Annotated in this window: 49 protein-coding genes, 9 tRNA genes and 1 rRNA gene (2 of these 59 cut by a window edge); 36 read left to right on the plus strand and 23 right to left on the minus strand. The window is 55.4% G+C overall.

Annotated elements, in window-relative coordinates; translation table 11 throughout:
* The 7 genes from RGB73_RS11470 to RGB73_RS11500 all read left to right on the plus strand — a co-directional run.
* A 23S ribosomal RNA gene (locus RGB73_RS11470) occupies positions 1-891 on the plus strand; it begins 2,037 nt to the left of the window's first position.
* A 49-nt stretch (positions 892-940) separates the two neighbouring features.
* A tRNA-Ser gene (locus tag RGB73_RS11475) sits at positions 941-1,031 on the plus strand.
* 11 nt (positions 1,032-1,042) lie between these two features.
* A tRNA-Met gene (locus RGB73_RS11480) sits at positions 1,043-1,119 on the plus strand.
* A gap of 1 nt (position 1,120) precedes the next feature.
* Positions 1,121-1,194 (plus strand) — tRNA-Trp (locus RGB73_RS11485).
* Between the two features lie 27 nt (positions 1,195-1,221).
* Positions 1,222-1,297: transfer RNA gene (locus RGB73_RS11490), tRNA-His, on the plus strand.
* Between the two features lie 5 nt (positions 1,298-1,302).
* Positions 1,303-1,376, plus strand: a tRNA-Cys gene (locus RGB73_RS11495).
* Positions 1,377-1,382: 6 nt separating this feature from the next.
* Positions 1,383-1,459, plus strand: a tRNA-Arg gene (locus tag RGB73_RS11500).
* A 457-nt stretch (positions 1,460-1,916) separates the two neighbouring features.
* Here the strand turns inward: RGB73_RS11500 and RGB73_RS11505 are convergent.
* Positions 1,917-2,174: a hypothetical protein gene (locus tag RGB73_RS11505; protein WP_310772001.1), complete on the minus strand. Its 258-nt coding sequence runs from the start codon at positions 2,172-2,174 to the stop codon at positions 1,917-1,919.
* A gap of 349 nt (positions 2,175-2,523) precedes the next feature.
* On the opposite strand from RGB73_RS11505, the gene RGB73_RS11510 reads away from it, so the two are divergent.
* The 4 genes from RGB73_RS11510 to mnmL all read left to right on the plus strand — a co-directional run bounded on the left by RGB73_RS11510 (position 2,524) and on the right by mnmL (position 5,360).
* Positions 2,524-2,608, plus strand: a tRNA-Leu gene (locus RGB73_RS11510).
* Positions 2,609-2,621: 13 nt separating this feature from the next.
* A tRNA-Glu gene (locus RGB73_RS11515) sits at positions 2,622-2,698 on the plus strand.
* Positions 2,699-2,960: 262 nt separating this feature from the next.
* Entirely contained in the window at positions 2,961-4,199 is a 1,239-nt protein-coding gene (locus RGB73_RS11520) for a glycosyltransferase family 2 protein (protein WP_310772004.1), read from the plus strand.
* Positions 4,200-4,388: 189 nt separating this feature from the next.
* On the plus strand, positions 4,389-5,360 hold the full coding sequence (gene mnmL / locus RGB73_RS11525; RefSeq protein WP_310772007.1) for a tRNA modification radical SAM protein MnmL/YtqA: 972 nt from the start codon (positions 4,389-4,391) through the stop codon (positions 5,358-5,360).
* A 110-nt stretch (positions 5,361-5,470) separates the two neighbouring features.
* Here the strand turns inward: mnmL and RGB73_RS11530 are convergent, their stop codons facing one another.
* Complete coding sequence (locus RGB73_RS11530; protein ID WP_310772010.1) at positions 5,471-6,202, minus strand: glycerophosphodiester phosphodiesterase; 732 nt, start codon at positions 6,200-6,202, stop codon at positions 5,471-5,473.
* A 366-nt stretch (positions 6,203-6,568) separates the two neighbouring features.
* Here RGB73_RS11530 and ablB point away from each other — a divergent pair, with 366 nt between their 5' ends.
* Entirely contained in the window at positions 6,569-7,414 is an 846-nt protein-coding gene (gene ablB / locus RGB73_RS11535) for a putative beta-lysine N-acetyltransferase (RefSeq protein WP_310772013.1), read from the plus strand.
* 19 nt (positions 7,415-7,433) lie between these two features.
* Here ablB and RGB73_RS11540 read toward each other — a convergent pair whose 3' ends face one another.
* Positions 7,434-8,978: a PucR family transcriptional regulator gene (locus tag RGB73_RS11540; protein WP_310772016.1), complete on the minus strand. Its 1,545-nt coding sequence runs from the start codon at positions 8,976-8,978 to the stop codon at positions 7,434-7,436.
* Between the two features lie 165 nt (positions 8,979-9,143).
* On the opposite strand from RGB73_RS11540, the gene RGB73_RS11545 reads away from it, so the two are divergent.
* The 7 genes from RGB73_RS11545 (at position 9,144) to RGB73_RS11575 (ending at position 16,183) form a co-directional block, all read left to right on the plus strand.
* Positions 9,144-10,496, plus strand: coding sequence for an aspartate aminotransferase family protein (locus RGB73_RS11545; RefSeq protein ID WP_310772019.1), 1,353 nt, complete (start codon positions 9,144-9,146; stop codon positions 10,494-10,496).
* A gap of 17 nt (positions 10,497-10,513) precedes the next feature.
* Positions 10,514-11,206: a CoA transferase subunit A gene (locus tag RGB73_RS11550; protein ID WP_310772022.1), complete on the plus strand. Its 693-nt coding sequence runs from the start codon at positions 10,514-10,516 to the stop codon at positions 11,204-11,206.
* Complete coding sequence (locus RGB73_RS11555) at positions 11,188-11,865, plus strand: 3-oxoacid CoA-transferase subunit B (RefSeq protein WP_310772025.1); 678 nt, start codon at positions 11,188-11,190, stop codon at positions 11,863-11,865. Before RGB73_RS11550 ends, RGB73_RS11555 begins: the two co-directional genes overlap by 19 nt.
* Positions 11,866-11,907: 42 nt before the next feature.
* Positions 11,908-13,197: a peptidase gene (locus tag RGB73_RS11560; protein ID WP_310772028.1), complete on the plus strand. Its 1,290-nt coding sequence runs from the start codon at positions 11,908-11,910 to the stop codon at positions 13,195-13,197.
* Between the two features lie 15 nt (positions 13,198-13,212).
* Complete coding sequence (gene gabT, locus RGB73_RS11565) at positions 13,213-14,571, plus strand: 4-aminobutyrate--2-oxoglutarate transaminase (protein ID WP_310772031.1); 1,359 nt, start codon at positions 13,213-13,215, stop codon at positions 14,569-14,571.
* Positions 14,572-14,588: 17 nt separating this feature from the next.
* A complete protein-coding gene (locus RGB73_RS11570) occupies positions 14,589-16,007 on the plus strand; it encodes an aldehyde dehydrogenase family protein (protein WP_310772034.1) in 1,419 nt (472 codons plus the stop codon).
* Between the two features lie 87 nt (positions 16,008-16,094).
* Positions 16,095-16,183, plus strand: a tRNA-Ser gene (locus RGB73_RS11575).
* Positions 16,184-16,556: 373 nt separating this feature from the next.
* Here the strand turns inward: RGB73_RS11575 and istB are convergent.
* Both istB and istA read right to left on the minus strand, forming a co-directional pair.
* Positions 16,557-17,285 carry an IS21-like element helper ATPase IstB gene (istB, locus tag RGB73_RS11580; RefSeq protein WP_023555238.1) on the minus strand — a complete coding sequence of 243 codons (729 nt, stop codon included), beginning with the start codon at positions 17,283-17,285 and terminating at the stop codon, positions 16,557-16,559.
* Positions 17,282-18,787 carry an IS21 family transposase gene (gene istA, locus RGB73_RS11585; protein WP_024985199.1) on the minus strand — a complete coding sequence of 502 codons (1,506 nt, stop codon included), beginning with the start codon at positions 18,785-18,787 and terminating at the stop codon, positions 17,282-17,284. The genes istB and istA overlap by 4 nt, the downstream gene beginning before the upstream one ends.
* Positions 18,788-19,310: 523 nt before the next feature.
* Between istA and RGB73_RS11590 the strand changes: the two genes are divergently transcribed.
* Complete coding sequence (locus RGB73_RS11590) at positions 19,311-20,879, plus strand: acyl-CoA synthetase (RefSeq protein WP_310772037.1); 1,569 nt, start codon at positions 19,311-19,313, stop codon at positions 20,877-20,879.
* 67 nt (positions 20,880-20,946) lie between these two features.
* Here RGB73_RS11590 and RGB73_RS11595 read toward each other — a convergent pair whose 3' ends face one another.
* Positions 20,947-23,121 carry an exo-beta-N-acetylmuramidase NamZ domain-containing protein gene (locus RGB73_RS11595; protein WP_310772041.1) on the minus strand — a complete coding sequence of 725 codons (2,175 nt, stop codon included), beginning with the start codon at positions 23,119-23,121 and terminating at the stop codon, positions 20,947-20,949.
* A gap of 269 nt (positions 23,122-23,390) precedes the next feature.
* Here RGB73_RS11595 and RGB73_RS11600 point away from each other — a divergent pair, with 269 nt between their 5' ends.
* From RGB73_RS11600 to RGB73_RS11630, 7 genes are all read left to right on the plus strand, one after another.
* Positions 23,391-24,167: a copper amine oxidase N-terminal domain-containing protein gene (locus RGB73_RS11600; RefSeq protein WP_310772045.1), complete on the plus strand. Its 777-nt coding sequence runs from the start codon at positions 23,391-23,393 to the stop codon at positions 24,165-24,167.
* 70 nt (positions 24,168-24,237) lie between these two features.
* On the plus strand, positions 24,238-24,861 hold the full coding sequence (locus tag RGB73_RS11605; RefSeq protein ID WP_310772048.1) for a YhcN/YlaJ family sporulation lipoprotein: 624 nt from the start codon (positions 24,238-24,240) through the stop codon (positions 24,859-24,861).
* Between the two features lie 122 nt (positions 24,862-24,983).
* Positions 24,984-28,184, plus strand: a complete 3,201-nt coding sequence (locus RGB73_RS11610; protein WP_310772051.1) for an AfsR/SARP family transcriptional regulator — start codon at positions 24,984-24,986, stop codon at positions 28,182-28,184.
* A gap of 145 nt (positions 28,185-28,329) precedes the next feature.
* Positions 28,330-28,914: a TetR/AcrR family transcriptional regulator gene (locus tag RGB73_RS11615; protein ID WP_310772054.1), complete on the plus strand. Its 585-nt coding sequence runs from the start codon at positions 28,330-28,332 to the stop codon at positions 28,912-28,914.
* Positions 28,915-28,954: 40 nt separating this feature from the next.
* Entirely contained in the window at positions 28,955-30,145 is a 1,191-nt protein-coding gene (locus tag RGB73_RS11620) for an HlyD family secretion protein (RefSeq protein WP_310772058.1), read from the plus strand.
* Complete coding sequence (locus RGB73_RS11625; protein WP_310772061.1) at positions 30,138-31,313, plus strand: ABC transporter permease; 1,176 nt, start codon at positions 30,138-30,140, stop codon at positions 31,311-31,313. Before RGB73_RS11620 ends, RGB73_RS11625 begins: the two co-directional genes overlap by 8 nt.
* Positions 31,314-31,408: 95 nt before the next feature.
* Positions 31,409-31,921, plus strand: coding sequence for a DUF3907 family protein (locus RGB73_RS11630; protein WP_310772064.1), 513 nt, complete (start codon positions 31,409-31,411; stop codon positions 31,919-31,921).
* 64 nt (positions 31,922-31,985) lie between these two features.
* On the opposite strand, the gene RGB73_RS11635 is transcribed toward RGB73_RS11630, so the two are convergent.
* The 6 genes from RGB73_RS11635 to RGB73_RS11660 all read right to left on the minus strand — a co-directional run bounded on the left by RGB73_RS11635 (position 31,986) and on the right by RGB73_RS11660 (position 38,194).
* Positions 31,986-33,383, minus strand: coding sequence for a S8 family peptidase (locus RGB73_RS11635; protein ID WP_310772066.1), 1,398 nt, complete (start codon positions 33,381-33,383; stop codon positions 31,986-31,988).
* A 69-nt stretch (positions 33,384-33,452) separates the two neighbouring features.
* Positions 33,453-34,091, minus strand: a complete 639-nt coding sequence (locus tag RGB73_RS11640) for a trimeric intracellular cation channel family protein (RefSeq protein ID WP_310772069.1) — start codon at positions 34,089-34,091, stop codon at positions 33,453-33,455.
* 22 nt (positions 34,092-34,113) lie between these two features.
* Positions 34,114-34,887, minus strand: coding sequence for a Cof-type HAD-IIB family hydrolase (locus tag RGB73_RS11645; RefSeq protein ID WP_310772072.1), 774 nt, complete (start codon positions 34,885-34,887; stop codon positions 34,114-34,116).
* Between the two features lie 113 nt (positions 34,888-35,000).
* On the minus strand, positions 35,001-36,116 hold the full coding sequence (locus tag RGB73_RS11650) for an ABC transporter ATP-binding protein (RefSeq protein WP_310772076.1): 1,116 nt from the start codon (positions 36,114-36,116) through the stop codon (positions 35,001-35,003).
* A 113-nt stretch (positions 36,117-36,229) separates the two neighbouring features.
* A complete protein-coding gene (locus RGB73_RS11655; RefSeq protein WP_310772080.1) occupies positions 36,230-37,246 on the minus strand; it encodes a PucR family transcriptional regulator in 1,017 nt (338 codons plus the stop codon).
* A gap of 42 nt (positions 37,247-37,288) precedes the next feature.
* On the minus strand, positions 37,289-38,194 hold the full coding sequence (locus tag RGB73_RS11660; RefSeq protein ID WP_310774251.1) for a metallophosphoesterase: 906 nt from the start codon (positions 38,192-38,194) through the stop codon (positions 37,289-37,291).
* Between the two features lie 175 nt (positions 38,195-38,369).
* On the opposite strand from RGB73_RS11660, the gene acsA reads away from it, so the two are divergent.
* Positions 38,370-40,085 carry an acetate--CoA ligase gene (acsA, locus tag RGB73_RS11665; protein ID WP_310772083.1) on the plus strand — a complete coding sequence of 572 codons (1,716 nt, stop codon included), beginning with the start codon at positions 38,370-38,372 and terminating at the stop codon, positions 40,083-40,085.
* A gap of 64 nt (positions 40,086-40,149) precedes the next feature.
* On the opposite strand, the gene RGB73_RS11670 is transcribed toward acsA, so the two are convergent.
* From RGB73_RS11670 to RGB73_RS11680, 3 genes are all read right to left on the minus strand, one after another.
* Positions 40,150-41,133: a cation diffusion facilitator family transporter gene (locus tag RGB73_RS11670; protein ID WP_310772086.1), complete on the minus strand. Its 984-nt coding sequence runs from the start codon at positions 41,131-41,133 to the stop codon at positions 40,150-40,152.
* Between the two features lie 26 nt (positions 41,134-41,159).
* Positions 41,160-42,218, minus strand: a complete 1,059-nt coding sequence (locus RGB73_RS11675; protein WP_310772089.1) for a flavin-containing monooxygenase — start codon at positions 42,216-42,218, stop codon at positions 41,160-41,162.
* Between the two features lie 154 nt (positions 42,219-42,372).
* Positions 42,373-43,734 carry a hypothetical protein gene (locus RGB73_RS11680; protein ID WP_310772092.1) on the minus strand — a complete coding sequence of 454 codons (1,362 nt, stop codon included), beginning with the start codon at positions 43,732-43,734 and terminating at the stop codon, positions 42,373-42,375.
* A 250-nt stretch (positions 43,735-43,984) separates the two neighbouring features.
* On the opposite strand from RGB73_RS11680, the gene RGB73_RS11685 reads away from it, so the two are divergent.
* Genes RGB73_RS11685 through RGB73_RS11695 form a run of 3 tightly spaced genes read left to right on the plus strand, consistent with a single transcriptional unit; the run spans position 43,985 to position 46,498 of the window.
* Positions 43,985-44,989, plus strand: coding sequence for a permease (locus RGB73_RS11685; RefSeq protein ID WP_310772095.1), 1,005 nt, complete (start codon positions 43,985-43,987; stop codon positions 44,987-44,989).
* A 16-nt stretch (positions 44,990-45,005) separates the two neighbouring features.
* Positions 45,006-46,049 (plus strand): TIGR03943 family putative permease subunit, encoded by a 1,044-nt coding sequence (locus RGB73_RS11690; protein WP_310772098.1) that lies wholly within the window; start codon positions 45,006-45,008, stop codon positions 46,047-46,049.
* Entirely contained in the window at positions 46,046-46,498 is a 453-nt protein-coding gene (locus RGB73_RS11695; RefSeq protein ID WP_310772100.1) for a GNAT family N-acetyltransferase, read from the plus strand. The genes RGB73_RS11690 and RGB73_RS11695 overlap by 4 nt, the downstream gene beginning before the upstream one ends.
* Before the next feature lie 111 nt (positions 46,499-46,609).
* On the opposite strand, the gene RGB73_RS11700 is transcribed toward RGB73_RS11695, so the two are convergent.
* From RGB73_RS11700 to RGB73_RS11725, 6 genes are all read right to left on the minus strand, one after another.
* Entirely contained in the window at positions 46,610-47,497 is an 888-nt protein-coding gene (locus RGB73_RS11700) for a metal ABC transporter permease (protein WP_310772103.1), read from the minus strand.
* A complete protein-coding gene (locus RGB73_RS11705; protein ID WP_310772106.1) occupies positions 47,494-48,849 on the minus strand; it encodes a metal ABC transporter permease in 1,356 nt (451 codons plus the stop codon). Before RGB73_RS11705 ends, RGB73_RS11700 begins: the two co-directional genes overlap by 4 nt.
* The gene (locus tag RGB73_RS11710; protein ID WP_310772110.1) at positions 48,846-49,637 is read right to left on the minus strand and encodes a metal ABC transporter ATP-binding protein; all 792 of its coding nucleotides are present in this window, start codon (positions 49,635-49,637) and stop codon (positions 48,846-48,848) included. Before RGB73_RS11710 ends, RGB73_RS11705 begins: the two co-directional genes overlap by 4 nt.
* 22 nt (positions 49,638-49,659) lie before the next feature.
* Complete coding sequence (locus tag RGB73_RS11715) at positions 49,660-50,538, minus strand: metal ABC transporter solute-binding protein, Zn/Mn family (RefSeq protein WP_310774253.1); 879 nt, start codon at positions 50,536-50,538, stop codon at positions 49,660-49,662.
* A 262-nt stretch (positions 50,539-50,800) separates the two neighbouring features.
* Complete coding sequence (locus RGB73_RS11720) at positions 50,801-51,454, minus strand: response regulator (protein WP_310772113.1); 654 nt, start codon at positions 51,452-51,454, stop codon at positions 50,801-50,803.
* Positions 51,451-52,257 carry a sensor histidine kinase gene (locus tag RGB73_RS11725; protein WP_310772116.1) on the minus strand — a complete coding sequence of 269 codons (807 nt, stop codon included), beginning with the start codon at positions 52,255-52,257 and terminating at the stop codon, positions 51,451-51,453. The genes RGB73_RS11720 and RGB73_RS11725 overlap by 4 nt, the downstream gene beginning before the upstream one ends.
* Before the next feature lie 108 nt (positions 52,258-52,365).
* Between RGB73_RS11725 and thiD the strand changes: the two genes are divergently transcribed.
* Positions 52,366-53,160, plus strand: a complete 795-nt coding sequence (gene thiD, locus RGB73_RS11730) for a bifunctional hydroxymethylpyrimidine kinase/phosphomethylpyrimidine kinase (protein ID WP_310772119.1) — start codon at positions 52,366-52,368, stop codon at positions 53,158-53,160.
* 44 nt (positions 53,161-53,204) lie between these two features.
* Here the strand turns inward: thiD and RGB73_RS11735 are convergent, their stop codons facing one another.
* Together RGB73_RS11735 and RGB73_RS11740 are read right to left on the minus strand one after the other, a co-directional pair.
* Complete coding sequence (locus RGB73_RS11735; RefSeq protein ID WP_310772122.1) at positions 53,205-54,587, minus strand: DUF4179 domain-containing protein; 1,383 nt, start codon at positions 54,585-54,587, stop codon at positions 53,205-53,207.
* 4 nt (positions 54,588-54,591) lie between these two features.
* Positions 54,592-55,116 carry a sigma-70 family RNA polymerase sigma factor gene (locus RGB73_RS11740; RefSeq protein WP_310772124.1) on the minus strand — a complete coding sequence of 175 codons (525 nt, stop codon included), beginning with the start codon at positions 55,114-55,116 and terminating at the stop codon, positions 54,592-54,594.
* A gap of 141 nt (positions 55,117-55,257) precedes the next feature.
* Here RGB73_RS11740 and RGB73_RS11745 point away from each other — a divergent pair, with 141 nt between their 5' ends.
* The 4 genes from RGB73_RS11745 to RGB73_RS11760 form a co-directional block, all read left to right on the plus strand.
* A complete protein-coding gene (locus RGB73_RS11745) occupies positions 55,258-55,470 on the plus strand; it encodes a hypothetical protein (RefSeq protein ID WP_310772126.1) in 213 nt (70 codons plus the stop codon).
* Positions 55,471-55,549: 79 nt separating this feature from the next.
* Positions 55,550-56,617, plus strand: a complete 1,068-nt coding sequence (splB, locus tag RGB73_RS11750; protein WP_310772129.1) for a spore photoproduct lyase — start codon at positions 55,550-55,552, stop codon at positions 56,615-56,617.
* Between the two features lie 146 nt (positions 56,618-56,763).
* Complete coding sequence (locus RGB73_RS11755) at positions 56,764-57,405, plus strand: deoxynucleoside kinase (RefSeq protein ID WP_310772133.1); 642 nt, start codon at positions 56,764-56,766, stop codon at positions 57,403-57,405.
* A gap of 42 nt (positions 57,406-57,447) precedes the next feature.
* Positions 57,448-57,671, plus strand: the 5' portion of a protein-coding gene (locus RGB73_RS11760) for a deoxynucleoside kinase (RefSeq protein ID WP_310772136.1). It continues 463 nt past the right edge of the window; 224 of the gene's 687 nt are visible here — the first part of the coding sequence; its start codon is at positions 57,448-57,450; its stop codon lies beyond the right edge, outside the window.

Consider the following 57,671-nt stretch of genomic DNA (forward strand, 5'->3'; position numbering starts at 1 on the left):
GTGAAATCATAATACCTGTGAAGATGCAGGTTACCCGCGACAAGACGGAAAGACCCCATGGAGCTTTACTGTAGCCTGGTATTGGAACTTTGTGCATCATGTACAGGATAGGTGGGAAGCTGAGAAGCAGGGGCGCCAGCCTCTGTGGAGCTGTCGGTGGGATACCACCCTTGATGTACGGAGTTTCTAACTCGTCGCCCTGATCGGGCGAGAGGACCATGCCAGGTGGGCAGTTTGACTGGGGCGGTCGCCTCCCAAAAGGTAACGGAGGCGCCCAAAGGTTCCCTCAGAATGGTCGGAAATCATTCGTAGAGTGTAAAGGCAGAAGGGAGCTTGACTGCGAGACCTACAAGTCGAGCAGGGACGAAAGTCGGGCTTAGTGATCCGGTGGTTCCGCATGGAAGGGCCATCGCTCAACGGATAAAAGCTACCCTGGGGATAACAGGCTTATCTCCCCCAAGAGTCCACATCGACGGGGAGGTTTGGCACCTCGATGTCGGCTCATCGCATCCTGGGGCTGAAGTAGGTCCCAAGGGTTGGGCTGTTCGCCCATTAAAGCGGTACGCGAGCTGGGTTCAGAACGTCGTGAGACAGTTCGGTCCCTATCTGTCGCGGGCGCAGGAAGTTTGAGGAGAGCTGTCCTTAGTACGAGAGGACCGGGATGGACGCACCGCTGGTGCACCAGTTGTCACGCCAGTGGCACAGCTGGGTAGCTATGTGCGGACGGGATAAGCGCTGAAAGCATCTAAGCGTGAAGCCCCCTCCAAGATGAGACTTCCCACAGCGTTAAGCTGGTAAGACCCCTCATAGACGATGAGGTTGATAGGTTCGGTGTGGAAGCGCGGCAACGCGTGGAGCTGACGAATACTAATCGGTCGAGGGCTTATCCACACAATCTTGGCAATCATGCAGATCCAGTTTTGAAGGTACATATGATCGCGGAGAGTTACCCAAGAGGCCGAAGGGGACGGTTTGCTAAACCGTTAGTATGCGCAAGCGTAGCGAGGGTTCGAATCCCTCACTCTCCGCCATTTTTTATTTTGGCGGCGTAGCTCAGCTGGTTAGAGCGTTCGGTTCATACCCGAAAGGTCGGGGGTTCGATTCCCTCCACCGCTACCAAAGGGGCATAGTTTAAAGGTAGAACGAAGGTCTCCAAAACCTTTGGTGTGGGTTCGATTCCTACTGCCCCTGCCAGAAGCCGTTCTGGCGATAGTGACGATGGCGGTCGTGGCGAAGTGGTTAACGCACCGGATTGTGGCTCCGGCACTCGTGGGTTCGATTCCCATCGATCGCCCCATGCATGGGAGTATAGCCAAGTGGTAAGGCACGGGTCTGCAAAACCTTCACCCCCGGTTCGAATCCGGGTACTCCCTCCAAAGTAAGTCCCAGTAGCTCAGCAGGATAGAGCAACGGCCTTCTAAGCCGTCGGTCGGGAGTTCGAATCTCTCCTGGGACGCCATCTGCATACGAAAAACCTCCTATCCACTCCAGTTTGAAACTTGAGTCGGTAGGAGGTTTTTTCATGCAAGAATGAGCTTTGCAAGGGGACCACCTGCAAAGATAGGACACTGAGCACAAGGTCCTGAGTTAGAGCCGATTCCTTTTCTTCTATATAGAGTAGAAATGATAGGGCATGAGGGTTCCTCAGTGCCCGCTTTCGTACGCTATCCTAGTCAGTGAGGCAAACTCCCTTGTTCCCAACTGTTTCACCTAATCTCGGCAAACCGAACCAAATGGGAAAGATCATGAGACGATCTCCGCATCGAATGCCAGGCAGGGGGTACGCCTCCCATCATAAGGTCAAGAAGCAAGACAGCCGGAATGGATCAGAGGTGGGAGTGAGAAAGAAAAGGAGGAGACACAGGAAGGAAAACCGAGACTATTTTCCTAGAAGAAAACGGCGGAATCTGTCGGAATCAAATAAACGGGTTGGAGTAGTAGAGACCGTGAAGGTACCGTTTCTCCGCTTTGTTCAAGGCAATCTCCTTCTGGGCTTCCAAGGAGGCACGGAGCTTCTCCCAAAATTCTGGCGTGGCATCACTGGAGTCCACCGCCAGCTCATCTCCTACCAGGCTGCGGATGAGCTGCCAGTCATCGGAGAGCTCGTATTCCTTCATGCCACCACCGATCAGCCTGATGTCATGCAGCACACCCTTGATATCATCTGGAATCATGGCAATCTCCTATCCAATCGAATTGCAAAAAGGAGAGGCTCCTTCCTGCCAGTTGTCGCTCCTATTTTTCCACCATTGCCATAAACTATGTAACAAGAGGAAAATAAATTTTGACAAAAATCGGGTTTGTGACGAATTCATGATATTTTGAATAACAGATGCCGGGTACCTTATTAAAATTTTTCTACATTGATAGACTTTTTTCGACCATCTGTATAATTAAGGAAGAATCAAGTGATTCAAGGAGAGCTTCAGTCCAAGTAAAATAGGCTAGAATGACCGAAAAATCGTATTGACTTACAAAAACGGATTGTGTATACTCGAGAACGTGATTGGGGAATGAATGTTTGCGGTCGTGGTGGAATTGGCAGACACACCATCTTGAGGGGGTGGCGGGGCGACCCGTGCGAGTTCGAGTCTCGCCGACCGCACCATAGCGTTTGTCTTGGCCCGTTGGTGAAGCGGTTTAACACAGCAGCCTTTCACGCTGTCATACAGGGGTTCGAATCCCCTACGGGTCACCACATCTTTAAGCAAGATTGAAAAACTGAAGCCTTTTATCACGAAGGCTTTTTTTTCTGCTCACTGTCGTGAGATGTCGAATAGAAAGAAGAAAAGGTGGGAAAGGTGATAGCAGTGCCTTCTTTTTCCCACTTTTGGGTCATTGCGAATGCAGCGCATTTGATGTACACTCCCAATTGAAAGAAAAACAAGAGAGAAATGATGGAAAAACACTACCTGAATCAAAACCGACCCAAATTTGATTCAGGTCGAGGAGAAGAACCCATGAGTGTATTTAGAGAGATCATTGAGGGATTATTCATCGGATTTAGTTCAACGGTAGGTGTCATCAGCACATACCAAACTCTGATCTCATGCGCCGGTTTGTTTCGGAAAAAAGAGCAAGTCACGCATGAACCAGAGAAAACATTTGCGGTGCTCATCGCCGCGCACAACGAGAGTGCTGTTATCGCACCCTTGATTGAAAACCTGAAGCAGCTCGATTACCCCCGCGAGAAGTACGACATCTTTGTCATTTGCGACAACTGTACGGACAACACCGCGGAAATCAGCCGTGCTCACGGAGCATACGCCTGTGAACGTTTTGATACGTCCAAGCGCGGAAAAGGCTACGGGATCGAGTGGATGCTGGAAAACCTTTGGGCTAGACCTCAGCAGTACGATGCAGTCGTGATGTTTGACGCGGACAATCTGGTAGAAAAGAACTTCCTGCGTGTCATGAATGACCGTCTTTGCAAAGGTGCTCGTGTGATTCAAGGCTACTTGGATTCCAAAAACCCGTTTGACTCCTGGATTACGCTGTCCTATGCCGTTACATACTGGTTCACTAACCGGATGTGGCAACTTGCAAGGCACAATCTGGGGCTGCCGAATACCCTTGGAGGGACCGGGCTGTGTATCGAGAGCAACCTGCTGAAAGAAATGGGCTGGGGAGCGACCAGCCTGACAGAGGATCTGGAGTTTGCGACCCGCTGCATTGAGCGGGGCATTTACCCGACATGGGCGCACGACACCAAAGTATGGGATGAAAAACCAATTGACCTGAAGGCCTCCATGCGTCAACGTCTGCGCTGGATGCAGGGACACTACGATGTCGCCGGCCGCTACATCGGTTCCGTATTGAAAAACGGGATTACAAAAGGACGATTGGGAATGCTGGACGCGGCTTTCTACTTGTTCCAGCCGATGTACGTGCTGATCGTGACCTTTATGTCCCTCTTGTTCTTAGGCCGTTTCTTCGAAATTGACATGCTGATGCCGGCCGCGACCATTTTGCCAAGCTGGTTGGTATACACTTCGACCGCCGTATTTTATATGCTGCCGTTTCTGGCGCTCTATCTGGAAAAAGTACCGCTCAAAGGGTATTTGGGTATATTATTGCTCCCGTTCTTTTTCCTGACCTGGCTGCCGATTATGTTCTACGCGTTTTTCACCAAGAAAAACCAAGTGTGGAGTCATACGTCTCACAGCCGGGCGATCCGTATCGAGGAGATCCAGCAATAACAGGCACATGGGCAAAAACCACAGGGAAACCTGTGGTTTTTTCTACTTTTTTCGAGTGGCGGCAATCCATGTCTATTTGGTATAATGACAAGATTGAAGAGAGATTTTTATGAGCAGCCAGGCAAGATCGAAGGGTGCTCACAGATAGTGGCCGCCAGAAGAATCAGGCCACGAGGAGGGAATACCGCAATGAAGCTTGCACCACATGCATGCAACAGCGAAGCTCCGCAATTGTGGGGCGACAAACGATACCATACATGGAATTACCACTTGCGCAACACCTTTCACGAAAAGATCTTCAAGGTTCCCCTGGATGGCGGCTTCAGCTGCCCCAATCGCGATGGAAAAGTGGCGACAGGAGGGTGCACGTTTTGCAGCGCTCGGGGATCCGGTGACTTTGCCGGAGACCGCCGGATGGATCTCGAACGCCAATTTCACGTCGTCAAGAACCGCATGCACGAGAAGTGGCCAAACGCCAAGTACCTCGGATTCTTCCAGGCGTATACAAACACGTACGCACCAGTAGAAGAGCTCCGGGACATGTACGAAGTGATTCTCAAGCAGGACGGCGTGGTAGGGCTCTCGATTGCGACCCGCCCCGACTGTTTGCCCGATGACGTCGTAGAATATTTGGCAGAGTTGAACGAACGCACGTATCTGTGGGTCGAGCTCGGCCTGCAAACCATTCACGAACACACCGCCCAATTGATTAACAGGGCTCATGATTACGAGTGCTATTTGCAGGCAGTCGAAAAGCTGCGCAAGCACAACATCCGCATTTGCTCGCACATTATTTACGGACTGCCGGGAGAAACCCATGAAGAGATGATGCAGACAGCCGACGCGGTGGCTCATCTCGATGTACAGGGAATCAAAATCCACCTGCTCCATTTGCTGCGAAAGACGCCAATGGTCAAACAGTACGAGGCGGGTCTGCTGGAGTTCCTGTCACAGGAAGAGTACACGAAGCTGGTCGTCGATACATTGGAAATCCTGCCTCCGGAAATGATCGTTCACCGCATCACTGGGGACGGCCCACCGGATTTGTTGATCGGTCCGATGTGGAGCCGCAAAAAGTGGGAAGTACTCAACGGAATCGACGCGGAGTTGAAAAACCGGAATACGTGGCAGGGCAAGTTTTATGTCCCTGCACAGAACTAGCCAAGCAAGCGCTAAGGAGCATTGCAAAACGCCAAAGGGAGCCCCATGGGAGGCTCCCTTTTTTTGTCTTTGGCGTAGGACAGGCTAATCCATGCCAAGAAACAGAAGATTTACGATCGGGCCCGCCATATTTTTCTGGCCCGTCCGGGGTAATTCGTAATGATTCCGTCCACGCCCAAATCAAGTGCGGTCTGAATCTCCCTGGAGCTGTTGACGGTCCACCCCAAAACCGTGAGTCCGTGCTGCTTCGTGCTTTTCACCAGATCGGCGGAAAGCTGATCCATTGGCACGTGGAGTTGATCGGCACTATAGCGGCTCGCCACTTCCCAAGGACGGGAAAGAGGGCCGACATACAGGAGACCAGTCGTCTGGGCGGGGTCCAGTTCCTTGACCCGCAGGAGACTGTCGAAGTTGAAGGTGGAGATGACCGTTCGTTCCGTCAGCTGGAAGCGCCGGATTTGTTCAATGACAAGCTCCTCGAGATTTGGCTGATCGGACAAAAAGTTTTTTAGTTCAATGATAAAGCGTAAAGGCGTGACGGAAAAAGCCTGAAAGACTTCGCGGAGCGTAGGAATCTTCGCTTTCGGATAGCGAGATGAGGAGCTGCGGTCAGCCCGGACCTGCCGCAGCTCTTGAAGCGTATAGCGGCGAACCGGGCCAGAGCCTGTCGTAGTCCGATCCAGCGTATGATCGTGAATGACGACGAGCTTGTTGTCCCGGCTCAGCTGAACGTCCAGCTCGATGCCGTCAGCACGGCGACGGACGGCAGCGTAAAACGACTCCATGGTGTTTTCCGGAAAAAGGCCGGAAGCACCGCGATGAGCGTAGATAAGTGGGGCCACGTGAGCTTCCTCCTTTCACTGTCTTTTTACATACCTATGTAAAAGACCCCTCGATAACTACATGGCGGAGGGGCAAAACATCCCGCTTACCCGATCGCGGTGAGCACAATCACCAAGAGGACAAACAAAACCAATACAAGAATGAAGTTGTTATTGCCGCAGCTCATGACTATCTGCTCCTTCCCAAGGGCGCTTCCTTTCTCATCCTATGAAGCTACCGTACAAATGGCTCTCATCGAATACCCAGTCGCTGGATGTTTTCGTCACGTCAAGCAGAACGGACGTGCGTTTTATACAGATTGGCAGATGACGAGGGAAGGCATTTTGCTACAATGAAACAAGAAGGAAAGAGGGGGGAGTGCTTGCATGATCAATGTGGAAGAGATGCTGGCCGCAGGCGATGTGGTCGTGGACAGCCAAAATCGGAGGGTGAAGCTGCACGTATACGACCCGTCGCAAATCGCTGAGCTGGATCAGCTGCTCCGAAAGCTGGCCGCAGAAGCGGATGCCACCAAGCTGATCGTCTACGGGAAAAAGGCGGACGCGGAGCGGTGGATTGCACTTGGCTATCGACAGGAAGGTGTCATTGAAGGCTTTTTCCGCGGGGAACATGCGCAAATGCTCTCCTGCTTTTTGACCGAGGAGAGGGCTACGTCCGTCGCTCCCGAGCTGGCAGAGGAAATTTTGGCGATGAGTTTGAAGAAAAAAGGCAACGGGGAAGAGAAGCCGCTGCCTTTGGGGTATTCCATGCGCGAGGCGGGGGAAGCGGATGCGGAGGAACTGGCCCAGTTGTATGGCTTGGTGTTTGCGACCTACCCGACCCCGATGAACGACCCTGCTTACGTACGTAAAACGATGCAGGAAGGCACTTGCTATATGGTGGTCGAGCATGAAGGGAAAATCGCCTGCGCAGCGTCGGCGGAGGTCAGCGAGCGCATGGGGTCCGCAGAGATGACGGACTGCGCTACCCATCCGGACCATGCCGGCAAGGGACTTCTCCAGCCTCTGTTTACCGCGTTGGAGCGGAAGATGGAGGAGGCCGGGATTTACTACCTGTACACGTTGACGCGAGCCCAGTCGCCTGGGATGAATGTGACCGCGTCCAAGATGGGGTATCGGTACCGGGGGCGTCTGATCAACAACTGCACCATTTTCTCCGGCTATGAAGACATGAACATTTGGGTGAAACCGCTCCGCCCTACATGGGAGTAAACGGACGGGGAAGAAAGGGCTACGCTGTAGGAGGATAGAGCTGCTGCTGAAGACGTTTGGCCATCAAGGCTAGTTGCAGCTGCCAGCGCTGATGCGCATCCTCCAGGCGGAAGCCCGTTTTTTCTTCAATCTGGGTTAATCGGTATTTCAGTGTGTGCCGGTGAATATATAAGGCTTGGGACGTCTGCAGTCCATTTCCGTTTTGCTGCAAATAGACGTCCAGCGTCTCAAGCAGCTGCTGGCCCATCCGGGTATCGTATCCGATCAACGGTTCCAGAAGCGGCATCCACAGCGCCTGGAGCGAGTCCCGGCTGCGATGGTAAGGAAACAGGAACTGGTATCCTTGCATCTCCCCGTATCGCAGCAGGGCCGGGGATTTGGCCAAAAGCGGATACGCCTGCAAGGCAAACAACGCTTCTTCGGCAGCGGCAGCCACGTCCGTCAGGTGCCGGCGAGGGTTGCTGATCGCCAGATGCAGGGGAATGCCAGGGTGCAGCCCCTCCCATCGTGAGGCAAACCGCTCGAGAATCTGCAGGCTTTCCCGGTTGTCCGGAAAGACGAACAAAAGACAATGCGGTCGCTCGCGCAGCAAATACGAGCGCTGCTGGCGGTCGCACAGTCTGCGCAGCAGAATGATGGCGCTTTGATGCAGCTCGGCGAGGGCAGCTTCGGTCTGCACGTCGACCTTCAGCGCTGCGACCAGATGGCTACCCGCCGCTGGATATCCCAGCGTGCGGCAGCGGCTTTCCAGCTCAGACGCACTCATGGGTTTTCCGGTCAGGAGCTCTTCCACAAAGTCGCCCTTGAGACGCCATTCCGTGGCAGAGACAGCCCGTTCCTTTACATATTCCAACGCGCAGAGGGTAGAAGCGTGCCGGAGAGCTACGTCGTCGAGCTCCTTCCACAGCAGCTTCGGCTTGGTGAGCGTTAGCGTGCCAAAGAGCTCGCGATTGGCCCGAATCGGTACCGAGTGGGAGCTCTCCTCGTCTGCCGATCCGGCGTGCTGCTTCTCGCACCCATGCTGCGTGACCTCGAAGCCAAGGGCATCGACCAACGTCACGGCCCCACCGGTCAGTGCAGCGAGCTCTCCGGTGATGGCGGACAGTCCGCCTTTGGACAGCGCGGCGTCGATCATTTGGTTGTGAATCGCTTGCGAATAGGCGAGAGTCTCGAACTGACGGTTGACAATCGGCTGGAGGATGGCCTTCGTAATAGTGGAGAAGTTCATTTCCCCCGGGATTTCGATGAGGGGCAGCGCCAGGCGGTCCGCCATCTCGATAAAAGCTTCGGGAATTTCCCGCAGGTAAAACCCCGTATGGATAGCCACCCCGCTTAGCCTGCGGATCGCGAGGGAGGGGATAAAGGAGGCAAGACGCTCGGTGTCCCCGGAAAGACCAAAGCCGGTCGTGATGAGAAATTCCCCTTCTTGAAGGCGGGTGGTGTCTTCCAGCACTTCGACAATGGTGACCCAGCGGATGGGGTTGTCCAAACCGCCTGCACCCGCAATCAATCTCGTCTGGACCATATCAGGCAATTGCAGCGCCTCCCGAATGGTAAAAGTCATGAGCGTTCCTCCCGGAAGTAGGTTGGCAAGCTTCGATAGAAGTTTTCTTATACAAAATGTACAAAACATTTCGTCTCTTTTCCATGTTTTTTTGCCAGCTCGTCGGATGGCTTGAGCGCCCCGGTCGGATACGATGAAGGTAGTGAAAAGCGAGGTGGCGAGAGAATGAAAAGAAGCTATGTAATCAAGCCTGAACTGGAAAAGATCTATCCGGTAATCTCTCACGGAAAAGGAATTTACCTCTTCGACCAAGAGGGGAAACGATACATCGACGGCTGCAGCGGAGCCGTTACGGTGAGCATTGGCCACGCGGTGGATGAAGTAGTCGAGGCGATGTACGCGCAAGCCAAGGAGGTCTCCTTTGCATACCGCTCCCATTTCAGCAGCGAGGCGGTGGAAGAGCTGGGAGCGAAGCTGGCCGAGTGGGCGCCCGGTTCATTGAACTGGACATTCTTCGTCAGCAGTGGCTCGGAGGCGACGGAGACCGCCCAAAAGATCGCGATCCAATATTGGCAGGAGCGCGGCAAGCCGACGAAAAACCGCATCATCTCCCGCTGGATGAGCTACCACGGGATCACGATGGGAGCGCTGTCGATGTCAGGACACGTGCTGCGGCGAAAACGCTTTGTCCCGCTGCTGGAAGACTATCCGACAATCTCGGCCCCGTACCCGTATCGCAAGCCGGATGGCGTCAGTCTGGAAGATTACGCCCTGCAGTGCGCAAACGAGCTGGAGACGGCCATTCTGCGAGTCGGCCCCGAACAAGTGGCTGCTTTCATCGCGGAGCCGGTCATCGGAGCGTCGGGCGGAGCGGTCGTACCGCCGGACGGCTACTTCCAGCGGATTCGCGAAATTTGCGACAAGTACGAGGTGCTCTTTATCGCGGATGAAGTCATGACAGGGATTGGCCGGACCGGGAAAGCGTTCGGGATCGATCACTGGGGAGTCGTGCCCGACATGATCACACTCGGCAAAGGGATGAGCTCCGGGTACACGCCGATGGCGGCTACCGTGGTGTCGGACGAAATCATCGAGACGATCAAGAACGGCAGCGGACTGATCATGGCCGGCCATACCTACAGCGCAAATCCACAGTCGGCAGCCGTCTCCCTCGCCGTGCTGAAGTATGTGGAAAAGCACAGTTTGTTCGAAAAAGCGGCAGAGCAAGGCGCCTATTTGCTGGAGCGCCTGCAGGAGCTCGCGGCCGAGCTGCCGCTGATCGGAGATGCGCGCGGCCTGGGCATGCTGTGCGGCCTGGAATTCGTCAAGGACAAAGACACCAAGGAGCCGTTCCCGCTCTCGCACAATGTGAGCGGACGGGTCATCGCCAAGGCGTTTGAAAAAGGCTTGCTCGTCTATCCGGCTGTCGGAGGGCTCGAAGGCATCGCAGGCGATAGTGTCATCATCGCACCCCCGCTGACCATCACGAAAGCCGAAATCGACGAATTGATCGGCCTCCTGAAGGGGGCGGTCGAAAGCGTCCAGCAAGAGCTTCGGCAGCAGGCATCGATCGGATAGGAAGGGAGAGAGCGCGTGTGACCAATCGATTGGAAAAAGTGATTTCCATAACGGAAGCACTGGAGCATTTTCACGATGGAATGACATTGATGGCGGGAGGATTTGGCGGCGTAGGAAATCCGCCGACGCTCATCCAAGGAATCCTGGAGAAGGGTGTCAAAGACTTGACGCTCATCAGCAACGACACGGCGTTTCCGTACATCGGCGTCGGCAAGCTGGTGACGGAGAAACGCGTCAAAAAGGTGATCGCTTCGCACATCGGCTCCAATCCGAATGCAGGGGCGCAGATGACGGCGGGAGAGCTGGAGGTGGAATTTTGCCCGCAGGGGATCCTGGCCGAGCGCGTGCGTGCGGGCGGAGTCGGACTGGGTGGCATCCTGTCCGATGTCGGCATCGGTACGATCGCGGAAAAGGGGAAGCAGAAAGTCGTGCTGGACGGCAAGGAGTACTTGCTGGAGACGCCGCTTACGGCAGAGGTGTCCATCCTCTATGCGAAAAAGGCGGATCGCTACGGCAACCTGGTCTACGACACGAGCGCCCGCAACTTCAACCCGCTGGTGGCGATGGCTGGAGACATCACGATCGTGGAAGCGGAGGAAATCGTCGAGATCGGCGAGCTGTCGCCGGAGGAAATTGTGACCCCCGGCGTCTTCATCAACTTTATCGTGCAAAGTGAAGGGGTGAACTGGCAATGGGCATGGGAGAAGTAAAGGAGACGGAGACCTATCGAGAGCGGATCGCCCGGCGTGCGGCCCTGGAGGTCGAGGACGGCATGATCATCAACCTAGGCATCGGCATCCCTACGCTTGTGGCTGATTTTATCCCGCCGCAGGTGCGCGTGATGTTCCACGCCGAGAACGGGATCCTGGGGACCGGACCGAGCCCGAAAAAGGGAGAAGAAAATCCGATGCTGTGCAACGCCGGCGGTTTTCCCGTCACACTTGCCCTTGGAGCTTCCTTTTTTGACAGTGCCACGGCCTTTGCCATCATTCGCCGCGGCCTCTTGGATATGACGATTCTGGGTGTTCTGGAAGTAAGCCAAAGCGGCGATATCGCCAACTGGATCGTCCCGGGCAAGCGTGTGCCGGGAATGGGCGGGGCGATGGAGCTCGCGCAGAAGGCAAAAAAGGTGATGGTCGTCACGACTCATCTGGACAAAAACGGCCGATCCAAAATCGTTCGGGAATGCTCGCTGCCGCTCACGGCACGCGGCGCTGCCGACTGGATCATCACGGATATGGCCGTCATGCAGGTGATGCCAGACGGGCTGTATCTACGCGAGGTCATGTATCCGTACTGCGTGGCGGACGTCATTGGCGCGACGGAGGCCGAGCTGAAGATCGAAGGCGAAGTAGGCGTATTTCGCTGAGAACAAAAGGCGTACAAAATTCCGCGAGTCAGGGGGAGAAACATGGCAAACTGGCAGTCTATCATTCGGGAACAGTTGGAAAAGGATCGGGAAGAAGCGGTCGCTTTGCTTCAGGACTGGGTCAGACATCCGAGTGTGCAGGGCGAGGAAGAGTCGATACAGGAGAGCATCGCTCAGAAGCTGGCCTCTATGGGACTGGACGTAGACCTGTGGGTGATGGAAGGCGAGGAGCTGCTGAAGCATCCGTATTTTGTTTCTCCGCGTGAGCAGTTCGCGGGCAGTCCGAACGTAGTCGGAGTCTGGAGGGGAAGCGGCAAAGGCCGCTCGATCATCCTGAATGGTCACGTCGACGTGGTGCCGGCAGGAGACCGCGCCCAGTGGAGCGACGATCCTTTCAGCGGAAAGGTAGAGGCAGGCAAGCTGTTCGGGCGCGGGGCAACGGACATGAAAGGGGGGAATCTGTCTTCTCTTCTGGCGATCCAGGTGCTGCAAAAATTAGGGGTGAAGCTGAAAGGCGACGTCATCTTCCAGAGCGTGGTGGAAGAGGAGAGCGGGGGCGCAGGTACGCTTGCGACGATTCTGCGGGGGTACAAGGCGGACGCTGCTCTCATCCCGGAGCCGACAAACATGAAGATTTTCCCGAAGCAGCAAGGCTCCATGTGGTTCCGTCTGCATGTGAAAGGCAGATCCGCCCACGGAGGGACGCGCTACGAAGGCGTGAGTGCCATCGAAAAGTGCTTGCAGGTCGTCCAGGCAGTCGGGAAGCTGGAGAAGGAACGCAATGAGCGCCTGGAGGATCCGCTTTACGCCAAATTGCCGATCCCTATTCCGATCAACATCGGGGTCATTGAAGGAGGCAAATGGCCGTCTTCCGTAGCAGACCTCGTCAAGCTGGAAGGACGTATGGGGGTCGCGCCGGGAGAGCGGATGGACGATGCCAAAGCGGAGATGGCAGCAGCGTTGAAAGGGCTCGCCGAGGTCGATCCGTGGTTTGCGGAGCACCCGGTCGAACTGGAATGGTACGGGGCGAGATGGGTGCCGGGAGCGGTTGCGGAGGAACATCCGCTGATGGAGATCCTGCAACGCCAGTTTGAAGTGGTCCGTGGGGAGCGCGCCGTGGTGGAAGCATCTCCATGGGGAACGGACGGCGGACTTTTGACAGCGTTGGCCGATACCCCTGCGATTGTCGTAGGGCCAGGTGTAACACAGGTCGCGCATTACCCCGACGAATTCATTGTGCTGGACGACGTATTTGACTGCGCTGAGATCTTTGCGCTCGCGCTGATCGAATGGTGCGGGCTGGACGATACGCAAAGCGATAGCGATAAGTAGAGGAGAGGGTTATCCATGAGTCCAATTACGACGAAATTCATCCAACTCAAAACGGCGGTTCCCGGACCCAAATCGCAGGAAATGCTCGCCAAAAAGGAAGCGAACGTGCCGCGCGGGCCGTCCAATACGACTCCTGCGTTCGTAGCCAAGGCGGAAGGGGCGCTGCTGACGGATCTGGATGGCAACACGTTCATCGACTTTGCCGGGGCGATCGGATCGATCAATGCGGGACACTGTCCACCAGCAGTCGTAGAGGCGCTCAAGGCGCAGCTGGATCAGTACATACACACATGCTTTCATGTGATGATGTACGAACCATACGTGCAGCTGGCCGAAAAATTGAACCAGATCACCCCGGGTGACCACCCGAAAAAGACATTCTTCCTCAACAGCGGAGCGGAAGCGGTGGAGAACGCGGTAAAAATCGCCCGCAAGTATACAGGGCGTAAGGCAATCATCTCGTTCGAGCGCGGCTTCCACGGACGCACGCTGCTCGCAATGTCGCTGACGAGCAAAGTGCGCCCGTACAAATACGAATTCGGCCCTTTTGCTCCCGATACGTACAAAATGACCTATCCGTACTATTACCGCGCCCCCTATGGCGCTTCTCCGGAAGAGACAGACGCGGAAGTGCTGCGCCGCTTCGAAGACTTCTTCCTGGCGGAGGTCGCGGCCGACAACGTCGCTGCCATCATCATGGAGCCTGTGCAGGGCGAAGGAGGATTCGTCGTCCCATCGAAAACGTTCGTCCAGGGTGTCAAGGCCATCTGCGAGAAGTACGGCATTCTTTTCATTGCAGACGAGGTGCAGACCGGCTTTGGCCGTACCGGCAAAATGTTTGCGATGGAGCATTACGGCGTCGTTCCTGATATCGTAACGATGTCCAAATCGATGGGAGCAGGCGTGCCGATCAGTGCAGTGACCGGTCGGGCGGAAATCATGGACGCCCCGAATCCGGGCGAAATCGGTGGCACGTACGGCGGCAGCCCGCTCGGCTGCGTAGCTGCTCTGAAAGTCATCGAGATGATGGAGCAGGACGGGTTCCTGGACCGGGCGAATACCATCGGCGACACGATTCTGAAACGCTTCGGGGAATTCAAAGAGAAGTTCGCCGAAGTGGGGGATGTCCGCGGTCTGGGCGCGATGTGCGCCATCGAACTGGTAAAGGACAAAGCGAGCAAGGAACCGAACAAGGAGCTGACGGTCAAAATCGTGCAGGCATGCTACCAAAACGGCCTGGTCGTCATGTCTGCGGGCCTGTACAGCAACGTGATCCGGATTCTGTCTCCGCTGGTGATCACGGATGAACAGCTGGAGGAAGGCTTGAATGTGCTGGAGAATGTCCTGGCTGGACTGTGCACACCAAATCGTTGATGGACGGAGGGATTGCCATGAAAAAAGCATGCTTTATCGGCGGCGAATGGCTGGAGACGGCATCGTACGCTCCCCTGTATTCCCCTTATAGCGGGGAAGAGATTGCCCAGGTCCCGCAGGCGGATGCGGGGACGGTACAAAAGGCGATTGCGGCTGCTGAAGAAGCGGCGGCTATCATGCGGCGGATGCCTGCCTACCAACGGGCGGCCATTTTGGAAAAAATGTCGCTGCTGATGAATGAAAGGCTGGAGGAAGCCGCGAAAATCATCGCGTTGGAAGCCGGCAAGCCGATCAAGACAGCACGCGGCGAAGTGATTCGCACGATCCAGACCTACAAGTTCGCCGCCGAAGAAGCCAAGCGCATCCACGGGGAGACGCTGCCGCTGGATGCGGCGATCGGCGGGGAAGGTAGACTGGCGTACACGGTTCGAGAGCCCCTTGGCGTAATCGGGGCGATCACGCCGTTCAACTTTCCGATGAACCTCGTGGCGCACAAGGTGGGGCCGGCACTGGCAGCCGGGAACACCGTCGTCCTGAAACCGGCTTCCCAGACGCCGCTCTCCGCTTTCTTTCTGGCGGAAATCGCCCAGCAGGCAGGAGTGCCGGCAGGGGCACTCAACGTCGTGACAGGCAGCGGGGCGACTGTAGGCGATCTCTTGGTCAAGGACCCTCGCGTAAAAGCTCTGACATTCACAGGGAGTCCGGCTGTCGGGATCGACATCCGGAACCGTGCAGGACTCAAGCGCGTCACTCTTGAACTGGGCTCCAATTCCGCCGTCATCGTCGACCGGGACGTGAATCTCGACGAGGTGATTCCGCGCTGCATCTTCGGGGCCTTCGCCTATTCCGGTCAAGTATGCATTTCCGTTCAACGCATTTACGTGGTCAAGGAGCGATTTGAGGAGTTCGTCAGCCGCTTCACGGAAGAGACGTGCAAGCTGCGCGGAGGCGACTCCCTGTCCGAGGAGGCCGACTACTCTGCGATGATCAGTCCGCGTGAAACAGAGCGGGCATTGGCGTGGATCGAGGAAGCCAAGCAGCAGGGTGCACGGGTGGAATGCGGCGGCGAGGTCATGGGACGCGTCCTGCAACCAACGGTTTTGACTGGTGTGCCAGCGGAAGCGAAGGTTTCCTGCCAGGAAGTGTTCGGGCCCGTCGTTCTTATCAATGCGGTCGATTCGGTACAAGAAGCCATCACGCTGGTGAACGATTCCCGCTATGGTCTGCAGGCAGGCGTCTACACCAATAATCTGGCTGTTGCCATGCAGGCTGCCGACGAGCTCCATGTAGGCGGCGTGATGATCAACGACATCCCGACCTTCCGCGTAGACCATATGCCGTACGGCGGCGTGAAAGAAAGCGGGATGGGCCGCGAAGGAGTCAAGTACGCGATCGAAGAACTGACAGAGCTCAAATTGGTCGTCGTCAAAAAATAAAGCCACAGGGAGCTGCCGGCTACTCATTGCCCGGCGGCTCTTGCCATGTGAAAGTCAGGTGTGGTATAGTAAAACTTGTTGAAACGCGGAGGGATACCGAAGTGGTCATAACGGGGCGGTCTTGAAAACCGTTAGAGTGCAAGCTCACGCGGGTTCGAATCCTGCTCCCTCCGCCATATTTCGCAAAAGCCCAACATCATAGTGAAGAAAGCCAACAACCTCACGTTTTCACATGATGGTTGTTTTTTTGTATGTATAAACCTGCGCCCGAAGAGCGGAAACATTCCGTTCTGAGGGCGTTTTTTTTGTTTAGGCACTGGGGCCGGTATGATTTTTAACTATGGCCTTCCTCTATTACCACTATTTACTTGTAGAACCAATGACTCACCAGAGGCATAATGGATTTGTAAGGAAAATCATCTAGTTAAACATCTGGGGAAATTGCGGCGTACTAATCCGTGCAGGCGGTCGTCTGTATTTTGCAACTCAAAAATGCAGAGTTTGGCGGCCAATTTATGCAGAACACTGCCAACATCAATACAAAAGAATTTAGGAAGACTTCATGCTGGATAGAGCATGGCGCAGTCGGTAGCTTTCTCCGGTAAACGCCAGAATATGGGCGTGGTGGACGAGGCGATCCACAAGGGCTGCCGTCAATCGCGTATCTCCAAACACCGTATTCCACTGCCCAAACTCCAAATTCGACGTCACAATCACACTGTTTCTCTCATAGCAGGCCGAGATAACATGAAACAACAGCTCAGCCCCCGTTTGGTGAAAGGGAACAAACCCAACCTCGTCCAAAATCAACAACTCACAGTCTGCCAGTTCTTTTTGAAACCGCATCAGTGCCCCATTCGCGTGTTTTTCCTGCAAGAGCGCAACCAGATCGGGAACACGGAAGAATCGAACGGCATATCCCCTTCGGCACGCCTCTACGCCAAGCGCTGTTGCCAGATGGGTCTTCCCCGTGCCCACTTTTCCCAGCATCAGCACATTTTCCTTGCGCTCCAAAAAACGTAGGTCGATCAATCCCTCCTTTGTACATGTTTCCGGTAAGGTGACTGCCTCAAAAGCGTAATCTTCCAGTGTCTTCAGTTGGGGAAACGCGGCTTTCTTTATCAGTCGCTTCAGCTTTGTCTCCTCCCGCCGTTGAATCTCCATCCGCAAGACTCCCAGCAAGAAGCTCTCCCGATCTTCAAACGGCACCTGTTCATAGGTTTCCATCACATGCGCCAAATGCAAAGTTTTGCACACCTTTGCCAGCTCTTCTCTCATTCCACCCTCACCCCCAGGATCCGGTCGTACTCATCCAGCATGGGTATCTGCCCGTGAAGGGCAGGGGGTGTATGCGACTCTGAAAACGGTTCCGGGCGGAAAACAGGGTGTTTTATCGCGTAAAGGGCATGCTCCAAGGCAACAGCCAGATGCTCTTGCTGATGCGACAATTCTCCCAGTACTTGCCCGATTTCCTCCAACGTATAGGTGTCGAGCAATCGATGGAGCAGGCGAATTCGTGCTTTTCGTGCATTCATGTCTTCCACCGTCAAAAACGTTTGGAGCGCCTGAGGCATCATGTTGGTAAAGGAAGAATACATCACCGCCCGCGGGCGTTTTTCATATCTCTTCAATACCGCCTTCCAATCTACTGAAATGACTTTCTCCGTATAGGGACGAGGCAATGTCACAATCGGGGTATATGTCCCGTCTGCCGTTAACACCTCCAGCACATCCCACTTGACTTTCACCAAAACCGGCTGCATGGCCCGACACTGCGGCAACGGGAAGAGAGCCGCGTCAAACGACAGCTCAGCGTATTTGTTCAGGTGGCACGTCTCCAGCCGGAAAATCTCCAGCGGTGTCGTCGGCAGCGTCAGCAGCTTGCATTTTTCTTGCTCCCACAACTCGGCAATGGTTTGCTTTTTCACATAGTGAGGGCGCTGCATATCCGCACGGGCAGCTTCCGCCAAATACGTCTCCAGTTGTTCCGGCGTATCGATAACCGGTGGCGGAACACACCAGTTCCGGCGTCCATACCCCACTTTGTTTTCCACATGGCCTTTCTCATGGCCGCTGTATGGATTGCAAAACAGGGGCTCAAAGCGGTAATGGGCGCAGAAACGCCGAAACGCTTCCGTACACTCTCGTTTTCCGCCTTGCTGGATGGACACAACAGCAGCGGACAAGTTGTCAAACCAAATCTTGCGAGGAACCCCTCCCATTTGCTGAAATAGCCGCCCTAAGGCCTCCAGAAAGCATTCCGTGTTTTCTTTCGGAACCGGGAACACAAAGGCGGCATTGCTGTACGGAAACGACAGGGTCAATACTTTCCGCTCCACCAGTTCTCCCGACTTGACCACGTACACCGTCCCGAAGTCAGCCTGAGCTTCTCCACCTGGATGCTCCAAACGCTCAAAATGTTCGGCTCGTTCGGCTGCCATGGCTTTCTTCCGTTTGGAGACATATTCGGATACCGTTCGCTGCCCGCCAGGGAAGCCGTACTCATCCCGTAACCGCTGAAACATGCGGACGGCTGTATGGCGTTGCTTGCGTGGAAGACGCTCATCATCCTCCAGCCATGTGTCAATAATCTCTAAGTACGGTCCCAACACCGGATGGCGGCCTTTTCGCTTGCATACCGGTTCATTCCAATCGTCGCGATCCGCATATTTCTTGGCGGTTCGCCAATTCACCTGGACACGTTCCGCAATTTCCTGAATCGAACACCCTTCGACTTCTCGCAAAAATCGGATATACTGTTGTTGTGGCACTTTCAACATTCCTCTCACTCCCTCAGATTTTCGCCAAATCCAAGGGTAGATTTTGTAGGGGGATGTTGGCAAGTGCCTTTTTCATGGCCTCAGAATTGCGGTGGAACTCTGCAGTTTTCCGCCGCAATTCTCTGCACTTTTATCCTGCCATAAACAGTCGTCGCTATTTTTTTGCGCAAATGTGGCAGGGTTGCCTTTATCTACTGGTATTCAAACAAGGGATCATCGTGTATCTTGTTACTATTCACGTAAGTACGATACGTACTATCCCTTTCTCCAACCCGACCAGGTTGGAGCTTTTTTTATTTCAGCCATCTCCGTATTTTTCCTCAAAATCCAGAAGATCAATGTCGATGGATAGGCCTCAATGAGATATGCTGTATGTAAGGACTCGATTGTTTCTTGGGGCCCTGCGGCAGCTTCAAAAATGCAGAGGAAGCTGCCGTCTTTTTTGTCTCCAAATGTCTGAATATACTCGCAATATTGAAAATTGTAGTATACTTAGAGAAAAGGGCACAGGGGGGTACGTGGCATGATCGAGTCCAGAAGGGTAAGGAGAAATACGCTAGGCGATATTTTGAGGCGGAGTCGCGGACGTTTTCCTGACAAACCGGCCTTGCGGTTCGAAGAAGAGGTTCTTACATACAGTCAGCTTGACCGGATCGTCAATCAAGCTGCCAACGCTTTGATCAGCAGCGGGATCCAAAAAGGAGAAAGGGCAGCTGTCCTGTCCCGCAATTCCATGGACTTCGCGATTCTCAACTTCGCGCTGGCAAAAGCGGGCATCATCATGGTGCCAATCAACTTCATGCTGAATGCTGATGATGTGGCGTTCATTCTCGGGCATTCGGAAGTGAGCGCGGTGTTTGCTTCGCCGGAGTTCCATCAGGTTGCACAGATAGCAATCAAGCAGGCGGGTGTGGCACCGCGCTTGCTGTCTTTAATCTCCAAGCCGGCTGTTCGGGAGGGGGAGTGGCTGCCGTTTCGTTCATGGCTCGAGGGAGCAGACGAGAGCGAGCCGGAAGTAGAACTCGATGATGAAGATGTCGTACATATACTCTATACGAGCGGCACAGAGTCAAAACCAAAGGGGGTCATGCTCACGCACAAAAGCGTCATCTCCGAGTATGTCAGCACGATCGTGGAAGGGGACATGAGCGGTGACGACGTGGCGATTCATGCGCTCCCGTTGTTTCACAGTGCACAGCTCCACTGCTTCTTGGGCCCTTACATTTACCTGGGTGGAAGCGGTATCATTCTCGAACAAGCGACTCCGGCGCTCATGCTGGAGACAGTCGAGACATACCGCGCGACACAGCTTTTTTGCCCACCGACTGTCTGGATCGCGCTTTTGCGATCGCCGGATTTTGCTTCGCGCAATCTCGGTTCGCTGAAAAAATGCTACTACGGCGCTGCCATCATGCCTGTAGAGGTGCTGAAAGAACTGAGCCAACGGTTGCCTGGCGCACAGTTTTACAATTTTTACGGACAGACGGAAGTTGCCCCGCTGGCTACGGTGCTCAAGCCCGCAGAACAGATCCGCAAGGCGGGATCGGCGGGCAAGCCGGCCTTAAATGTGGAAACGAAGATCGTGGACGACGACGGGAACGAGGTGCCGCGTGGAAGCATAGGGGAGATCGTACACCGGACCAGCCATGCCATGGTCGGCTATTTCCGCGATCCCGAAAAGACTCAGGCAGCCTTTTTCGGCGGATGGTTCCACAGCGGTGACTTGGGGATCATGGACGAGGAAGGATTCATCACAGTGGTCGATCGGAAAAAGGACATGATCAAATCAGGCGGAGAAAATGTGGCAAGCCGGGAAGTCGAGGAGATGATTTACCAGCATCCGAAAGTATCCGAGGTGGCCGTCATCGGGATCCCGCATCCGTACTGGATTGAAGCCGTGACAGCAGTGGTGGTGCCGAAAGCCGGCGAAGCGTTGACAGAGGAAGAAATGCTCGCTTTCTGCAAAGACCGTCTCGCTCCGTTTAAAGCTCCGAAATTTGTCGTGATCGCTGACAACCTCCCGCGCAATCCAAGCGGAAAGATCTTGAAAAGGGAGCTGCGTCTTCGCTACGATGCGCTGGCACAGCCATGACAGAACCACATTCATAGAAGAGCCCGCCAAGCGGTATCCCAAACCGCTGGCGGGCTTTTCTGTATAGTTATTTCACTGTGGAAACGGTCGGATGATCCGGTTTGATCGCTTCAAAGCGGTATCCCTTCGCCTTCAAGAACGAAATGACCTCCGGGAGCGCTTGGGCTGTCGGTGACTTCGTGCTGGAGTCGTGCATCAGGATGACGATTTCCTTCTGGTTTTTCACCTGCTGCTTGATGTTGGCGAGCGCGCCCTGCGCAGTGTAACGGTTGCTTCGGGCATCGCCGTTGGTCACGTTCCAGTCGATAAAGATGTACCCGCGTTCATTCGCCTCCGCCTTGATCGCGCTCATGACGGGATGCTCCAGATTGTACAGCTTTGGATCCTGGTATTTGTGGCTGACGGTGTTCGTGCTGCCGCCAGGATAGCGGAACACGACAGGCTTGACCCCGATTGCCTTTTCAATCAGCTGGTTGCCTTTTTCCAGGTCTGCGAAGAATGCTTCCTTGCTCTTGTACACAATTTTGTAGTCGTGCGAGTACGTATGGCCGCCAATCGTGTGGCCTTCCGCATACGCTCGCTTGAGGATGGCCTCATGTCCCGGCACGCTGCGGCCGACAATGAAGAACGTTGCCTTGATTCCATACTTTTTCAATGTATCGAGCACTTGCGGCGTGACTACGGAAGGGCCGTCGTCAAATGTCAGATAGGCGACTTTGTCTGTTGCGGGCTTGGAAGGCGCCGGCGGCTTGACGGTCGGCTGCTGTGTTGTCCCGCCTGATGTTCCAGGCTTTGGCGTCGGCGTAGCTGGCTTCTGCCCAGTGGCGCCTGGCTTGGCAGTCGGTTTTGTTGAAGGCTGCTGTGTCGTCCCGCCTGGCTTGGCGGTTGGTTGAGTAGCTGGCTGCTGTCCTGTTCCTGGCTTGGGTAAAGCAGGGGACGTGGCAGGCTGCCCGGTTGCGCCTGGCTTGGTTCCTCCCTGCTGGGCGCCAGCTGGCTGCTGATCTTGCCCGCCGGCCGGCTTGCTGTGAATCGGTAGAACGGGCTGGTAGGGCTCCTCACCGTAAATGAAAAATGATTTTCGCAGTTCGGCAAAACGAGCCAGCTGCGGAGCGTAGGACGCCTCGATTTCCTGCGGGCTTTTCTCTTGTTCAAGACTTTGCCCGATAGCATGGGTGCCCATGCGCTTGTCAAACAGGGTGATCTGTCCATCCACGCTTTTGGGCACGGGGAAATGGCTGAGCTGGTGGGCGTATGCGAGCACATACATACCCGTCTTGGCCGGGTTGAAAACACGCGGGTCGTTGATTTGCAAGCGAACCCCGCCTGCCGTCCCTTTCATCTCCGGCAAGAAAACGACCCCGGGCAGCAGGCTGGAATTAAGCAGGTCCGCAAAACGGACAGCATCCAGTCCCTCTAGGCCTACCCACGCATAGTCGTCTCGCTGCTGCAGCTCCGTTCCTTCTCCGATGCCTGTGGCCAAATAGCTCACGACAGTGTGCAGCGTAGGGAGCTCGGGAGCGCTTTGCACCCACGGGAGCCCCGTTTCCGGATAGAGCATGCTGCGCGTATACCCTTTCATGGGAATGACGGTCAGGTCCACTCCGATCTCCCGGTTGAAGAACAGGGCGAGCTCGCCGATCGTCAAGCCGTGGGCCATTGGCAAGGTATCCGCCCCGATATAGGAGAGGTACGGCGGCTCGAGAAGAGGTCCATCGACGATCTTTCCGCCAAGGGGGTTGGGGCGATCGAGGACGATGACGGGCTTCCCTTGTTTCTTGGCTGCTTCCATGCAGTCGCGCAAAGCCGTTATGTACGGATTCATGCGAAAACCGGTATCTTGCAGGTCGACGAGAAGCACATCCATCCCTGCATACAGTTCCGCTGCGGGCACCCGATTTGCTTCACTCAGGCCGTACACGGGGATGCCATACACCGGATGTACGTAGGAACCGGCTGGCTGCGCTACGCCCGCCTTGCCATCCAACCCGTTTTCCGGGGTGATCAAGGAGACCAGGGTCACCTGGCGATCGCGACGCAACAGGTCGATCGTGCTTACGCCCCGGCTGTTTCCCCCCGTCTGATTGGTGAGGAGCCCCACTTTCTTGCCCTCGATCCACGAATGAAATTGATCGAACAGTACATCGCTTCCCAATTGAATGGCAGCCGTGTTGGCTGAGCTACCGCCCGGTGGGACCATACATAAGATGAGTGCGAGGATGAGGAAAGGAATGATTCTTTTCATCGGCATTGCCTCTTTCAACATGAAAATTTCGTCGTTGCATGTCTATTGTAACGGTTTTTTGAAGCAAGATGGTTGCATTTTTGTAACAATTTGAAATTGGGTCGAAAGGACGGGGACAAGCTTCGGTTCCAGGAAAAACGAGGGCGATTTTCTGGGGCGAAATGCTTATCGCCTGCAGGAAATCCTACAGGAACACTAACCTTGCCTCGAGCTACATCTTATAGTAGATTTAAAACCATGCGAATCTTTTTTGAAATGGAGTGGACTACATGCTAAAAAAATTGGCCTCGTTTGTGCTCGCGGTCGCGCTTGTACCCGTAGCGGCTTTTTCTGCTTCCGCCGCTTCCGCCCCGGCTACTATTAAGGTCGAATACAATCAAAAGGCGATTGCATTCCCGGATCAAAAACCAGTAATCCGTGACAGCCGTACTCTGGTGCCTATCCGTCCGATCGCGGAAAGCCTTGGTTTTGATGTCGATTGGAACGAACAAACACGAACGGTGACGATCAACAAAGGAACGAACAATGTCCGTCTTGTCGTCACGCAAAAAATCGCCAAGAAAAATGGACAAACCATCAATCTGGACGTTCCTGCGCAAATCATCAACCAACGCACGATGGTGCCCGTTCGTTTCATCGCAGAAGCGTTGAGCTACGGCGTAAACTGGGACCAAGCCACGCAAACCGTTAAAATTTCGGACGGGCAGTCGGTTACCCAGCCTTCCGCCACAACGGAGCAGCCGAAGGGCAATGCCACGCAAACCCAAAACAATGGGAACACGACCACATTAATCGACCGGGATTCGATTAAAGGCAAGACATTCACCATCGCCACAATTGGTCTTTATCGGGTGAGTGGTAAGGTAGAACCTGGCAGCGACGTTGCCGTTACACTCGAAGACAACACCTTCGAAGTCGACGTGAACGCAGACGGGACTTTCGAGTTCAACAAAGACACGTATGACGGCATCCGCACATTTACGCTGAAAGCGGAAAAAGACGGCAAGGTAGATACATTCGAAGGCGAGTTTATAAGTAATTCGTAAGGATAGGCTTTCATTACCGGAGTAAGAACACCTCCTGCACACCACACTATGTGCAAGGAGGTGTTTTTGGTTGAAACGAATTCAAGCAGGGGTATTCGCTACGATGATGCTCGCAGGCCTGTTTGCAGGCTGTTCACCAAACAAAGAGCAAGGCTCCGAGGATTTGCACGGCAACCAGGCCAAATACGAGTCATATGGTATCAACTACCGCAATGACAACGCGGGGATGGACAAGGGGCCTGCGGCGATGATCAGCCAGAAAATGGTCCATCAGCGCGAGCCGCATCTGGTGTCCCGTCTGGAGAGACATGCGGAGAACATCCCTGGCGTTGTCGATATCAAAGTGCTTGCCTACAAAGACACGCTGCTGGTCGGGGTACTGCCTACGCATACGCCAAAGCCGGATGAAGTCAATCCAACCCCATCCATTCCCCATACGCCTGGAAAAATTGTCCGGGTCGACAATGGCCATACGGACTCGCTCCAGAAGCGCGTTGTGGACCGGATGAGAGTCCGGCTGCAAACGGAATCGCGCTACAACCTGATGTATGTTTCCACCAACCGGGCTGTTTACGACCGTGTCGCGGATCTGCACGAACGGATCTTGCGCGGTGAGCCGGTAAGCGAAGAGGAGTTCCAGGTATTGATCAACGACATCGGTTATACGAACAAAGGCTACAATCTGGTCGACTAACAAAGCGCCACCTGGCTGCCCCCGGGTGGGCTTTTTGGCGTTTGCCCCGGCGAAGCAGGAAATGCGGGCATGAATGGGGAAATGAATCCGGGAGAGAAGGAGAACGGCGAGGAGTGCAATTCATGAAGACACCGCAGGTTTCGATCACCAAAATTACGCCGCCCAGACCGAAGCCCTACGTCCTGAGACGCCCGGCACTGGCCAAAAAGCTTCGATTTCTCCATCACGTGCCACTCTGTCTGGTCCATGCTGCAATCGGCTACGGGAAGACGATGGCCGTGGCCACGCATGTGGATGATGCAAAGCTCCAGGTATCGTGGTACTTCCTGACGGAGGAGGATGGGCAGCTCTCCGTCTTTTTGTACGGCTTGGTGGAAAGTTTGCGGCAAGCGTATCCCGATTTTGGGCAGACGATCGCAGGCCGGATCGAGTCAGCGAACGGCGAGGAACTGGAACCGCTCGGCATGGCAGAGCTGTTTGTACGGGAGTGGCTTGCCCTACAGCCCCACCAAGATCATCTGCTCGTCCTGGACGACTATCATCACATCGTGGGGGACAGCCGCGTCGATCAGTTCGTCCGAAAGCTGGCTGGGCAATTGCCCCATCATCTCAAGCTGATCGTGCTGTCCCGCTCCCGCCCGGCTTGGCCCGAACTGGAAATGTGGAGGGCGCGGGGAGAGTGCCTCGATATTGCAACCGATGATTTGACGTTTTCCCGCGAGGAGAGCGAGGCCTTTTATCAGGACGAATACGATGTCTCGCTCACAGAGGAAGAGTGGAATCGCGTAGAGCAGGTTTCTCGCGGCTGGGTGTTGGCATTGCGGTTTTTCGGCGAGAAAATGGCTGGCGGCGCTACTGTATCCGACAGTCTTCGCGATGTATCCCGGCTTCTGCATTTGCTGGAGGCCGAAGTGTGGGTCCGATTGAGTGAGCGGCTCCGGACATTTTTGATGAAGGGGGCGGTGCTCGAACGGTTCACACTGGAGGACTGCCGCCAGGTCCTTGGAGAAGAAGGAGCGGCTTTCCTGAAACAGGCCTATGAAAGCGATCTGTTTCTCTTGGTCGATTCCGGCGGGAGCTATTCGTTCCATCCTTTGTTCCATCGGTTGCTCGCAAGCAAGCTGACGACGGAAAGCGCTCTATACCTGCAAGTGAATGAAGCTGCAGCTGCCTGGTACTGGAAAAAAGGGGACGAAGAGAAGGCGTTTGAGCATCTTCATTTTGCCGAGAAGTGGGAGGAGCTGGGGGAATGGCTCTGCCAAGCGGGGCAGCAATTGCTGACGGACGGCAAGCTCGACGTCTTGTACCGCTGGATCACGCTCTTGCCTGACGCGATCAAGGAAAAGAAGCACTGGCTGTGGTTTTACCAGGCCGAGGTCGAGCGGTATCGCTGCCATTACTTCAAGGCGTTCAGCTCCTATCAGCACTTTTTGGAACGGTGCGAGCAAGCACACGACCTGATCGGTCAATGCTGCGGCCTGGAAGGAATGGCGCGAGTTCACCTCGACAGTGTCCAAGGGGTGCGGGCCGAGACCTTGCTGAAGCAGGCGATTGAGCTGCTCCCTCCGGCTGAGCAAGGACAGGAGATGGCCCCACGGCTATACCGGCTGCTCGCGGAGATTTACACCAATCGAGGGGATGCCAAGCAGGCCGCCGAATGGTACAGGCGCAGCCAGGAGCTCGAGCAGATGACCGAGGTGGAGCTGGAGTCCCGGCTGTTGTTCCGGACGGGACGCCTGCAATCCTCGATCCAGCTGTTGGAAAACAAGTCGCTTGCGGAGCGAACCAAGCATCCGAAATTGACGAGGTCGTACCGGGAAACGTCGCTTCTGCTGTCGTTCGTGTACGCACTGAACGGGGAGTGGGAGCGCGGCTGGCAAGCGGCCGAAACAGCGATCGAGCTGGGGCGGGCAGCCGGTTCTCCTTTTGTGGAAGCGAACGGCTATGTCCGGCTTGCTCACGCCGCTCTGATCGGTCAGCAGCTTCCCGCGGATGAAATTCGCCTCTTGTACGAAAAAGGGCTGCGCATGATGGAAGAGCTCCAGTCAACGCGAGGGAAATCGGAGACACTGCTGGGTCTGACGCTGCTGCACGGCAGGGAAAAGGCTTTGGATTTGGCGCTTCACTACGGGGAGTGGGGAAAGCAGGAGACGGAAGCGATGCGCGATGACTGGCTCAACAGCCTCGTGCGCATGGCCATCGGCGTAGCCTATGCCGCCTACGGAAAAGAAAGGGAGGCACAAGAGGTGTTTCAGGATTGCGCGGAGCGGCTCAGCCGCTGCGGAGACAGCTATGGCGTAGTGACCTGCCAGCTGTGGCTCAGTTTTTTGGCGTACCGAAGCAAGCAGTGGGACCTGTTTGTTCCCGCCATGACGCAGGCTCTTTCGCTCATGCAGTCGGGCGAGTACCACTTCCTGCTGCGCCGCCCGACACTTCTGACGCCCCGCGATGTCCAGCAGCTGATGCCTGTACTGATCGAGGCGGAGCGAAGGCACGTCTATCCGGACTATGTGTCACAGCTCTTGACGGACTTGGGACTGCAAAATGTCACGTTTCATCCCGGTTATACGTTGCGTATCCAGACGTTCGGGCAATTCCGTGTCTGGCTGGGAGAGCGCGAGCTGAGCGAAAAGGCATGGCAGCGAGGAACGGCCAAGCTGCTTTTCCAGTTGCTGTTGACCAAACGGCAGCATTTGCTGACGCGCGAGGAAATCATGACGCGCCTGTGGGCAGACAGTGATGAAGAGTCGGCGGTTCGCGACTTCAAAGTAGCGCTGAACGCGTTGAACAAGGCGCTGGAACCCGATCGGGCGGCGAGGGCCGAAACGTTTTTCATCCAAAGGCACGGCAGCTCGTACGGCTTTAATCTGGCATCCGGGTACCATATCGATGCAGAAGAATTCGAACGGCTGGTCACGCTCGGGATGGCGGAGGAAGAACCGACACAGGCGGCAATACTGCTGGAAAAAGGGCTTGGCTACTACCAGGGCGAATACTTGCCGGAATGTCGCTACGACGATTGGTGCGTGGAAGAGCGCGAACGGCTGCAGGTGTTGTTCCTGCGGGGAGCGGAGCGGTTGGCCAAGCTCAGGCTCGAGGAGAATCGGCTGGAGGGAGCTATCCGCTGGTGCGAGGCGATGCTCCGGGTGGACGACTGCTGGGAAGAAGCGTACCGGCTGTTGATGACCGCTTACTACCGGCTCAACAACCGGGCTCAAGCGATCCGCTGGTACGAAAAGTGTGTGGCCAAGCTGCACGAACAGCTGGGGGTAGCCCCGATGCCGGCCACGCAGGAGACCTATCAAAAAATCATGATGCCATGAGACCGCTGATCTGCGGTCTTTTTTCATGCACAAAAAAAGGCTCGCGCAAATAAGGAGAGAGCGTCTTGACAAAACTAGGAAGGAGCTTTAGACTATCGTTTGTACTGACCAGTCAGTTCAAAAAACGGCGAGGAGGATGGGAGTGATGTCAGCTTCAAAAAAGGATCAGATTGCGCAGGGAGCGTTGACCGCTTTTTCCCAATACGGATTCAGCGAAACTTCGATGGATACGATTGCGGAAGTGGCACAGGTGGCCAAGGGCACGCTTTACTATCATTTTTCCACGAAAGAAGAGCTGTTTTTGTACGTGATTGAAAAAGGCGTGAAGATGCTGATTTACCATGTGGACAGCGTCATGCAGAAGGACGAATTGTCCTTGGAGGACCGCATGATGAGTGTGTTGGATGAGCATCTTCGCTTCTTTTCCGAGAACCAGGAGCTCTGCTTCCTGCTGCTGAGCTTTTTCACCGGTGACGAACAGCGGGACCAGATGGTCGGCAAGCTGCTGACCGATTACTTTACGACGATGGAAAACTACATGACCGATTTGCAGCAGCAGGGCTACATCCGCGCTGATGCCGAAATTCGAACGCTTGCTTCGGCCCTGTTCGGCATGATCGGATTTACCGTGCTGCGCAAGCAATTCCGCAAAGAGCCGCTGCAAAGCGAGGCGGGAAGACAGACGCTTCGCCACATGCTGGCGGGTATTTTGCAAAAGGACTGCAAGTAATCGACAAACTTCACCACAACGGCAAAAGAGGGGAAACAGAATGAAAAAACGTGCATGGATCGGGGTGGCCGGTTTTGTGGCCGGCATTGCGGTACTGGGGACGGTGTTGTTCGGACCGGGAGTGGGGAATGTCTCCGGCCAACGCGCCGATAAGGTCACAGGCGTGATCGAAGGAACGGAAGTGGATCTGTCGTTCAAGATGGGAGGCTCCATCGAACAGCTCTCACTCGCCGAAGGGGACGAGGTAAAGGCCGGGCAGGTCGTTGCCACACTGAACAGCGAGGAGCTGCTGGCCAAGAAAGAGCAAGCGGAGGCAGCCTATCATCTGGCGCAAGTGAAGCTGGAGCAGGCAAAGAAAGGGGTTTCCATCACGGACAGCTCCAGTGATGCGCAGATCGATCAAGCCAAGGCTGTCGTCAATTCGGCGCAGGCTCAGCTGAACGCAAACAAAAACGGAGCGCGAGCGGAGGAGATTTCCCAGCTGAAAGCAAAGGTGCAGGCGACCGAGACAGCCAAGCAGATCGCATCAACCAACCTCGAACGGATGAAAAAACTGTTGGCTGAGGGGGCAGTTCCACAAGTGAAAGTGGAAGAAGCCCAAATGCAGTACGACCAGGCCTCCGCGGAAAACAAGGCAGCGGCGGAGCAGCTCAAAATGGCGCAGTCCGGAGCGAGACAGGAACAAGTGGACGCGGCCCAAGCACAGCTCGACCAGGCCAAGGCAGCCTACAATCAGGCGGTTGCGGCCAGGGGGCAGGTAGGCCTGAAAGAGCTGGACGTAAAATCCGCGGAAGCCGGCGTTCAGCAAGCCAAAGGGGCTCTGGCAGAAATCGAAGCGTACCTGAACAACACGAAACTGACTGCTCCAGTAGACGGGATCGTGAAGTCGATTGCCGTCCAAAAAGGCGAGCTGGTCTCCCAAGGCTTTACCGTACTGACAATCCAGTCCAAAGCGGATAACTTCGTGAAGTTTTACGTGAATGAGTACGCCTTGTCGGCCGTCAAAACAGGGGATACGGTCAATCTGTACGTGCCGGCCTTGAAACGCGAAGTGGCAGCCAAAGTGGTGACCGTCGCTCCAGCAGCGGATTTTGCCGTGAAAAAAGCGACACAGGAATTGGGCGACCGCGACATCCGCTCCTTCCAGGTGAAAATGGTCGTATCGGATCCGGAATTGCGTCCGGGTCTGACAGTGGAGTGGAACGTCGAAGGGGCTGATAGCGGTGCATAATTTCCCCCGCCTCTTCTGGACGGAATGGCAAAAACTTTTTACCAATAAAACAATTCGTTCGATCGTCTTTATCGTGCCGCTGATGTATTTGACCTTGTTCGGATTTTTGTACGGCGAGAAAAAAGTGATGCACATCCCTACAGTCATGGTGGACGCTGACCAGTCGGAGCTCAGCCGTGAGCTGTACCGAGCCTTCGAGGTCGATCAGACGTTTCGGATCAACACCATCGTAGGGACGGAGGACGAGGCGATGAAGCTGATCGACCAAGGTGAAGCGAACATCGCCTTGATCATCCCGCCGGACCTCGAAAAGAACGTCAAGGCTGGACGGGAGGCGGAAGTCCTCACCGTCATCGACGGCAGTAACATGATGATCTCCAATACGGCGGTACGGTCTGCGAGCACGGTCGTCAAGACGGTATCGGCAGGGGCGACGCTCAAGAAGCTGGAGGCTAACGGAGACTGGGGCGAAGCGGGGAAAAATCTGTATACCGGCATTGACTACCGCTACCGCGTTTTGTACAATCCGACGTTCAGCTATATGTCGTTCATGGTATTCGGCCTGGCGGGAACGGTTCTGCAGCAAGTCCTGTTCCTCGGGATCGCCATCTCGGTGACCCAGCAAAAAGAGGAGGGGACCTGGGGTCAGACGCTGGCGAACAACAGCTTCTGGGCAATTACCGCAAGCAAAATGCTGCCCTACTTTTTGGCGGGGACACTCAACATGTTCCTCGGGTTTACGCTTCTTTTAAAAGTGTTCGGAATCCCGTATTACGGCAGTACGGTCCACCTGATGCTCGTCGCCAGCGCTTTCAACCTGGCCGTTTTGGCCATCGGGTACGCAATCTCGTTCTTCTCCAAAGACCAGCTGCAGGCGACACAGACAGCGATGCTCATCGCCGTTCCGTCCTTTATGCTGTCGGGCTTCACATGGCCGTTCATGTCCATGCCGACTGTCGTTGCCGCCATCGGAAAATCTTTGCCGTTGACCTATTTTCTGCATGGGACGAGAGAGATTTTGAACAAAGGACACGGCCTTCCGGCAGTCAGCTCCGATCTGCTCGTACTGTGCCTGATGACGGTGCTCGGCCTGTTTGCGGCCTATGTCTTTTACCTCCTGCAGACCAGGAAAAAGGCGGCAGCCACCAGTGAATCGGCGGCCGTTTAGGGAGAGATTGGGAGAAAAGAAACGCTTGTGCAATAAAGAATCTTTCCTTTATACTTTACTTTAAAAAGGCAGATTCTAGGCGCAAGGGGGACATTATGTCAGCGACTCATCTGAAACAATTGTGCGAAGAGACGTATACCAAGTTGAAAAGGGTAAGCATGGAAGTGGAACGCTACTTGAACCAGGTGACCTTGTCCGGTCTCGTTGCTCAGTCCGGTGATCCGGAAGAGTATGAATCTTACTATCGGAGCTACCTTTCTGACCTGCGCCATTTACTTGTCTACTGCGAAAATGCGTACGAACGGCTGGGAGTTTCCCTTCGCCGAGCACGATTTAACGAGGAGTTTGCCGAAGAAGTGTTGTATCAGGTTTACCATACCTGTATCAACAACTTTTACTACCCCAAGGGCGAGGTTTATGACGAAGACGGCCGCTATGCCTATACCGGCCAGAATGCGATTGTTTTCCGCAAGCAGGTCACTCCTGAACTGCAGCAGCTGACGCTTACCTTGTCAAAGGTCTTTGAACAAATGCGTGACGACCTGCAATATTACGAAACGGATTATATTACGAAAAAACGAATGCAAACCGAACAAGCACAGGCGTAACTGCCCGTGCTTGTTTTTTCTTTATCCGGTTGGACCCAAGCCAAGAGGCTTCGTGGAAAGCTTTTTATTGGAAGCCGAGGCGCAGTCGGAGGAAAAATTTGTTCAAGAGTCCGCCGATCGTTCGGGGCGGCTCCGGGGTCTTCGCCGTCTCGGCCTGAAGCTGTTTCAGCGTCTGGTTTACGTCGATCATCCCGTGGCCATACAGCTTGTCGGGGCCAGGGGGACCGAGATCAAGCGCAGAGTTGCGGATGACATCCATCACGTCGCTGTTTTTCATCCCGAGATGCACCGACCGGACCAGGGCCGCCAGCGCGGTTACGTGCGGACAAGCCATGGAAGTCCCCGAGAGGGAAGCGTAGTCGCTGTAAATGTACGTGCTGGGAATGTCGACGCCCGGTGCGGCGACATCCACATAGTCGCCGTAGTTGGAAAAGTCGGCGCGCTCCTTGAGGTGGTCAACAGCGGCGACGGAAAGTACTTCATCGTAGGCAGCCGGATAGCTCGGCTGGTCCGACGCGTCGTTTCCAGAGGCGGCCACCAGAACAACGTTGTGATCAAAAGCGTATCGGCAGGCCTCCTTGAGGGCAGCCGACGAAGTGTAGTTGCCGACACTCAGGTTGATGACATCGGCTCCGTGATCCGTCGCCCAGTAAATTCCTTGAGCGATGTCGACGGCCGATCCCGATCCATCCGCTCCAATCGCCTTGACAGGCATGAGCTTGCTTTTCCAGGTCATGCCGGCGATGCCGTCCTTGTTGTTCGTTTTGGCTGCGATGATTCCGGAGACGTGAGTGCCGTGTCCGTTGTCATCCATCGGATGGTTGTTGTCCTTCAGCACATTGTAGCCTTCCACGAGCTTTCCTTTGAATTCCGGATGATTCATGTCGACGCCGGTGTCTACCACTGCGACGATGACATCGCTGCTGCCTTCACTTATATTCCAGCTTTGCTCCATGCCGATCAGCGGAAGGTTCCACTGGTATTCGCTGTAATACGGATCGTTTGGTTTCCGGTTGGGCAGCAGCAAAAAATTCGGCTCGGCATAGACCGAATCGGGATGCTCCGCCACCTTTTTTATCATTTCTTGCGTCGTCATGCTGCGCGACTTGATGATGAGGAACTTGTCAAAATCCCGCTTGACCTTGGCATCGAGTGAGGATACCAGCTTGTCGATCGTCTTTTGGTCAGGTCTGGGGTGGAAGCGGACCACGACCTCGTGTTCGACATAATGGCTCCGATCCCGTGGATTGTGATGGAGCGTCTGCACGTGGCTGCTGTTTTCCAGGCCGCGGCGTATGTCTTTTACTTGCTCAATGTAGTTGATGCGGGGAATTTTCGATGCTACGGAGGTGACCCTGGGATGAGGCTCACGCATCTCTTGCTGGGCATGTTGGCGGATGCCATACGGAATGGCGACCAGCCCGACTAAAACTACCGCAATGACAATCGGGGCCACTCGCAAAAAAATCACTCCCTCATGTGCTTATGGATATAGCCTGCACATCGAGAGAGTGATTATGAAGGGAAAAGCTTACATTCGATCGTTCAGCGGCCGGGCGGGAACGGAAGCGGGACGCAAGGAGCGGCGGGGTAGTTTCCAGCCGCGATAGACGGAAACCATGCGGCAGACGATGATGGCGCTGAACAGCGTGTACAGTTCGGGGATGGAGGTCGCCCATTTCATTCCGACAGCCACACCTGCGACCATCGCCCAGACTGCGTAAATTTCTTCTTTGAAAACGAGCGGCTTGCGGCCAGCGAGCACGTCGCGGATAATTCCGCCGCCGATCCCGGTCAACACGGCAGCGACGATCGTCGCGCTGAGCGGATAGTGCATCTGCGTCGCGTACATGGCGCCCTGAATCGCGAAAGCGGAGAGGCCTACCGCGTCAAAAAACAGTCCCCAGCGGTTCCAATAGTGGATGTATTTATGCGGGAGAACGAAGACAATCAGCATAGAGACGAGTGCAATGGTGAATAAGGTGCCTTGATTCCAAAAAGCGGTGAGCGGAATCCCGAGCAAAATGTTGCGCAAGATCCCGCCGCCAAAAGCGGTTGCCATGCCAAGCACGATGACGCCGAGGAGATCGTACTCCTCCTCCATGGCGATGACGGCGCCGCTGATGACAAACGCCACCGTTCCGATGATGTTGAACCATTCCCAAGACATTCGAAAATCTACATCCTTCCTTCTAGATCAAACCGAGCTGGGCCAAACCAAAATGAATGCCGTCCTCATCGACGTGACGGGTGATCCGGTTGGCGAGGGGCTTCAATTCTTCATGCGCATTTCCCATCGCGACTCCCATTCCTACATAGGAGAGCATTTCCTTGTCGTTCAGCCCGTCGCCAAACGCAACCGCCTCGTCAGGACTGTATCCGAAATGGGAAAGCAGCGCCTCGATCCCTCGTGCTTTGGAGCCCTGCGGAGGCAAGACGTCCAGCGTGTATTTGTGCCAGCGGACGTAGGATACTTCGCGAAAACCTCCCACATAAGGCGCTTCTTCCTGTGTATTGCAATAGAGGAAGGCTTGGTAGATCGGGGCTTCCTCCCAGTAGCGGTCGCGTTTTTGCGGAGCAGGCAAGCGGAGCGAATCGAACGATTCTATGACGTGAGGGTGATCGCTGACGTTTGCAAAGCAGCCTTCCGCACTTAGGAAAACCATCGGGTGATGGTTGCGATTCGCCATGGCTTCCAGCTTTTCGAGCGTCTGGATCTCAAACGGTGTGTGATGGACGACTCGGCCTTGGCTTACGACGTACGAGCCGTTGAAGCTGACGAATGTATCGATCTGAAGCTCTTTGGCAATCGGCATCAGATGATACGGGGAACGGCCGGTCGCTATGGCAATTTGCACGCCGTTTTTCCGCAAGCGCCGTACGGCTTCGATGGTCGCTGATGGAATGACGTGCCGGGTGTTGAGCAAGGTGCCGTCGATGTCAAAAAAGACGATTTTGTACGCCATTTCTCTTTCCTCTCCACTCTTCTCTCTTTGGTACAAGCTAGGGGACCCTAAGCGAGTCGGTCTTCACAACAAAAAAGGAATGCCCGGAAAAGACATTCCTTTTCACTTTGCTACTAGAATACAGCCAGCTGTGTCTCGCTGTCAAATACGTGGCACTTGGCCAGATCCATCCCCAATTTCACTGTCATACGGGGCTTCAAGCCTTCCCGGGCGTCTACGCGAGCCACCATTTGCGTGCTGCCAATATTATGAAAGTACACGTACAGCTCGGATCCCATGTTCTCCACGACGTCAATTTCCGCATCGAGGTAGCTTTCAAACGGATTGGCTTCCAGAAATTGCGCGTCGCTGTACAAATCTTCGGGGCGGATGCCGAAGATGACGGATTTGCCCGCGTAACCCCGCTCGCGCAGCTGCTTCGCCTTGTCCTCGGGGAAGGTCACCTGGATATGCTCGGCGGAAAAGACGAGCTTGCCCTCCTGTTCGCTGATCGTTCCGTTTACGAAGTTCATCGCCGGGGACCCGATAAAGCTGGCGACGAAAAGGTTCACGGGATGGTTGTAGATTTCGGTCGGGGTAGCGACCTGCTGGATCAGTCCGTCCTTCATCACCACGATGCGGTCGCCCATCGTCATCGCTTCCGTCTGATCGTGGGTCACATAGATGATGGTCGTGTTCAGCCGCTGATGCAGCTTCAGAATTTCCGTGCGCATCTGGACGCGCAGCTTGGCGTCTAGGTTGGACAACGGTTCGTCCATGAGAAACACTTGCGGCTCCCGCACGATGGCGCGGCCAAGGGCGACGCGTTGCCGCTGACCGCCGGACAACGCTTTCGGCTTGCGATCAAGCAAATGGGAAATGTCCAGAATGCGAGCGGCATCCTGAATGCGCTTTTCGATCTCCTGTTTGGAAAATTTGCGCAATTTCAGGCCGAATGCCATGTTTTCGTAGACGTTCATGTGCGGGTATAGGGCATAGCTCTGAAAAACCATGGCGATGTCCCGATCCTTGGGAGCGACATCGTTGACCAGCCTGTCACCGATGTACATCTCGCCTTCCGATATTTCCTCCAGTCCGGCGATCATGCGCAGCGTGGTCGATTTTCCGCAGCCGGATGGCCCGACCAGCACCAAAAATTCCCGATCCTTGATTTCGAGATGAAAGTCGTTCACTGCCGTAACGTTGTTTCCGTATCGTTTGTAAATGTGGTTCAAGGTTACTTTCGCCATCTCTTTTGGCACCTCCCAGTCATCGTCATAGGAGCGGTCGCTATGCTGTCTCTGACCAGAATGTACCAAACCTGCCAAAAAGGCTCTACGGTCAAATTGCACGAATTGTTTGGTCAATTTTGCCGAAAAAGGAGCAGCAGCTGCAGCAGCACGGCATCGGGAAACTGCCTGGGATCCAGCCCGGTCTGCTCCGTCAGCTTGTCCAGCCGATACTGGAGGGTATTGCGGTGCAGGTAGAGCTGTCTGGCGGCATCACTGACATTGAGCTGGCAGCGAAAGAGCGTCTCGAGCGTTTCGATTTGCTCCGGACTGAGCGGAAGGGATGCGACAGCCGATCGGATGGCCTGCGAGATGCTTTCCGCAGCATCGGAAGAAAGACAGGCCGCCCACTGCTCCAGCGGATATTGCCAGCTACCGGCGACCATGACGCGGGGATGGTGCTGGACGAGGGCCCGAGAGAGAGACCTGAGCCGGCCAAGTGCCGCCGGAAGCGACGTTGGTGCGGTGATCGGCTTGTCGACCAAAAGCCGGACGTTCTCCATACGTTCGGTAGAAATAAGGTCGTGCAGCCCGGAGGCCCAATCGAGCAGCTCAGCCGGCTCGCATTGATTTCCCAGCATGGAGAGGGGAACTACAAGCAAATAATAGAGAGGACTCAGAGGAATCAACGCCAAGGAACCGCGTTCCCCTTTAAAAAAGTCCTGCAGCATCGGCTGCAGGGAATGCATGTCCAGGATGCCGTCCGGCCGGCATTGTTCGATGAGGAAGGAAGCCCGTTTCTCCCGCCACGGCCATTGCTGGTCAATCCGTGAGGGCGGCGGGACAGGGGCGCCAAAGAAGGCCCCCTGCAGCCATGCCGTGATTTGTTCGGCAAAGGGCTCCTCCGATTTCCGCGGCTCCTGGGAGAAAAACAGACGCAGCAGCGCTCTGGCGGGACCGTCCCAAGCCTCTTTCCCGATCAGGACGAGACAGGCCGAGCCGTTTTCTGCAGAGCTTGCAGCCAGCTCCCAGCCGAGCATCGCTTGCTCACGGAGCACTTGCTCCATCTCGTCCGCCGAAGCGAGCCGGCACATGATCGGCAGCCCGGTTTCGAGCCGTATGCGTTCGCAATCTCTGATCCATTGTTCCATGTCGCCCCTCCGTCCCACACTCGTTCCTGCAGTTATTATACCTTAATCGAGCGCGAGTGCGGCAGACGCTTCTTGAAGCGGACCAGATACGGCAGCTTCGTTTTCCGGAGAAAAGAATGGGCCGCCAGCCAGTGTGTGCAGCGTGATTTCCGGACGGGAGCGAAGGCGTATATTGAGACCGGTTTGCCCCAATCCCTCGCTGATGTAAAAGGGGGTGCCTGCTGCGTAATGCAGCCCCTTGACGATATTTTGCTTCGGCAGCTCGCCCATTTTCGCGAGGTGGAACGGCCGCGGCCAGTGGATCTGTCCGCCGTGGAAGTGGCCGGACAGCAAGTAGTCGTATGCGTAGTCTTTCATGTGCAGGACGACGTTCGGATCGTGGGTCAATACCAAGCGAGCCCCGGTGGAAGGTACGTTCTGAAACGATTCGGCGAGTCGGCTGTGCCCGGTGGAGAAGTTGTCGACGCCGATGATGTGGAGCTGCTGGCCGCGATGGCTGACCGTCACGTGCTCATTGACCAGGACGCGGCAGCCGATTCTCTCGAGCTCGGATTGGAGCAGGGCGAGCTTCGGACCAGGCAAGACGTAATCGTGATTGCCGAAAACGACGTACGTACCCTGCGCCGGCTCGAGACGCATGACGGTCTGAACGAAGGCGACCGCCCTCGGAATGTTTTTGTGCCGGTCCAACAGGTCGCCGGTGATGGCGATCAGGTCGATGGGACGAGAGGAGAAGCGCGCGACGATATCGGATGCGTCTACCGACAAATTTTCCATGTGCAAATCGGACAGATGCAAGATCGAAAGCGGTTCCCAATCGGCAGGGTCGGGCAGACGGCGGGAAGGCTGCAGCGGGATCGATACATATTCGGTACGAACATCAAACGTATTGCGGTGCGCACGGACGAGCAGCAGGGCGACCGCAGCTATAAGGATGAACCAGATCATTGCCATTTGCTGTCTCCTTTCGTATATCGCAATCTCGGTGAATACCGACCATTATACTCGATTTTTACCGCCTCCGAATAAGTAGGTTATTGGTAGAAGGAATTTCGGAAAAAGTGCAGAAATATTATGAAAGTTGAACGAAAAAGAATCCATTGGAGTCTAGGAGAGTGAAAGTATGAACGTGGAAAAAATTCCGGCAACGGAAGGTCGGTTCAATCTGAACAATTACGACGAAGTCTACGCGAACTTTGATTGGGCTGAAGTGGAGAAACAGTTCACCTGGCACGAGACCGGAAAGGTGAACATGGCGTACGAGGCAATCGATCGCCATCTTTTGACGGATCGGAAAAATAAAACAGCGTTGATATACAGTGATTTGACACGGGACGAAAGCTATACGTTTGCACAGCTGAGCGAGCTGTCCAACAAGTTCGGGAATGTGCTTCGCGGTCTGGGAATCGCCAAGGGCGACCGCGTTTTCGTCTTCATGCCGCGCACGCCGGAGCTTTATGTAAGCGTTTTAGGGACATTGAAAGTAGGAGCGATCGTCGGTCCGCTGTTTGAGGCATTCATGGAGGCAGCCGTTCGCGACCGTCTGGAAAACAGCGAGGCCGTCGCCATCGTGACGACGCCTGCCCTCTTGCCGCGCGTCCCCGTAGCCGAACTCCCGGCTCTCAAGCACGTGATCGTCGTCGGTTCCAAAGACGAGCTCCCTGAAGGGCAAATCAGCTTTGAAGCTGAAATGGCAAAAGCGTCCCCTGAGCTCGAAATCGAGTGGGTAGACAGGGAAGACGGCATGATTCTGCACTACACCTCCGGCTCTACCGGCAAGCCAAAAGGCGTACTGCATGTCCATAATGCGATGATTCAGCACTACCAGACAGGAAAATGGGTGCTGGACCTGCAGGAGGACGACATCTACTGGTGCACGGCCGACCCGGGCTGGGTGACGGGAACGGCTTACGGCATCTTCGCTCCATGGCTGAACGGCGCCACGAACGTCGTGCGGGGAGGACGCTTCACGCCGGAATCGTGGTATGAAACGGTAGAAAAGTACAAAGTCAGCGTCTGGTACAGCGCTCCGACCTCTTTCCGCATGCTGATGGGAGCAGGCGACGAGCTCGTCAAGAAATACGATTTCTCCCACCTGCGCCACATCCTCAGCGTGGGCGAGCCGCTCAACCCCGAAGTCGTATACTGGGGAATGCGCGTCTTCAACCACCGCATCCACGACACATGGTGGATGACGGAGACAGGCGGCCAACTGATTTGCAACTACAAATGCATGCCGATCAAGCCCGGCTCAATGGGCAAGCCGATTCCGGGCGTGTACGCTTCGATCATCGACGACCAAGGAAACGAGCTGCCGCCGAACCGGATGGGGAATTTGGCCATACGCGTAGGCTGGCCGGCCATGATGAGACAAATCTGGAACAACCCGTCCAAATACCAGGAGTACTTCCACATTCCGGGCTGGTACGTGTCCGGCGATTCGGCCTACAAGGATGAAGAAGGATACTTCTGGTTCCAGGGCAGGATCGACGACGTCATCAATACCTCTGGCGAGCGGGTCGGTCCGTTCGAAGTGGAAAGCAAGCTGGTGGAGCATCCGGCCGTAGCCGAAGCGGGAGTCATCGGCAAGCCCGATCCGGTCCGGGGAGAGATTATCAAGGCATTTATCTCCTTGCGTGCCGGATACGAACCGAGCGACGAGCTGATGGAGGAAATCCGCAAGTTTGTGAAGGAAGGTCTGGCGGCTCACGCAGCGCCGCGCGAGATCGAATTCCGCGACAAGCTGCCGAAGACTCGCTCGGGAAAAATCATGCGCCGCGTCCTCAAAGCGTGGGAGCTGGGCTTGCCGACCGGCGACCTGTCCACGATGGAAGACTGATACCAAGTCGAAGAAAAGACAAAACCATCTCCTGTGTTCGGGAGATGGTTTTTTTTCATGGTGGCTAATGAGCGTGATCGTGGGAGCCATCGTCATGATGGTGGCCGTTTTCTTCGCGGTTGCCTTCCATACAATGCAAGCCGTCGTGCTTGACCGTCGAGTTTTCGATCTGGATCGTGGCGTGGGTGATACCAAACTCGTGCTGCAGCAGGTGAAGGGCATCGGACAGGATCGGATAGCTGGCCAAGTCGTCCTCGACGATCAAATGGCAAGTCAATGATTCGAAGCCCGATGTGACGGTCCAGACATGCAGGTCGTGCACGGCCGTGACCCCCGGCAGCTGATTCAGTTTCTCGGCAATGCGGGTCGTATCAAGCCGACCGGGTGCGCCCTCCAGCAGGATGTGCACCGATTCCTTGGTCACCCGCCATGCGCTCGCTATGATGAGGATGGCCACGATGATGCTGATCAGAGGGTCGGCGATATACCAGCCAAACGCCCACATGAAAATCCCGCCGATGATGGCCCCGACAGACCCCAACAGGTCGCCGAGTACATGCAGAAAGGCGCTTCGCACGTTCATGTTTTCCTTGTAGTCGCCGCGCATCAGAACGAAGGCAGCGGCGATGTTGGCGAGCAGGCCGATGGTCGCGATCAGGATCATCATGCCGCTCGCGACCTTTGGTGGCTGAAGAAGACGCTGGTACGCTTCCCACAAAATAAATACCGATATGACCACCAGTGTTACCCCGTTGATCAAAGCCGCCAATATTTCAAAACGGTGCATGCCAAACGTTTTCCTGGCCGAAGGAGGGCTGGAAGCAAAATGCAAGGCCAGCAGGCTGAGCAGCAGGGCCGAAGCGTCGCTCAGCATATGTCCCGCGTCCGATAGTAAGGCCAGGCTGTTGGTGAGAAAGCCGCCGATGATTTCGACGATCAAAAACAGCGAAATGATGAGGAGCGATGAGAGCAGCGCCTTTTTGCTCGCTCCTCTCCCGTGATGATGGTGGTGCCCATGCGCGTGATCGTGATCATGGTCATGTCCCATTTTATTTCTACCTCCTGCAAATAGGATCATCCTCGCAGAAATGCTGCGATTTCGTCTGCCAGCAGCCGAGCGTCGTGACCGACACCCCCGATGAGAGCGGATTGGCGATTGCGCTGCCAGGGCAGACCGAGAAAGAACAGGCCCGAAATCGGTGAGACTCCCCGGCGGTGATGGGGCCGTCCGAGTTCATCCAGAACATCCGGGATGTCCAGCCAATGATAATCAGGCCGGTAACCGGTCGCCCATACGATTTGCGAAAATGTCTCTGTGCTGCCGTCCGCAAAGGTGGCAACGCGTCCGGAAAAGGAAGTCAAACGCGGAACGATTCGTAGCTTGCCCGCTTTCTGCATCTGACGGAGCTCGTTTCCATAGCCGAAGATCGGATCGGGCAGGGATCGATACAGCCTGCCGAGCCAGGATGAAGCGGGTACCGTCAGGATGCCAAGTGCCCGCATGTAGGCAAAGATAGTTTTGCCCAAAATGGAGCGGGGCAGAAAGGGACCTGTACGTCCCATCGACAACATCACGGGACGATCCCGGGCAAGCTCAACGGCGATCTGCACGCCTGAATTGCCCCCGCCAACGACCAGAACCGGCTCGTTCGACAGCTGCTGTTCGTTCCGATAGGTCGCCGTATGCCACTGCGTCACATCATAATCTACATTCATATGATCTGTGGGTACGTAAGGCGTGTGAAACGGGCCCGTCGCGACGACAACGGTCCGAGCCTGATACGTCCTCGCTTGCGTGTATATCCGGAAGCCTTCTTCTGTTTTTTCCAAGCGCGAGACTTCTGCTCCAAGCTGGATTGGCAACCCGAAATGATGGGCATAGTTCTCCAGGTAGTCTGCGGCTTCGTTTTTGTCAGGCAGCCCGTCCCGTTGTCCCGGGAAGGGAAGGCCAGGCAGATCATTAAAGCGGCGGGGAGTAAAAAGGACGAGTGAGTCGTAGCGTTCCCGCCAGCTTTCCCCGACGCGCCCGCGTTTATCCAGGATGGTGAAGCGAAGCCCTTGCTGTTGCAAATAGTACCCCATGGCCAACCCAGCCTGGCCCCCGCCGATCACAATTGCATCATAGTCGGGCATGAGAGCCTCCTTCTTTCATCGTTGCTGTTGTTTACCTAAATCATACCAGATATATTCAAACATTCAAGTGATTATTTGAATGTTTTTTGCAAAAACAAAAGCCGTTGCGGTGGTGAGCAACGGCCTGCATTCTTATGGGATCTAGGACGCAATCTCAGCTCGCTGTACGAGAGTAGATCCGGTGTGGTGTCAGATCGCCGCGATGGCGAACGTAGAGGGGACCCCAGGAAGGATTGGCATCGTGCATGCTTTTGAGCAGTGTCACCATGCCGCGAAAAGCGGACTGAACTTCGATCTCTCCCGCGATTGCCGAGGTGACAGCTGCCGCGACGACGTGAGCGGCGTACATGCCGGAGACCACGCAGTCATGGACAGCGGAGGAGTCTGCGAAATGGGACTGGATGTCACGCACAATTCGCTCGTCGTGATTGTCCCAGTTCTGGATTTGCCCCAGCGCGTGTCCTTCCAGGCTGAGCAAGCGAGCTTCCGCGATCGTGCGGGCAACGATGACGGCCGACTTTTTCGCCGTTTCGGCATCCAAAGCAGCTCTGCCGATCGTGATGCCTTCCAGGTCGCGGCTCGTTTCCTCCAGCAAGGCGTCCGCCCATTCTGCGGCGTTGTCGAATTGGAGCAGGCGCACGGTTTCGGCAGCGAGATAGCCGCGCAAAATGTCTGCGGGATGGGGATCGCTCGCCGGACCTGCATTGCGCAGTTTGGCTTTGCCGGTATACGCCTTGTTCAGGCCGCGGAAGTACCCGATCAGTCCGATGCCTGCCGCGGGGCCGTTGTTCAGGATGCCAAGCACGTCTGAGGCGGTCTCGTCTATTCGAAGCGACCAATATTCGGCCAGGGAACGGCTGTGCAGCTCCGTCGACAAGGCATCAAATACCGCATGCTGCAGCTCGCCAAGCAAGCCGGTGTCTGCGTGCAAAATGTCGTGGCCGGCTGTTTCGTGGCCCAAGGCTGACCAGGCGAGCAGGCCCTGACGCGCATTGGCAGGAGGAAGATTCACAATCCCGGTCCTGACGCCGAAATGAGAGGCGGCCTCTGCCGTCCAGGTATATGGACCGAACTGCGGGCGGCCCCATTTGACGAGAGGCGCAATCAAGCTTTCATCCGGCGGTTTGATGCCTTTTCGGTCTTCCTCGCTTAAAAAGCCGTCGTACAAATCGCTGACTACTTCCTGAAAAGCATCTGTCGCTTCGCGTTCATACGCTTCGCCGTTTTGCAGAATGGCTTGGGCGATGTCGCAAAACAGTCCGGCTTCCCTTTCCCTGTCAGGGTCGCGTCGCAGCATTTCATTAAATCCGGACTCGGACAGCTTGTCCAGCGACTGGAGAAACGGATAATAGACGTGTTCACGGTAAAGAGGGGGTAGGGTTTCGGCAACATCTTGCAGGCGACCGTACAAAGAGCGGAACTCGGTAGGATCTTGCGGGCCGTTGTTGTCATCCAAGGCAGCAACAACTACGTCTTCCATGCATGCTGGCAGATGGCGAAAATCAGGATGGTTCATGCGTGACGCCTCCTATCGTCTAGAGAATGTAAGGCTCTGGACACGAGTTACGTCAAAGGTGTGCGCGGCTTTTTGGGGGACCCACCTCCTTTCCAGATCCGGACGGGCGGTTGGTTTCTTTATTATAAAACGGGGGAAATGGAAAAAAAAGGGGAGGTTCGGAGCATTTCTCGTGTAAAATCGTAGTAAGGTTGTCCTGTTGCGCATATAAATCGAAATGATTATGATTTAGTGAGAGAGGAGGGAAAAGGTGGTAACGAAGCTTCGTCAATTTTTTGTGGAGATTCTGGGGGCGGTCCTGTTGGGAGTGGCAGCCGTCTGGCTCACAACCGGCGGAAGAGGCGGAGAGTGGTCCGGATGGAAGGTGGAGTGGTCTCCCCGCTGGCTGGATGTCAAAACGCTGTTTCTCTCGATCCTCTTGGAAGCCATCCCCTTTGTTTTGCTCGGCGTTTTCTTCTCCGCTTTTATTCAGACGTTCATTACGGAAGAGCAGGTGCGCCGCTGGACGCCGAAGCATTTGCTGGCGGCATTGCCGTTCGGTGCTCTTCTCGGGTTTTTGTTCCCCGTGTGTGAATGCGCGATCATTCCCGTCGTTCGCCGTCTGATTCAAAAAGGGATGCCGCTTCATGTCGGGATCGCATTTTTGCTGGCTGGCCCCGTCGTCAATCCGGTCGTCATGTCCTCGACGTACATCGCCTTTGCACGGCAGCCGGATCTGGCTTTCCATCGAGCTGCCGCCGCCTTTGTCGTCGCCATGATCGCGGGTTTGCTCGCGTATGGGTTCGTTCGCAAAAATCCGCTGCGGCTCGGGGTAGAGTCCAGGCTTCGTCACGAGGCAGCTCATGCGGAGGCGGTACGGGGCAAGCTGTCCGCTACCTTCTCCCATGCGATCGACGAATTTTTCGACATGGGGAAGTATTTGTTGTTCGGGGCTTTGGTCAGCGCCATTCTCCAGGTGTACGTCAGTCGGGAAACGATGGTCGAAATCGGTCAGACACCTTTTGCGTCACAGCTGGTCATGATGGGGATGGCCTACCTGTTTTCATTGTGCTCGGAGGCGGACGCGTTCATCGCCGCATCGTTTGGGAGCACCTTTCAGGCGAAATCCATTCTTGCTTTTCTCGTATTTGGCCCCATGCTGGATATGAAAACGACACTCATGCTGCTGGGCACGTTTCGCTTCGGCTTTGTCGTCAAGCTGGTGATAGCCGTCACGGTACTGGTCATCGTGGTGACAGGGCTATGGCCGCTTTAGAGGGGAGGTGTGGAAAATGGAAGAAGCGAGAGCGAAGCGCCATTACTTTTTGCGGACACTGATCCTGATCGGTTTCACCTCGCTCCTGGCTGAGTTGATCATCACGGATCGTCTGAGCCACTACTTGGCTCCCCGTCTGCACATGTTCAGTTATGTCACGCTTGGAATTTTGGCATTGCTCACTCTCGTCAGCTTGCGGCAGGCCATAACGGGAACCAATGCGTACGACTGCGACTGCGAGGATGCGCACAAGCTGCCGCGCTCCCTGTGGCGATCCGTTTTTGGTTACGGACTGTTCCTTTTGCCTTTGGCCATGGCGTTTCTGCTCCCGGATCAACTGCTTGGCAGTGACTTGGCGGAGAAGCGGGGCATCACCCTGCTTTCCAATGATGTGAAAAAGCTGGCGGAAGCGGCCGGCAAGGCAAATACGGAAGCGGATGCCCGGAAGAACGCCAGTCCGCCGGTTCAATCGGAAAAGCCGGGAAATGGCAACGGAAGCGCTTCGGCCGAGCAACAGCCGCCGATGCCGTCACCGACGGAAAAAACGGCACAATCTTCTGGGAAACAGTCTGCCATGACCGACGAGGGGCTGCGTCAAAAATTTGCTACGGGCTTCGGCGATTTTTACGCCGATATCGCGGTCTCCCTATACAAACAGCCGGTCATTCGGCTCGATGAAACGGTATTTCTGGACGGGCTGACTACAATGGAGCTGTACGCCAAGGAGTTTGCGGGAAAGGAGCTGGAGACGCTCGGCTTCGTCTACCGCCAGCCGGATTTTACGCCGCAGCAATTTGTGGTGGCCCGCTTTTCCGTGACGTGCTGCACGGCCGATGCCAACGTATTCGGTATTTTGGTGGAAAATGGGCAGGCGGACAGATGGGCCAAGGACAGCTGGGTGAAGGTGCGTGGAAGACTGGAATTGCGTCAGGTGGACGGATACGACATGCTGGTCTTGAAGGCTTCCAAAGTCGAACAGGTGAAGGCGCCCAAAGACCCGTATGTGTACTACAGTTATGATCCTGCGGGAACAAACGCATCGAAAGGAGACGGACTATGATAGAACGCTATGAAATAACCAGCTACGACGCCGCCCAGCGGATGTGGCAGCTGCAGCAGGCGGCATACCGGATCGAGGCCGAACGGATCGGGTGGCCGGATTTGCCGCCGCTGCGCGAATCGGCAGAGGAGCTGATGGAGTGCGGGGAGACGTTTTACGCCGCGATTCTAGCCGGTGACCTGGCAGGGGCCGTGTCCTTCAAAAAAGTCGGGCAGACGCTGGATATTCACCGAATGGTAGTGGATCCGAAGCACTTTCGCAAAGGGATTGCGAGCAATCTGCTCGTCCATCTCGAGAAAGCCAATCCGGAAGCCAGTTCCATTATCGTATCCACTGCGGCTCGCAATGAACCCGCCGTCAAGCTCTACCAGCGTCATGGCTACGTGACGACCGGTACAAAGGAAGTCGCCCCCGAACTCGTTCTCCAATTTTTCAAAAAGGACCTGTAAACGTTCTCCGGTCAGGAGGATTCAGGTTTGGCCTCGCAGCGGGAAAAAAGCTCGTACGGTTTGGCAAGCAAAAAGCTGACGCACTATTTTTTGTGACGTCAGCTTTTGCGTTTACTTTTCCGCCGCACCCAAGGTCGCGGCGCGCCGGGCCGCCATTTTGCCGACGAGGCCGTGGCGGGGCGAAAAGAGAAAGGCCAAAAGGAACAGCGCACCCGAGACGGCGGTCATCGCTCCGGCGATCGAGCTGTCCAGCCACGAGGCGAGGAAGTAGCCCAAGACGGCGGAGAGGACTCCTGCCCCCATGCTGCCAAAAAGCATGACGTGGAGCCTGTCTGTGAGCAAATAAGCAGTCGCGCTGGGAACCACAAGCATGGCGACGACGAGGATGGCGCCCACGCTCTCAAAAGCGGCGACCGTCGTGAGCGAGACCAGTGTCATCAGCAAGTAATGAAAGAGCATGACGGGAATGCCGATCGCCGCGGCGAGCGCCGGGTCGAAGCTGCACAGCTTGAACTGTTTGAAAAATACGCCGACGACGAGAAGACTAAGCAGAAACACCCCGCCGATGCCCCACAGGGCGCGCGGTCCCATTTCCATGCCGCCGAGCTGCCACGTATCCCAGGGAACATACGCAATCTCCCCGTACAGGACGCAGTCCAGATCAAGATCCACTTGCTGCGTGTAGAGCGAGACGAGGACGACTCCAATGGAGAAAAGGGCCGTAAAGGTCACTCCGATCGCTGCATCCGACTTGACGCCGCTTTGATGCAGGAGCTGGACCAGAAAAACGGTGGCAAGCCCAATGATGGCGGCACCGATGAGCATGACGATGATGTCGCGGCTGCCGGAAAAGAGAAAGGCGAGCACGATTCCGGGCAGAATGGCGTGGCTGATCGCATCGCCGAGCATCGCCATCCGCCGCAGGATAAGGAAGCAGCCGAGAAATCCGCAGGATGCGGCGACCAGGGAGCCTGTCAAGATAATCCAGAATGTATTCACAGGGTCACCCCTCCTTGTTTGGAAGGCTTGAGCAGATGAGAGACGCTGTGAGGGTCCGCTAGCCTAGGCGTCAGATCGTAGGCGCGGAGCTGCGCGAGCATCTGGGACAACGCCTCGTCGGATAGCTGCGGGACGAGCTCCTCCTGATTCACGTCGATCGCAAGGCCGTCGTATTGATTCTGATTCATGTGGTACAAATCCCACAGGCGCTGGTTCAATACGAGACGATGGGCTTCCTTCAGGCCTTCTGTCGTGAACGTCCAGAACTCCTCCTCAGAAATAAGCGTGCGTTCCGTCACATAGCTGCGCTTTTGCAAAAGGCGCAATGCTTTGCGGACAGCAGCCGGCTTCTTTCCGCTCGTTCGGGCGAGCTGCTCTGGGCTGAAGCCGCGAAGAACGCCGGTGGGGCGGTTTTTCGCCTGCTCTTCCAGCCGCTCGTACAACGCCTGCATGACATCCTCGCACAAAAGTCTGCTGCGCATCCGCAAAAAACGTGCCATCCGTGCGACTACGCCCCGGCTCGGAGAAAACAGCAAGGAGAAGAGAAAGAATGCCGTCGCTGACAGTACGATGGTCGGGCCGGTCGGCAGATTTTCCTGCTGCGTGCTGATCAGCGTACCAAGCGCGCCACTGAGAGCTCCGAACAATCCGGAGAGCCCGACCATTCTGCCGAGCTTGTCGGTCCAGTAGCGTGCAGTGACGGACGGGACGATGAGCATGGCGGCGACCAGTACGACGCCGACCGCTTGAAGCCCGATGACGACGGACATGAGGAGCATCAGCATGAGCACGCCATCCAGCAGGCCCATGGGAAATCCCAGTCCCCGCCCGAAGGCAGGATCGAAAGCGAGCAGCGCAAATTCTTTGAACAGCAGGGCTGTGATACCGATCAAGACGATGGAGACGATCATGATGGTGATCACGTCGCGAAAGACGAGTGAAGCGGCCTGCCCGAACAGAAATTTGTCCAGACCGCTCTGGTTGCCGCTCGCATTGTGCTGAATGTACGTCAAGAGTACGATGCCGATCCCGAAAAAGACGGAGAGAGTGAGCGCGAGGGAAGTGTCTTCCTTGATCCGCGTATGCCGGGATATGGCCGTGATGCAGTAGGTAGCCAAAAGGCCCGCTACACCTGCGCCGATCATAAAGAGTCCGATCGATTTGGAGCCGGTCAAGAGGTACACCAGGCAAACGCCGGGCAGGGCGGCATGGGCCAGGGCGTCGCCTACCAGAGAACGTCCACGCAGAAAGGCGAAGCAGCCGAGGACGCCGCTGCTGATGCCGAGCAATACGCACCCAGCGAGCACCCACATCGTGTTGGGATCTTGCAGGGCGAGCCAGATGCTCATCATGATTCCGTCTCCTCCTTCGGGGCAGCGCCGGTCAGGAGTACCTGATTGCCCATGATATGCAGGCGTCCGCCGTACGTCTTTTGCAAGTGATCGGGGGTGAACGCCTCGGGAGTAGGACCGGCTGCGATGACTCGCCGATTCAGCAGAATCACCCAGTCGAAATACTCTTCCACCGTTTGCAAATCGTGATGGACGACCAGCACGGTTTTTTTCTGCTGCTTCAGCTCGCCGAGCAGTTGGATGATCGCTTTTTCCGTCGCCGCATCGACACCCGCGAACGGTTCATCCATGAAGTACAGCTGAGCCTCCTGGGCCAAGGCACGAGCCAAAAAGACACGCTGCTGCTGGCCGCCTGAGAGCTGGCTGATCTGCCGATGGGCGAAATCGGCCATTCCTACCTTTGCCAGGCATTCCCATGCAAAGTCCCGGTCGGCTTTTCCAGGGCGTCGAAACCAGCCCAGACGGCCATAGCGGCCCATCAAGACCACATCCAGCGCATCGGTGGGGAAGTCCCAATCCACGGATTCGCGCTGCGGTACGTAGCCGACCAGCTTCCGCGCTTGTTTGTAAGGCTTGCCGTAAATTTCGGTCTCGCCGGAAGCGACCGGGATGAGCCCTTGTACGGCTTTGATAAAGGTGGATTTCCCTGCGCCGTTTGGCCCGATGATCCCGATGAGCTTGCCCTCGGGTACTTCCACGTGCACGTTTCGGAGCACCGGCTTCTTTTGATAGGCCACGGTCAAGTCCTTGACCCGCAGCGGTGCAATTACGGAGGGATTAGTAGCCATTTCTCATTCATTCCTTCCCGGACTATTTCAAAGCTCCTACGATCGTATCGACATTGTGCTTCACCATGCCGATATAGCTGCCCTCGGGTGTTCCGGGCTCGCCCATTGCATCCGAGAACAGTTCACCGCCAATGGACACCGTATGGTTTTTCGCAGCCGCTCCCTGAACGACGGCTTCGATGGAGCGTTTGGGGACAGAGGACTCGATGAAGACGGCTTTGATCCGGCGCTGGACGAGCGTATCGACGAGCTGCTGGACATCTTTGAGCCCGTACTCGGACGCCGTGCTGATCCCTTGCAAGCCCAGTACCTCCACATCGTAGGCGCGGCCAAAATATTGGAAGGCGTCGTGTGCCGTGACGAGCACGCGCTGCTCTTTTGGAATGGAAGCGAGCTGCGTTCGGGCGTATTCATCCAGTTTTTTCAGCTCCTGCAAATACGTTTGGGCATTGGCTTGATACGCGTCTTGGTGCACAGGGTCGATCGCGGCTAAATCATCCCGGACTTGCTCCACGGATTTCATCCATAGGGAGACGTCAAACCAGACGTGCGGATCCGGATTTTCCGGAGCGGCCGGGTCGGCCAGCAAATCTTCCTTGGCCAGTTTGGCGGTGACGGCCTTGACCGGTTTTGTCTTGCCGATTTTCTCGAATATTTCGCCCATTTTCCCTTCGAGGTGCTGACCGGAGTAGAAGAGGATATCTGCTTCGTCGATTCGTCTGATATCTCCCTCGGAAGCTTTGTACAAGTGCGGATCCACTCCCGGACCCATCAACTGCGTCACCTCGACATGCTCGCCGCCCACCTGCTTGACGATGTCGGCGACCATCCCTGTCGTCGCGGTGACTTTCCATTTCCCTTCTGTTGCTTCCGGAGCCGTGCCGCCGGAGCAGCCGGCCATGAGCGAGGAAGCAGTGATTGCAGCGGCAAAGAGTCCTGCTCGAAAGCGAGTCAAGTATGTAGGTTTCAATGTTTGTCTCACCCCAATTATTTTTTATATGCGCCTAAATGTTTCCTTTGTGCAACTTTAGCACATAATGATTCCTTGATGCAACAATATTCCCTATGGATAAAAAAGTTGCCTATGAACAAAATGTTTATCTTTGGTCAACTTTCTGAAAGCAATCAGGGCATGCAAAAGGCAGGTGTAGGTGCCACCCGCCTTATTTTTTCATTACCATATGATGCCGGACTGCGTATGCCGCCAGCTGTACTCTGTTGGCGAGCTGCAGCTTGTCCAGGATGTTTTTCACGTGGTTTTTGACCGTATTTTCCGCGATGACGAGCGCCTCGCTGATTTCCCGATTGGTTTTGCCCGACCCCACGTACATGACGATTTCCCGCTCGCGAGGGGTCAAGATCTCCGGCACCGCCTCGTCCGTGCGCGCGTCGTCCTGACGGAAGCGGTGGAGCAGCTTGTTTGCCATTTCCCTCGACCAATCGCTGTCTTCGCCGAGCAAAGCGTGCAAATAATTGATCCAGTCGTCCGGCTCGAGGTTTTTCAGCAAGTAGCCCTGGGCCCCGAACTGGATGGCTGTGATCAGATCGCCTACATCCTCGGAGACGCTCAAGATGACGACTTTGATATGGGGATACGCTTTTTTTACTTCACGGGTCGCTTCCAGGCCGCTCCACTTGGGCATGTTGATGTCCATCAGCACGAGATCGGGCTGCAGCTCGCCGCACAGCTGAAAGGCTTGTTCACCGTTTTCCGCTTCCCCCACGACTTCAAAGGCGGGGTCGGGATCGAGCAAGCTGCGGATCGCAGAGCGGGCCATCGGGTGATCGTCGGCAATCAAAACACGGTAACCGTTCATTTGGGATATCCTCCTGTTTGTGATGTCAAGGCGATCATCGTACCGCCTTCCGCGCGAGGACGGATTTCGAGCGAGGCGTGCAGCTGCTTGGCCCGATCCTTCATCATCGACAGCCCGTACTTTTTGGATACTTCGGAGGCGGCAGGCATGCCAATTCCGTCATCCTCCACCTCGAGCATCCATCCGCGCGGCTCGTTCGTCTTCAGCCGCAGCCAGGCGTGCTGGGCCTGGGCGTGCTTGCGGATGTTGGCAAACGCCTCCTGGATGATTCCAAAGAGCTGGACTTCTTCGGCGGGAGTAAAATAATTCTCCTTGATCTGCAGTTCGCAAGAGACATCCGTGCCAGACAATGCGCTCCACTGGGCCAGCCATTTTTCCAGGCGCTGCGCGAGGCTGCCTTCTTCGGGCAGCGAACGCAGGTTGAAAATCGCTTGCCTGACGTGGTTGTCGATGGCAGAGACGGCGACACGTGCGTCGTCGAGCTGGCCCTGCCGCAGCTTGACATTCAAAAAGAACAGGGATTGAGCGATTCCGTCGTGCAGCTCGCGAGCCAGCCTCTCCCGTTCCTCATAGACGGCACGCCGGGCCTGTTCCTCTACGATTCTGGCGTTCATGCGTTCAATTGTGCGAAACATCCACGTAGCAAAGAGAAACGACAAGAACAGGGTCAACAGGGTGATGTATACGTTGCCTGTTTCCATGGACATATACGGCAGCAAAAAGTCGTGTCGGACAAATTCAAAGCCCCCGATAATGATTGTGGGGATGAGCACCGTCAGCCAATAAAAAATACGGTAAGACATAATGGCAATCCCTTCCTCGCATGCAGCAATCATTCCTAGTATACCGAAGCTGGCAGACGGATGATATACTCGGTAGTAAAACAAGCGTGAGTAGCAGGAGGCAGGAACATGGAGAAGATTGCGACAGCGTTAACGATAGCGGGTTCCGACAGCGGCGGCGGAGCCGGCATTCAAGCCGACCTCAAAACGTTTCATCAGCTTGGTGTCTACGGCATGAGCGCCATCACAGCGGTGACCGCACAAAATACGCTGGGAGTGGCAGGCGTGTACCCGCTGCCGGTGGAAGCCGTGTCTGAGCAGATGCGCGAGGTGCTGCGCGATATTGGCGCGGATGCCGCCAAGACTGGCATGCTGTTCAATGCGGCGATTATCCAGGCCGTTGCTGAGGAAGTCCGAGCCTTTGGCGTACGCAAGCTGGTGGTCGACCCGGTCATGGTGGCCAAAGGGGGAGCCAAGCTCTTGCTCGACGAGGCCATCGCTGCTTTGAAGCAGCATCTGCTGCCGGTCGCCGAAGTCGTCACGCCGAACTTGCCGGAGGCGGAGTGCCTGACAGGGTTGAGTATCCGTACACCTTCCGACATGCGAGAGGGCGCTCGTGCGATTCACGCTCTCGGCGTCCGCAATGTCCTGATGAAAGGCGGACACCTGGAAGGGGATGTGGTGGTGGACATCCTGTTTGACGGACAAGCCTTCCATGAAATCTCGCATGAGCGTATACAGACACGCCACACGCATGGAACGGGCTGCACGTTCTCGGCGGCCTTGACGGCTGAGCTGGCAAAAGGAACGCCATTGGTGCAAGCGGTCGAGCGAGCCAACCGGTTTATTTTTGAAGCGATCAAGACGGCTCCACAGCTGGGCGGCGGCCACGGGCCGACCAACCATTGGGCAGTCGTTGACTAGCGAAAAAGAGTCCCCAAGCAGAGTTTTTGCTCGGGGACTCTTCGCTATTTGATTGGGACTGTAAAGCCGGCGGACAGGCGAGTGGGATAGTCGTTCAACGTGAAGCTGTACTGGCCGGGTGTGCCTTTGTCCGTCGTCCGTTTGAAGAGTTCGCCATAGTATTGGACAGGGGATACGTCGTCCTGTGAATCTCCTGAATGCGACGATCCGCTGACGTTCTGGTAGCTGTTTCCCCGATCGTCTGTAAGCTCGCTGGTCAACGAGATGAAGCGCTTCTCGTCCTGTTTCTCCACTTCCAAGGAGAAATCCATCCCCACCGCATCGCTGTTTTGCCGAATGGCCACCAGTTTCAGTCGGGAGTCGGGAGCTTTGCTCAGCGTCCCTTTGGCAGCATCGATCTGGACGTCCAGCTTGTCTTTGTCCAACGCCCGGATGCCGTCGGCTTTCAAAAACAGCCGCTGCGGATCGGCAAAGTAGCAGCTCTCCAGGTTGTAGACGACACCGTGCTCTCCATCTGGCCTCGACGGGATGCCGTTGCCCCAAAATTGGTAGGTGCGCCCCTTTTCATCTACCAGGCGCAAGCGATCGAAGCCGAAAACGTGCTTGGTATTGGCGGGGTCGAACTGGATGGTCACCTCGGTTTGCGTAGGATAAACCACGATTTTCGAAACGGTAAAACGCTGGCCGTCTACCGTCACGCCCTGACCAACCGGATAGACGATCTCCTTCAAGCTGCCGAATTTGGTTTTGTTGATGGGAAAGGTGACCGCAAAGGGGGTGTCCAGCTGGATTCCGTCCACGGAGAGAGTCACTTTCGCCGTCAAAGAATCCGGAATTTCCGTCTCGTCGTTCAAAAAGATGTCCAGCCGGTTTTGTTCGATGCTCGCCTCTCGCTGGGAGCTCCCCGACCACGAATACCCGGCTTGCCATTCTGCTCCGTCCACCGTGTAAAAGCTGACTTTCTCCAGTTCGACGCGGTGCCCGTCTTGCTTGTGGCGGATCGTGTAAAACATCAGCATCCGTTTCTGGTCCATCAGCACCTGATCGACCGAGAAGCTCACGTCTCCATGGGCAGCTACCGCGCCGATCGGCTGAACGAGGTCATGCTCTGCCGCCAGCTGCAAGCCTCGGTCGTCGCTGATCAGTTCGACGAGCTTTTCCATGCCAGGGAGATGGCTCACATAGGCAGCGATCGCAGGTGAAAGGCGAATGGAGCACAACAACCCGACGAAAGCGAGGCAAGCGGCAATCCCAGACCCCCACCTGACCCACGCCATGCGGCGACGATGAAATTGCCGTTGTTTTGCCTGCTGGATGCCGCTACGAATGTACAAATCGATGTCGTCTGGGACGGATACCGTGGCTAATCGTTCTTTTTCTTCGTGCAATGCCTCTTCCAGCGGATTTTGAAGCTGTCCTTCCTTCATCCCGTCACCACTCCTTTCCCAGATCCTGCCGAAGCGCTCCCAGCGCTTTGTGCAGCCACGTCTTGACGGTACCTTCCGGATGCCCGAGGACTGAGGCAATTTCCCGAATCGTCCAGTCCTCAAAATACTTCAAAATAATGATCCGGCGATGCAGGGGACTCAGCCTGTCGAGCGCTTCTTCGAGATGAAGGCGGGTAGCTGCCCGTTCGGCTTCCCAAGCTTCGCCCTCCCGCAGCGTTTCCCGATGGGACGAATCCAAAACAATCCGATTTTTCCGTTTCCGTTCATCCGTACAAAGATGGATCACGATACGGGTCAGCCAAGTAGTGATGTACGCCGGCTGCTTCAGGGAAGTCAGCTTCAGGTAGGCGCGGCAGGTGGTCTCCTGAATGGCTTCCAGCGCATCCGTCTCATTGCGCAAAAACGCGTACGCTACCTTGTACAGCTTTTCCTTGTGCAGGCTCATGATTTGGTAAAAGGCTTCGTCATCTCCCCGCTGCGCCTCCTTTACCAGTTGCTCCAGATTCACGTGCACCCCTCCTGTAGGATTAGACGCGCGAGGGTAGGAAACGGTTTTCGAAAAAGGCGAAAAAAGGGAGGAGCCCCTTGCGAACCAAAGGCCCAATCCGTGCTTACTTTAGTAAAGAGAGCAAAAGGCGAGGGGAAACGAATGTGGATCAAATGGGTCACGATTCATGAGTCGTACGGACTTCCGCGAGTGGCGCAGGAGTGCCGCAGATACTTGGAGAGGCAGGGGGTAAGGGTCAGACTACTGTCCAGGCAGACGAAACGGGCAGGCCATCTCTACATGCTGCAAGTCCCGTCCAATCAGGAAGAACAAGCCCGGGAATCGCTTCGCGAGTTTAAAAGCACGCTTCAGTAAAATGAGTTCCTTGCCAGTCTCCTCCTGACCTTTGGAGCTTCCGAAGCGGCCATACTAACGGGAGGAGGAGAGTTTGAATATGGCCACGATTGTACAAGAACCGCTCCACGCCGAGAAAAAAGCGGGTCTCTTTGTTCCCGACTTTGTATTCGTCGAGCCGAACGCGCTGAATTATCCGCTCGGGCGCGAGCTGTACGAGCGGTTTCAAGCGGAAGGCATTCCGATCCAAATGACGACAAGCCACAATCAGGTGCGCGGAATCCCTGGGGAAACAGAGGTCGAGAAGTACCGCAACGCCAAGAGAACCTTGGTGATCGGCGTTCGGAAAACGCTCGCATTTGAGACGAGCAAACCTTCGGCAGAGTACGCATTGCCGCTAGCCACCGGGTGCGCGGCGCACTGCCATTACTGCTACTTGAATACCAATCTCGGGTCGAAGCCATATATTCGCGTGTATGTCAATACCGATGAGATCCTCAGACAGGCAGAAGCCTATATTGTGGAGCGGCCAGGGGAAATTACGCGCTTCGAGGCTGCTTGTACATCCGATCCGGTGAGCATCGAGCATATCACCGGCAGCCTGAAGCGAGCCATCGAGTTTATGGGCACGCAGGAATTCGGCAGACTGCGCTTTGTCACCAAATTTCACCATGTGGATTCCTTGCTGGACGCCAGACATAACAAACACACTCGGTTCCGCTTCAGTATGAATGCGGATTATGTGATCAAAAACTTCGAACCGGGGACGTCCACCTATGAACAGCGATTGGAAGCAGCCGGCAAGGTGGCGAAGGCAGGCTATCCCCTCGGATTCATCCTGGCTCCGCTCTACTGGTTTGAAGGCTGGGAAGCGGGGTACACGGACCTGCTGGAACGGCTGCGCAGCCAATTGGTTCCGGAGGCTTTGCATGACCTCACCTTCGAGCTGATCCAGCATCGCTTTACCAAGATCGCCAAAAAGCTGATCCTGCAGCGCTACCCAAAAACCAAGCTGGAGATGGTAGAGGAAGAGAGGAAGTACAAGTGGGGCAAGTACGGAAGAGGGAAATACGTCTATCCCGACGTCAAGGCGAAGGCGCTGCAAGCTCACCTGGAAAAAGAGATCCGGCGGTTGTTTCCGGACAGCAAGATCGAATATTTCACTTGAGATGAGGGAAGAGAGGACAGACTGCCCGCCGGGAAGGTTGCGGGCAGTTTGCTTTTGTGACAGAAAGCGAATCATTTCGACAAAAATATGTGCGGCATGCTACAATATGGGTTGCTCTCATATTCGTGAAAGGAACGTTACGCTACATGAAGTCCATATTGATTACCGTAGAGGGGCCCATTGGGATCGGCAAAACATCGTTGTCTCGGGAACTGAGCCGAGCCTTTCACCTGGAGCTTCTGGAAGAAATTGTTTACGAGAATCCGTTTTTGGGCAAATTCTATGAAAATATTGCGGAATGGAGCTTTCAACTCGAAATGTTTTTCCTCTGCAACCGGTACAAACAGCTGCAGGACATTCATTCCAAGTATTTGAGCCAGGGGACCTCCGTCGTCGCCGATTACAATATTTTCAAAAATACGATTTTTGCCAAACGTACCTTGTCCTCGGACAACCTGCCCAAATACCTCAAGATCTACGACATTTTGACGGAGGATCTGCCGCAGGCCCATCTGGTCATCTATTTGACTGCTTCCATCGACACGGTGATGAAGCGCATTGCCATGCGGGACAGGGATGTTGAGCGGAGCATGGACGTCGCGTACATGGAAAATGTAATCGCGGACTACAACGAATTCATGCAGGCATTCGAAAAGCACCATCCGGATACGCCTGTCATCAAATTTGATTGCGACGACCTGGACTTCGTGCACCGCCCGGAAGACCTGCGCTACGTCCTTGATACGATCGCACCGCGGATTGCGGAGCTCAGGGCGGACCGGATGTAAAAGGCGAGTGGTCTCGCAGTATGTGAATAAGGAGTTGCGTACATGTCAAGGTTTCAAACCAACCATCTTCGTGAAAAATACGGGATCCCGAGCAATGCGGTGATCACGATTGGGGGAACGGTAGGGGTAGGAAAGTCGACGTTCACCCATGCGCTTGCCGCACAGCTCAGCTTTCGCGTATCTGTCGAGAAAGTGGACAACAATCCGTACTTGGGCCGCTATTACAGCGATTTGTCGCGCTGGGGCTTTCATCTGCAAATCTTCTT

The sequence above is a fragment of the Brevibacillus brevis genome, from assembly GCF_031583145.1.
In the GTDB taxonomy this organism is placed as follows: domain Bacteria; phylum Bacillota; class Bacilli; order Brevibacillales; family Brevibacillaceae; genus Brevibacillus; species Brevibacillus brevis_E.

Bases quoted from the DNA above. Each gene is read 5' to 3' on its own strand.
- ablB (WP_310772013.1), top strand. From the start codon at position 6,569: ATGATCAATGTGGAAGAGATGCTGGCCGCAGGCGATGTGGTCGTGGAC.
- RGB73_RS11695 (WP_310772100.1), top strand. From the start codon at position 46,046: ATGATAGAACGCTATGAAATAACCAGCTACGACGCCGCCCAGCGGATG.
- RGB73_RS11745 (WP_310772126.1), top strand. From the start codon at position 55,258: ATGTGGATCAAATGGGTCACGATTCATGAGTCGTACGGACTTCCGCGA.
- RGB73_RS11645 (WP_310772072.1), bottom strand. From the start codon at position 34,887: ATGGCGTACAAAATCGTCTTTTTTGACATCGACGGCACCTTGCTCAAC.
- RGB73_RS11725 (WP_310772116.1), bottom strand. From the start codon at position 52,257: ATGTCTTACCGTATTTTTTATTGGCTGACGGTGCTCATCCCCACAATC.
- RGB73_RS11560 (WP_310772028.1), top strand. From the start codon at position 11,908: ATGGCAAACTGGCAGTCTATCATTCGGGAACAGTTGGAAAAGGATCGG.
- istB (WP_023555238.1), bottom strand. From the start codon at position 17,285: ATGAGAGAAGAGCTGGCAAAGGTGTGCAAAACTTTGCATTTGGCGCAT.
- RGB73_RS11520 (WP_310772004.1), top strand. From the start codon at position 2,961: ATGAGTGTATTTAGAGAGATCATTGAGGGATTATTCATCGGATTTAGT.
- RGB73_RS11540 (WP_310772016.1), bottom strand. From the start codon at position 8,978: ATGACTTTTACCATTCGGGAGGCGCTGCAATTGCCTGATATGGTCCAG.
- istA (WP_024985199.1), bottom strand. From the start codon at position 18,787: ATGTTGAAAGTGCCACAACAACAGTATATCCGATTTTTGCGAGAAGTC.
- mnmL (WP_310772007.1), top strand. From the start codon at position 4,389: ATGAAGCTTGCACCACATGCATGCAACAGCGAAGCTCCGCAATTGTGG.
- RGB73_RS11705 (WP_310772106.1), bottom strand. From the start codon at position 48,849: ATGATGAGCATCTGGCTCGCCCTGCAAGATCCCAACACGATGTGGGTG.
- RGB73_RS11595 (WP_310772041.1), bottom strand. From the start codon at position 23,121: ATGAAAAGAATCATTCCTTTCCTCATCCTCGCACTCATCTTATGTATG.
- RGB73_RS11755 (WP_310772133.1), top strand. From the start codon at position 56,764: ATGAAGTCCATATTGATTACCGTAGAGGGGCCCATTGGGATCGGCAAA.
- RGB73_RS11555 (WP_310772025.1), top strand. From the start codon at position 11,188: ATGGGCATGGGAGAAGTAAAGGAGACGGAGACCTATCGAGAGCGGATC.
- thiD (WP_310772119.1), top strand. From the start codon at position 52,366: ATGGAGAAGATTGCGACAGCGTTAACGATAGCGGGTTCCGACAGCGGC.
- RGB73_RS11690 (WP_310772098.1), top strand. From the start codon at position 45,006: ATGGAAGAAGCGAGAGCGAAGCGCCATTACTTTTTGCGGACACTGATC.
- RGB73_RS11680 (WP_310772092.1), bottom strand. From the start codon at position 43,734: ATGAACCATCCTGATTTTCGCCATCTGCCAGCATGCATGGAAGACGTA.
- acsA (WP_310772083.1), top strand. From the start codon at position 38,370: ATGAACGTGGAAAAAATTCCGGCAACGGAAGGTCGGTTCAATCTGAAC.
- RGB73_RS11735 (WP_310772122.1), bottom strand. From the start codon at position 54,587: ATGAAGGAAGGACAGCTTCAAAATCCGCTGGAAGAGGCATTGCACGAA.
- RGB73_RS11650 (WP_310772076.1), bottom strand. From the start codon at position 36,116: ATGGCGAAAGTAACCTTGAACCACATTTACAAACGATACGGAAACAAC.
- RGB73_RS11505 (WP_310772001.1), bottom strand. From the start codon at position 2,174: ATGATTCCAGATGATATCAAGGGTGTGCTGCATGACATCAGGCTGATC.
- RGB73_RS11660 (WP_310774251.1), bottom strand. From the start codon at position 38,194: ATGATCTGGTTCATCCTTATAGCTGCGGTCGCCCTGCTGCTCGTCCGT.
- RGB73_RS11615 (WP_310772054.1), top strand. From the start codon at position 28,330: ATGTCAGCTTCAAAAAAGGATCAGATTGCGCAGGGAGCGTTGACCGCT.
- RGB73_RS11610 (WP_310772051.1), top strand. From the start codon at position 24,984: ATGAAGACACCGCAGGTTTCGATCACCAAAATTACGCCGCCCAGACCG.
- gabT (WP_310772031.1), top strand. From the start codon at position 13,213: ATGAGTCCAATTACGACGAAATTCATCCAACTCAAAACGGCGGTTCCC.
- RGB73_RS11715 (WP_310774253.1), bottom strand. From the start codon at position 50,538: ATGGCCGGCTGCTCCGGCGGCACGGCTCCGGAAGCAACAGAAGGGAAA.
- RGB73_RS11545 (WP_310772019.1), top strand. From the start codon at position 9,144: ATGAAAAGAAGCTATGTAATCAAGCCTGAACTGGAAAAGATCTATCCG.
- RGB73_RS11620 (WP_310772058.1), top strand. From the start codon at position 28,955: ATGAAAAAACGTGCATGGATCGGGGTGGCCGGTTTTGTGGCCGGCATT.
- RGB73_RS11655 (WP_310772080.1), bottom strand. From the start codon at position 37,246: ATGGAACAATGGATCAGAGATTGCGAACGCATACGGCTCGAAACCGGG.
- RGB73_RS11570 (WP_310772034.1), top strand. From the start codon at position 14,589: ATGAAAAAAGCATGCTTTATCGGCGGCGAATGGCTGGAGACGGCATCG.
- RGB73_RS11640 (WP_310772069.1), bottom strand. From the start codon at position 34,091: ATGTCTTGGGAATGGTTCAACATCATCGGAACGGTGGCGTTTGTCATC.
- RGB73_RS11590 (WP_310772037.1), top strand. From the start codon at position 19,311: ATGATCGAGTCCAGAAGGGTAAGGAGAAATACGCTAGGCGATATTTTG.
- RGB73_RS11670 (WP_310772086.1), bottom strand. From the start codon at position 41,133: ATGGGACATGACCATGATCACGATCACGCGCATGGGCACCACCATCAT.
- RGB73_RS11600 (WP_310772045.1), top strand. From the start codon at position 23,391: ATGCTAAAAAAATTGGCCTCGTTTGTGCTCGCGGTCGCGCTTGTACCC.
- RGB73_RS11710 (WP_310772110.1), bottom strand. From the start codon at position 49,637: ATGGCTACTAATCCCTCCGTAATTGCACCGCTGCGGGTCAAGGACTTG.
- RGB73_RS11630 (WP_310772064.1), top strand. From the start codon at position 31,409: ATGTCAGCGACTCATCTGAAACAATTGTGCGAAGAGACGTATACCAAG.
- RGB73_RS11720 (WP_310772113.1), bottom strand. From the start codon at position 51,454: ATGAACGGTTACCGTGTTTTGATTGCCGACGATCACCCGATGGCCCGC.
- RGB73_RS11675 (WP_310772089.1), bottom strand. From the start codon at position 42,218: ATGCCCGACTATGATGCAATTGTGATCGGCGGGGGCCAGGCTGGGTTG.
- splB (WP_310772129.1), top strand. From the start codon at position 55,550: ATGGCCACGATTGTACAAGAACCGCTCCACGCCGAGAAAAAAGCGGGT.